Below are 56,429 nucleotides of genomic sequence, written 5' to 3'. Positions count from 1 at the left end.
GTTTCCCGGGGATTACGGTCAACCTGCGCCGTTGCAGCTGGTGTGCGCGCATCGAACATCGCTCACGCCTGCTGTGCAGGTGCTCAGAGCGTTTCTGGCGGAGCGTTTCGAGCAGCTCATCGCTGCTGATGGATAAGGTGACGGGGCTCATGGCCCCGCCTTCGTTGCGTTGACCGGGCGAGTGATCAGAAGCCTTCCAGAACGATCTTGCCTTTTGCCTTGCCGCTTTCGATCAGGGCATGGGCGCGTTTGAGGTTGCTGGCACTGATGCTGCCGAAGTGCTCGCCAACGGTGGTCTTGATGACCCCCTCGTCGACCAGCGCCGATACCTTTTCCAGCAGGTTGTGCTGCTTGATCATGTCCTCGGTCTGGTACAGCGAGCGAGTGAACATGAGCTCCCAGTGCACCGACAGCGATTTGCGCTTGAACGGCACGATATCGAGATGCTGAGGGTCATCGATCAGCGCGAGCTTGCCCTGTGGGCGCAGCACTTCAACGATCTGCGCGAGGTACGAATCGGTGTGGGTCAGGCTGATGACGTAATCCACCGAGTTGAACTGAAGTTGTTCCAGTTGCAGGGCAAAGGATGCCGAATGGTCGATGACATGATGTGCCCCGAGTTCGCTGACCCAGGCCTGGGTTTCAGGGCGTGACGCGGTACCGATCACCTTGAGCTGGGTAAGCTTGCGTGCAAGCTGTACCAGGATCGAACCAACACCGCCGCCGGCACCGATGATCAGCAGGCTCTTGCCAGCGCCGCCATTTTCCTCCACACCCAGGCGGTCGAACAGCAATTCCCAGGCGGTGATGGATGTGAGCGGCAAGGCTGCGGCGCTGGCATTGTCCAGACTACGAGGCTTGTGCCCGACGATTCGCTCGTCGACCAGGTGATATTCGCTGTAACTGCCCGGGCGGTCGATTGCACCGGCGTAGAACACTTCGTCGCCAGGCTGGAACAACGACACCTCGGCGCCGACTTCGCGAACGATCCCCACGGCATCCCATCCCAACACTTGAGGGTGGTCACCGCTGCGGCTGGCTCTGACCTTGGTGTCGACAGGGTTTACCGCGATGGCTTTGATTTCCACCAACAGGTCCCTGGCACCGGGTGTGGGCTTGGGCAGTTCGTGCTCGTACAACGATCGGGAATCCTGGATCGGGAGGCCGGGGGTGTCATAGACGATTGCTTTCATTGGGATGTGACCTTTCAGGTGAGCAGTGGTGGCAGGTTAATCGCGTCGAGCCCCCTGAAAAACCAGGTTGGTGCCGGAACACTTTCCGCGTTTCGCTGATAATCGGGTACCTCTACACAGGGAGCAGGTGCTCTCGTTCAAGCAGCTGGATGTTGGACGGCTTGATCTGCACTTCGTGAAGTTCAGGCGCTGTAAACCAGCGGCACTCCACGATCTCGTGATTTGCGGTAGGCTTTGCGCCAGTTTCGACAGGCAGTTGATAGAGATAGTGTTCCTCGCCAGCGAGCACATAGTGGTTGAGGAATCGAGCACCATTGAAGGGTAGGCAAGTCTCCTCCATCAGCTCGCGCTGCGCGGCGTCCAGATGATGCTCGCCTGGATCTATTTTCCCGCCTGGCAACGACCATTCAGCGCTTTGCTTGCGCACGAAAAGGATGCGTCCTGCTTGCAGGCAAATGACCGTCGAATGCCGTTCTCTGGGGTTGTTCATCAGGAACCTCCCGTACGTTGGAGGTGGCATCAGGGCAAACTCACCCTGATGCCGGCTGCGGATGATCAGCGATCTTTATCCCACTGCTGGTCATCTGCCTGGTTTTGCTGGCCGCCCATGCGGTCCTTGTCTGTCAGGTTCTGGTTCTGCTTGTCGGTCGTACGTTGGCCGCCTTGGCTCCCTGTGTCACGGGAACGTTCCCAGTCCTTGTTCATCTTGTCCTCAGGTTTCTGGCCGGACTGGCTGCCACCTTGCTGCTGTTGGCCGGGCATCCGGCCGCCCGAACCCTGGCCGCCTTGCTGGCCGGTGCCGGCAGTGTTGTTACCCATGCCGGTGTCAGCATTGCCTTGGTTGCCACCCTTGTCTTGATTGTTTGCCATGATCGCTTACCTCAGGTCAGACACAGGAAGGTCTGTGTGTACTGTTATGACCGAAGCCCGTTCCCGCGGTGTGCAAGGAATATTTGGCAAGCTGACTAAACGCATTAATTTCAAGGGTGCGAAATTTTGGTGTGAGGCCAGGCACCTACTTGAAGGGCAAAGCGCGATAGGCGAACCCCTGTTCGGGGCGATCGGTGATCGCCCCTTTTGCGGTTCAGGGGCGGTCCTTGAGGGTTTCGAAAGCCTTGACGCTTTTGATCAGGCTTTTGTTGCTGGCGGAGCCGGCACTGTTGAACAGGAAGGAGAAGTCCGAGGCCAACGAGGGGCTGCCGGCAATCGTCGCGTACTGATGGCACTGGTTGCAGTCGTCACCCTGCACGTAGGTCTCCATGGTGGTGTTGGCCACCGGCACATTGCCCTGGCTGATGAACGGCCCGTACGACAACGGCACTTGCGCGTTGGCGCCCGGTTCCGGGCTGGGCGGATTGGGGGCGAGGGTCCAGAGTACGTTGATCAGCTTGTAGTACTGGAACACCGACTTGCCTTGGCTGTGCTGCGCGAAGTTGGCTTGTACCGCGCTGTTGAGGGCTTGCAGGTCGCCGGGCACGGGGTGTTCGCGGGTGGTCTGTACCGGCTGGTCGCGTGGGAAGAGATCGGTGCAGTCCTTGTCGGGATGCGTTTGCTTGCACTGGATACGGGCTTGGTTTGGTGTGCACTCGGGGCCGTTGCCACAGTCAGGGTTGTTGAAGGCAAACCCGTTCGGCGGGGTTTGTTGCGGCGGGACCTGGGCCGGTTCGGGCACGTTGTCCACCTGCTCGAAGGTGGTCCAGATGAAGTTGGGCGAAGTTACGCCGCCTGTTGCAGGCGAGTCTGTTGGTGTCGGCATTTGCCGGGGCAGCCTTGCCCGCCTTTGCGCAAACACCCGTGACGCTGAAATTCGCCCACCGCTTTTCCAGCAAGCACTACTTGTGGACCGACGCGGGTGCTGTATTCACCGAGCAGGTGAAGCAAGCTTCGAACGGGCAAGTTGCGTTCGAACTCTACCCTGCCGGCCAATTGGGCAAGGATTATTTCAGCCTGTTGCGTTCAGGCCTTGCGGATATCGCCATTTTCATACCGTCCTATGAGTCCGACAAGCTGCCGATGTCGTCGGTGGCTGAATTGCCGGGCATGTACGCCGACGCCTGCGAAGGGGCTCGACGCTACTGGAAACTGGCCCGCACCGGCGGTGTGCTGGGGGATAACGAGTTCGCTCGACAGGGCCTGCATGTACTGTTTGTCGCGGCCATGCCGCCCTACACCCTGATGACCACCCGCAAGCCGATCACCAGCCTGGACCAGGTCCAGGGATTGAAGCTGCGCAGCACTGGCGCCTCGATGATCAAGGCAGCCCAGGCCTTGGGCGGTGTGCCGGTACAGATTCCGTCATCGGAAACCTACGAGGCGCTGTCCCGGGGTACTGTCGACGGTGCGATCTTCCTGCATTACGGCCTGCCGCCCTACAACCTGGAAGATCTCACCCGTTATGCCGTTGACGGCGTCAACCTTGGAGGAGGGGTCATTGCCTTTGCCATTAGCCAGCAGGCCTGGGCGAAGTTGCCGGTAGATATCCAGAGTGTCATGACTCAGGCCGCGCAAGCGACCCAGGAGACGTTCTGCCAAGGCCTGGACGAGGATGACCAGAAGATTCGCGATGACATGGTGAAACACCATGGGCACCAGGTCTCTCGGCTCACACCCGCACAGATCAACCTGTGGAACAGCAAGCTGGCCCAGGTCGTCAGTGCATGGCTCAAGGACATGCAGGCGGTCGGCCAGGACGGTCAGGGTGTGCTCGAGGCCTACCAGGCCACCAATGGGCAGGAGATCTGAGCGATGACAAAGACCAGAGCACACGGCATCCCCATGAATACCACGCTCAAGCGCCTGGAAAAGGCTGGTTCGGCAATTGCGGGGTTTTGCCTGATCGCGATCATGTTTCTGGTGGGCGCGGACGCCACTGCTCGCTATGCCCTCGGTGCGCCAATTCCCTGGGTCACCGAGTCGGTCGGCTATTACCTGATGGTGGCCGTGTCGTACCTGGGCGCAGCCGATACCTTCCGACGTGGCGACCACATCCGCCTGGAGCTGGTTACCGAGCGCATGGGCCCGCACCTGCGTGCCTGGGTCGATGTGGTGCTGTCGCTGCTGAGCGCGATGGTGTTCGCGGTGCTCGCCTACAGCGCCGGCAACAGCCTGCTGGAGGCGTTGCATGACCAGGAATACGTGCATGGTTCGCAGGCCTGGCCGGTGTGGCTTTCGTATCTGCCCATCGTCCTTGGTTCGGCTTTGCTCGCCGTTCGCCTGGTCCATCACTGCGTGATGGTACTGAGTCAAGGAGAGGACCCGGCCATTGAATTGCAGGAGGAGTTTTGACCATGCTTGCCGCAACCTTCTTCGTCGCTTTGCTGGTGCTGATAGCATTGGGGGCGCCCATCGCCTTCTCCATGGCTATCGTTGGCGCCGCTGGTTTGCTGTTGGTGGGTGGGGCTGACGCAATGGCCCTGATGCTCGGCTCGGTGGCCCGTGAGTCGGCCATCGTCTACGAATTCATCACCATCCCGATGTTCCTGCTGATGGCCGAGTTCGTGCTCAAGTCCGGGGTCACGGATGACCTGTTCCGCGCTGGTGCGGCCTGGTTTGGTCGGTTTCCAGGTGGCCTTGGCATTGCCACAGCGTTCTCGGGGGCCGGGTTCGGGGCAATCTGTGGGTCGTCCACGGCCTCTGCAGCAACGCTGTCGTCCACTTCGCTCATGGCGATGCTCAAGCACGGATACGAACCACGCATGGCGGGTGGCTGTGTGGCAGTGTCCGGGACCTTGGCAATGCTGATTCCGCCGAGCATCATCATGATGGTGTATGGGCTGATCGCCAATGTGAACATCGCTCGCCTGCTCATGGCCGGGGTGATACCAGGCCTGCTGGTGACGCTGACCATCGTGGTCACGGTGTATACCCTGGTGAAGCTCGACCCGACCCGTGCACCGCTGTCAGAGCCGGTGCCCTTGAGCCATAAGCTGGCCTTGCTCAAATCGGTGTTGCCAGTGCTGCTTCTGTTCGGGGCAATCACCGGGGTGGTCTATTCAGGTATAGCCACACCCACCGAGACCGCTGCGCTGGCTGCATTCTTCGCTGGTGTGCTGTACCTGTGGCGGGGAAAACCATCATGGGCGTCGTTCACCGATTTGCTGGCACGGGCGACGCGCACCTCTTGCATGATTGCGTTCATCATCGTCGGGGCCAAGGTGTTCTCGCTGTTCTTTGCCCTCACCCATGTGACCCAGGACCTGGTCGGTTGGGTCGGCGGCCTGCCGGTGGCGCCTTGGGTGATCATCCTGGCGTTGGTATTCATGTATCTGATGCTGGGCTTCTTCCTTGACCAGATGGCGATCCTTGTATTGACCGTACCGGTAGTGGCGCCCCTGGTTTCGGCGCTGGGTTATGACCTGGTGTGGTTCGGCATCATCATGATCATCGTTGCCGAGATCGGCTTGGTAACCCCCCCGGTCGGGCTGAACTGCTTCGTGGTGTCGAAGTACTCGAAAATGCCGGTCACCCAGGTATTCAAGGGCTGCTTTCCCTATGTCCTGTCGATGGGAGTGACCATTGCCCTGTTGCTGGTGTTCCCGCAACTGGTGCTCTGGCTGCCCGCCAACATGTAGCCGATAGCGGGCAGTGCCCGTACGACGCGCAATTTCCTTACCGCTAGATCACGTCCGGCTGGCACCTCCCGGTGCCCGGCCACGGGCGTTGCTATCCGAAAAAACAAGAAAAAGAGGGTGATCCTGTGAGTATGCTGAAAGGCTCTTTGTATGTGTTGACCCCGTTGATCGGGTCTGTTTTCTCAAGCGCTGCGACAGCGGACTTCCTGCAGGATTCAAAGCTGAACCTGGGCATGCGCAATTTTTACATCAACAGTGACTTTCGCGAGGGCCACACCGGGCCTTCGAAGGCGGAAGAGTGGGCTCAGGGCTTTCGCCTTCAGTACCAGTCCGGCTACACCGATGGCACCCTCGGGGTGGGCGTGGACGCCTTGGGCCTTCTGGGGCTCAAACTCGATAGCGGGAGAGGGCGGCATCAGGGCAGTACGGTGCTGAACTCCGACGGCGATCGTGCCGCCGACGAATGGAGCCACCTGGGGTTGACCTTGAAGCTCAAGGCCTCGGCGACCGAGCTGAAACTGGGCACCCTGATGCCGAACTTGCCAATCCTGGTGTACAGCGACACGCGGCCGCTGCCACAGACCTACCAGGGCGGTATTCTGACCTCTCGAGAAATAGACGGGCTGACCTTTACTGCGGGCAAGCTGACCCAGGCTGTTGGTCGTGCCTCCAGCGATCGTACCGGGATTGCCGTCACCGGTGGGCAGCGCGAGAGCAATGACTTCCGCTTTGCAGGTGTCGATTACAAACTAAACAAGGACCTGTTGCTGCAGTACTACCAATCGTATTTGGAAGACTATTACCGCCAGCATTTCGTGGGGGCCGTCCACACTTGGCAGGTGGCCGAAGGGCACAGCCTGAAGACTGATCTGCGGTATTTCCGTACCCGCGGCGAAGGTGCCAACGCTTCGGGCAAGCCCGGTTATCAGGTTGCTGGGTACACCCCGGATGGTCGTGGAGAGATCGACAACGATACCTGGAGCCTGACCTTCAACTATGCCGTTTCTGGCCACAGCGTGCTGCTGGGTTACCAGCGGGTTTCCGATGACAGCAACTTCGTTCAGCCTAACCAGGGCACGTTAGGTGGCGGCGTGGGGGCGGGTGGGGCAAGTTCCTATCTGACCACCGAGCGCATCCTCTCGAATTTTGGGCGCGCTGGCCAGGATACTGCGATCGCCCAGTACGGCTATGACTTCGCCGCGCTGGGGGTGCCGGGCTTGAGCCTGACCTTCAGCCACCAGAATTCGCAGGGCATCAAGACCGCACGTGATGGGGACCGGCGGGAGCGGGAAACCGACCTTGTCCTCAATTACGTAGTTCAGAGCGGTCCGGTGCGCGGGCTGGGTATCAGCTTGATGCAGGGCAAGCTGCGCAGCGAGGTGGCACCGGACCAGGACCAGGTTCGGGTTGTGCTCAACTACAACCTGTCGCTGTTCTGATGAGCCTTGCGCTGCCGGTAGACCTCGGCCATGTAACCGCCCGCTGCGGTGAAGCCGCCGTCCACCGGCAGCACCACACCATTGATGAAAGCTGCTCCTGGTGATGCCAGGAAACTCACCGCATGGGCCACTTCATCGGGTTTGCCGATACGCCGGGCAGGGATGCGTTCACCGGCTTCGGCCACTTGCTCGGCAGACCATGCAAACCGCAGTAGTTCGGTGTCGATTGGGCCGGGGGCTACCGCATTGGTGGTGATTCCGTGCTCGCCAAGCTCCAAGGCCATGGCGCGCATCAGCCCCAGCTGACCTGCCTTGAGCGCACCGTAGGCCGACAGCCCAACCGGGCCGGCCAAGCCTGTGACGGAAGACACGAGGACGACACGACCATAGCCCGCGACTCGCATTTTTCGTGCGCAGGCCTGCGCCAACATGTACACGGCGCCGAAGTTCAGCGCCATCTGCGCTTGCAATTCGTCTTCGCTCATTTCCAGGAACGGCTTGGACTTGCCCGCACCTGCGTTGCTGACCAGTACATCAATGCGACCGTGCTCGTTGTACAGGCTGTCCACGGCGGCCTGCGCGGCAGCATGGTCGGTGACGTCCAGATGCAAGCTGGTAGCCAGGTGGCCAAGCGCCTGGAGGCGGGATGAGGTATCGCGCGCCACACCGGCATCGCGATCAGATACGATCACCAGGGCGCCATCTTCGGCCAGGCGTTGTGCGATTGCCTGGCCGATGCCTCGCGCGGCGCCGGTGATCAGTGCGACTTGTCCTGCAAGTGGTTTCATGAGGTGGGTCTCCATGCTGAGGGTTCGTCTGCGCGATATTAGAAGCGGCGCTGGCATGGCAAAGGGGAAGTTTCAACCACGTGTTCCGGAATTCGGAATGCTGAGGGCTACAGGCAAGCCGCGGCGGTATCTTTCCAGCGCTGTGGGTTCCCCAGTGCAGCGGGTAGAAAGACCTCGATATGAGCGCCGGTGGGTTGCTCGCTGATAACGGCCAATGCGATTTGCCCAATATGGTATTCAGAGACGTTCAGCGTATAGCCGGCTTTGCTACGCACTGCCGAATTGGTTGTATTCAGCACTTGCCATTTCGGCTCCAGGCATTGGATATAGCTGAGCGGTGTTTTTTCGGTATCTGAAACGAAGCTGTTTGTATGGGGTTTCCAATAGCCGGATGCGCATCCGCTCAGGAGGATACCCAACGAAGCCAGCACAGCTGTTCTCATAGTCGTCTCTCTTTTTTGTGGGGTTAAGCGTTTCAGGGCCAGGCGCTGCGGGATTACGTTTACGCTTCGTTGCAGCGAGCGAAGTGTTTTGAAGTGCTTCAGGTATGACGGTCTGCAGGGTCCTTTGTGCTGATCATTGCCTTGGCTTGGCGTGTGGCCTCGGTCGTGCGAATTGCCAGTGTGCGGACTTCGTCGGCGACAACAGCAAAACCCCTGCCATACTCGCCTGCGCGGGCGGCTTCAATGGCGGCGTTCAGGGCCAGGAGGTTGGTCTGGGTCGCAATGCCTTCAATCGAGCCGACTATATTGTTGATCTTCATCAGGTCACGTTGGAGCGACTGATGTTCAAGGCTTTGTAGTTTTCTTGACTCGGACGCTTCGAATTCGCTTTGCGCATCAGTCAGCGACCCCACTATTCGTAAGAGAACACCGCTGTGGCTACGCTGGGATAACCCCCTTGCTCGAAACCAGCGGTAGTCGCCATTTTTCAGCTTGAGCCGATAAGAAAGGTCAAGTGGGCAAGTGGTGCTGAGGTCTGCCATGTAATCGGAAAACTGTTTGAAGCTGCTTTGCTGATCATCTGGGTGCAATCGAGATGCCCAGCTTTCAAGTCGCTCGGGAAATTCCTCAACGCTGTCAAAACCCAACAAGCGAATGAACTGAGGTGACCACCACAGCCTATTCTTGGGGTTGAGCAGGTCGCCGTCCACCACGTGCATCTCCCACAGGGCATCGCGTATGGTTTCGAGTGCAAGTTGAAAGCGCAGCTCACTGGCGTTCAATGCCTGAGCCAGCCGCATGTTTTCCGTGTCATCACGGAGCAGGCACAGCACCTGAAGTGACTGGGCAGAGCGGCTCACGCTCAGATGACCTTTCAACCAGGCGTATTGGCCTGCTCGGGTGCGAATTCTGCAATCAAATGCAGCGTGATCACGAATGGCATCGCTATAGAAAAGCGATGCGACGTGAGCACGGTCGTCGGGGTGTACATTATCAAGCAGGTCGTTCAATCGGCTAGGCATGTTGAACGGAAGAAGGTTTTTTAGCGACTCGGAAAGCCATATGGTGCTGTTTGCGTCGAGTTTTGCGTAACTGAAAGACTCCCATAGGTAACCGCCTGAGCAGGAAGACAACAGTGTGAAGCGACAGGTTTCGCGATCCTGTAACTTTTGCAAGGACAACAGCTTTTCTTCAAGCGCCCTGTTTTCCTGCTGTTGGCGTGCAGTTGCTTCCTCCGCATCGCTAAGCTGACGTTTCAAGTCTGTCAGTGCGTGTTTGGCTTGTTCTGCAAGGGTTTGGATTGACCCCGATAAGACAGCGCTGGAAGGGGTGGCGGTATTGATGATTTGAAGAAGTGTATTCCTCACCGCCCGTGCGGTAGATATGAACAGCATGGCACCACCTTGGCTGCTGAGACAGTGGCGAAATTTTAGTAGGGGTGGTGATTTACATCTACGCGTTGATCCTGCCGTTCCGGAAAGTGGGATGAGGGCCCGATTTTCGAAGTGCGCCGACGGTATTGGCTCGGCGTCGTGGCCATGATTCGTTTGAATGCCGTGCTGAATGAGCTTTCCGACTCGTAACCCAATGAGAAGGCGATGGTAGAAACGTTCTCGTTGCCTGTGCGCAAGCGATCGGCCGCCATCAGCATGCGCCAGCGCGTCAGGTAACCCATGGCGGTGTTACCGACCAGCCGTTTGAAGCGTTGTGCAAAGACCGTGCGTGAAACGCCGGCAATGCGTGCCAGTTCTTCCAGGGACCATTGCCGCGCGGGCTCAGCATGGATGGCCGCCATGGCCCGGCTGATTTGCCTATCGGTCAAAGCGTGGAACCATCCTTTCGGCAGTTCACTGGAGGTTTGCAAGTAGAGCCGTAGCACCTGCACCAGCATCACCTGGGCCAGGTGTGTGGATATCAGCGCTCCGCCCGGCTGTGGCGTGCGTAACTCACAGGCCAGTTGGTCCAGGGACCAACGCAGTACCTGCGCCTGTTTCGAGGCCTTGGGGATGTTGATGACGGCTGGAAGCGCATCGAACAGAACAGCGGCATGTTCGCCGGAAAAAGCGAAGCGGCCACTGATGAGAAAGACTTCGCCACCGCCGTTGTGAACGGCAACCCCATCGCGGCTGATGACCTCCATGAGGTGATCACCTCCTTCGGCGGGTAATGTAGGGTCGGAACACAAGATGAAGCGGCGGTCACTCTTGAGTAGGAAGCAGTCTCCCTCATCAAAGCGAATCGGCTGCTCCAGGCCTTCCGTGATGCCCCAGCATGTACCGCGCATCACCGCGGTGAACTTGATGCCCTCACGTGCAGGGAAGTCGAAGGACCACGCCCCAGCGGCATCGAACCCCGCATGGAACTGGTTTTGCGGCCGCAGCAGCGAGAGCACATCAGATAACGGGTCCATGAAAAGCCGTTCTTTCGAAAAAGTTGGGCGTAATCTAAAACATTGGGCGTTCGTGCCCAAGGTAATCGTGGGCACGCCAGGCTTCACTCTGACCATAAGGCAAGGGTTACAGAAGGCTGAAAGGGTACTCGACAATGAAACGCCATTGATTGACATCGCCGAGGTAGCGATTGTACGAGTTGCTGGAGCGATAGATGGAATTGCGCAGTGTGAGGCTGACAGGCTGTAGGGCGCCACATTTGGCAATGTATTTTATCTGATTGAACAGTTCGCGCTCATGGGCAGCGCGGTCCAGTGTGCCGGTCGTCCCGTCATGCGTGTCGATACCGTAGCCGTAGATATAAGCCGTGGTCCAGGAAAGGCCGGGCACCCCATAGCGGCTGGCATCGAGCTGATACTGCGCTCCCACGGAGCGTTCACCTTTGCCAATGAAGTCCGACATATGTGGGTTCGCCAGGTAGATAGTTCCACCCCCTTCACTGTAGCCATACAGGTATGGAGCGCTGCCTGTGCTTTCCTGGTACGTAAGTGTCCAGGCATGAGCACCAGTTGCGTAGGTGGCCGCCAGGGACCAGATAGTGTTTTCTTTACCACTGTCCGGACTGCCACTCATTGACGGGTTGTCCGCATGATGCTGGCCAACCCAGGCTGACGCGTACCGGGTGCGATAGGCGTTGAAATCCAGGGTCAATGCACTATGTGGACTGACGGGGGCTTGGTAGTTGATATTGACATATTGCCGTTTCAAGTAGTCCTTGAAATGCGAGTCGTACAGCGAAAAACGAATGCTATCAGAAGGCTTGTAAGTGCCGCCGTAGACCCAGGCACTCTTCAAGCGGCCACTGTCCGACTTCACGGCATCGACATATTGTTCCTTGGTGAAATGACCAAGATGCAGAACCAGGTGGTCAATTTCCTTGCTGGTGATCAACCCGCCAACAAAACTTTCAGGGATAAGGCGGTCATCATAGTAGGCCAGTACGGGCAGGCTCGGGAATTGAGTGCCATACGTAAATGTCGTGTCAGACGCTCGGATCTTGACTGCCACGCCTCCATTTGACCATGTCGTGTGCTCGGTGCCATCGGCTTTGCGGGCAATAAAACCCAGGTTGCCAGATTCCGGTCTGGATTCGCCCTCCAGTTTCAACGCGCTGGCGGCGAACAGGTTGATGCCAACGCCGACTGTGCCTTGGGTGAAACCCGATTCGAAGAGAGACTGAACACCAGCACCGGTCAATACAACGTCGTGTCCAGGGCGATGATGATAATTACGATTCATGCTGCTTGTCCGCACGATACCGTTCCACTGGCTGCCTTCGGTAAAACCTGGCGAGTCGTGCTGTTCGCTGGCGATCAATAGTTGGATAGGCGTGAAAAGTGAAAGTACAGTGGCGCCGCAATGGAGCCACGCTATTTTTGTTATTTGCATCCGTTGCGTAATTCCTTATGACAATGTTGGCACCCGTTTCTAGAACGGTTTGTCCCCAAGAATGGCTGCGCGATGCATTACCCGACGTTGCGGCAGGTAATCGTCGACGGCATAGTGTTGGGTTGCCCGGTTGTCCCAGAACGCCACGTCACCGGTCTGCCAGCGCCAGCGCAAAGTGAATTCGGGGCGGGTGGCATGGGCGAACAGGAAGCGCAGTAAGGCATCGCTTTCTGCTACAGGTAATTGGTCGATTCGAGTCGTGAAGCCTTCATTGACAAATAGCGCCTTGCGGCCGCTGACAGGATGGGTCCGCACTACGGGGTGGGACACGGGAGGGTTCTGAACCTGGGCGGCTTTGAGACGCGCCATGTATTGCGCGGTGATGACCCCCTCGATCGCCTGAGGAAAATGTTTACTGATGTCATGGGTAGCGCTGAGCCCGTCCAGCAGTTGCCGAAGCTGAGGCGACAAGGCGCCGTAGGCCGCGATGCCGCTGGCCCACAGGGTGTCACCGCCGCAGGGCGGCAGCTGCCGGGCGGCCAGCACAGCACCCATTGCTGGCGTCGCCAGGAAGGTGACGTCGGTATGCCAGGTCGCGGTGTCTCGTGTGTCCAGTGACTGGGTATCCAGCACTGTAATTTCGGGTAGCCCCGGAACATGTGGGTAGACAGGGTGTACATGCAGGTCGCCGAAGTGCGCGGCAAATCGAGCGTGATCGCCGGGGGCCAGGCTCTGATCGCGAAAAAACAGCACCTGATGTTCAAGCAGTGCCTGTTCAAGCGCGTGATGCTGGCTGCTAGAAAGGGGCGTGCGCAAGTCGATGTCGAGCACCTGGGCACCTAGAGCAGGTGTCAGGGGACGGATATGCAGGGGCATGGCATGTTCTCGATGGGTTTATGCAGGTTCAAATGGGCGGGGTGTTACCACGCGGCAAAACGGCGTTGCAGCCAGCGCAACCCAAGCTCAAGTACCAAGGCCACGATGGCGATCAGCAAGATGCCCACCAGCACCGTGTCTGTGGCCAGAAACTGCGCCGCAGACTGGACCATGAAGCCCAGGCCGCGATCAGCGGCAATCAGCTCGGCTGCTACCAGGGTTGACCAACCACCCCCCAGGGCAATGCGCAAACCCGTGAGGATTTCTGGAAGTGCATTGGGCAGTACCACCAGATGCACCACCTGCCAGCGGTTGGCGCCAAGGCAACGCACGGCCCTTACGCGAGAAGGGTCAACTCGTCGTACGCCAGCGGCGGTAGCGATGAGCAAAGGAGCGAACAGTGCGAGATAGATCAGCAGGACCTTGCTCAGCTCACCGATACCGAACCAGATGACGATGAGCGGTAGATAAGCAAGTGGAGGGATGGGGCGATAAAACTCTACCAATGGGTCAAGTGCCGCGCCGATCAATGGGTTCAGGCCCATGAGCAGCCCCAGAGGGACTGCAGTCACCACCGCCGCGACAAACGCCAGTAACACACGCCCCAGGCTGATACCGATGTGCTGGAGCAGGCTGGCGTCCAGGCGTGCAGTCCAGCTTATTGAGGATCTGAAGCACGTTCAGCCACGAACGCAGGATCAGCCGACCATTCCAAATGTCCTTCTGCGCCAGGGCGTTGAGGCCAACACTCAACTCGGGCCCAATGAATAGGTGGTAAGCGACTTCGCGCTCAGCGTCAGTAAGATACTCATTCCACTGCCGATGGAGCTGATCGGCACCCAGGGGCGCACGCCATTTGAACTCCACGACAATGATTCGTCGCTCCCCGGTCGACCATCCCATCTCAATAAGCAAATCAGGCTCGACCGCTCGTTTCGGCCAAAAGTCCATTCGCAGAAAGCTGACTGCACCAGTGGGGAGGGGCAGGTTTTCGCCAATGTCACTTTCGAGTAGTGCACGCCAGAATGCGCCACTCGCTTCTGGAGGCAGGAAATCCAAAGGGCCGGCAATCAGCGCCGTGATTTCATCTTCTTCGCAAACGCGTTTCTCGCCTTCTTCTCGGTGTCCAAGATAACGCTTGTAGAGCTGGCTTTTGTTTCGCCTGAATGAGTGCAGCATGTCGTTGCCGTCTTGTGCGGGAGGGAAGGGTAATCGGCATTCATCGAGACCGGGCCGATGGCGCCAATTATTTCTCTGATGCCGGCGCACCTTGCCCGGTACCGATTTTGTGTGCAACAAATACTGCCACTGCGTAGATGATCCAGTAGACCGCTGCAACGGCTAGGCTGGATAAAAACAGTAATGCCGTGCAGACGATCAGCATGATGATGTAGAGATTGAGCAGGGAGGAGCTACTCACTTTCCGAATGTGATTCAGTCCAACGGCAATCCCCACCATGTAAAGGGTGGTGACGAGGCTCCAGATACGGAATGTCACGGACAGGGCTCTATCCGCTCTGCCGTGGTCTTGCTCGAAGAAGATCGGCCCAAGCAGCCAAAAGACACCGATTGAAAGCGCTATTGTTCCTAGAAGGCCCCAGCCGAAATATGTCGCTAAAAAGCCGTACTGCCCTTGGCAAAGGCGGCTTTGAAGGAATGGCTTGGTGAGCAGTGCAAGTACGATAGGTATGAGGAAAGACATGTGTACGATCCGTCGTAGTAGGTGCGATCTCCTAGGCTCACGAAGTGCAGGCCAAGGTAGCAGCGACGCGGAATGTAGCACATTGACACCACATCACTCACCTGCGAGCAGTCAAGCAGAATCGTCAAAGAAGTCTGCTGGCGCCGACCAATAAAGGATAGTGTTCTGCGCGTCGGAACTCGACAAACATGAATAAACGCGGGCTCTTGATCACATGACGACCATGGCTGCGACGCCGCGCACGCGTCCAAGATCAGCGGCCTAAAAAGATGATTCGGAGGCTACAGGCACCGACGACGGTGATAAAGGTGAGGCTGCCAAAGCATTGGGAGTGTCTGAGTGGGCGAGGTCACTGAAGGTTCGCGCGTACGCTCTTCAGGAGCTACTGATAGCCACCTGACGCCTCCGCTCGCCATCGATGAAATGGATTAAAACGTGGCGTTCATCGCCCAAGACAGGTTTTCCAGGATCGCTGATTGGGTGTTCTCTGGAAGGCTGGGCCAGTACTTGAAGGCGAAGAAATACGCGAGGCCGGCAATCACGTAAATCGTAAGTGCGAAGGCAGGTACGACATAGCGAATGCTGTAGATGAGATCAGCAGTCTTTTTCAGAATGTCGGTCATGGGAAGGGGACGCAAAGGAGATCGATTGAAGGTCGAGCATGCGGCTTGGCGCTTGGGAATCTCTTCGCCAAGCCATGTTGGGCCGCTGTGTTACACGACCAATATTTTAGCAAGCTAAGCAACTACAGTGCCAGAGACATTCTGTCGCACATCGGCATCCTGAATGACCTCGCGCAGCATCTTTAGCTTTGATGTGCCTGAAGAGACACCGTAGGAACGACTCGCTACAATTCGGATATCTCATGATGGCCTAAAGCAATTACTGCAGGCGGGTCGGGCACTAGCAAATCTACGGGGGAAACATGGATCTGGTTGTTCCGCGAAACCGGTCACTCGAAGACCTGTTGTCGAATGCATCAAGCGCTGATTTGGACGTATTGGCTGACCTCATTACCGATAACGGTAAGGGCAGGGTAGCTCTTGACAGCAAGGTCAAGGCCGCCATTCTCAGTCACAAGGCGCAGGGTAAGCTGCAATCGATTCCTGATGTGCTTGAGGCCGAAATCCGTTCGTTTGGCAGCAACAGCATCGCCACGTTCTTCCGGTCGAGTGGAGTGGCATACATGGAGCTCGCGACGGATGTGGCGAAAAAGCTGGATGGAAAACCCGGCTCATCTCATGACATCTATGCCGTTGAAGAAATGATTATCGGCCTGGCAGTCAAGAAATACATCGGGGACGTGGCGGCGGTGGACTACCGGGATATCGCAAAGCTTTCGGCGTACATCGCTCAGATCGTGAAAGGCCTGATTTCCGCCGCGGGCGCTATTGGCGGCATTGCGGCTACCGGTGGAGCTGCGGGCGTGGCTGGGGCCGTGGGTGGTCGTCTGCTTTCGCTGGCAGCCCCTCCATTGGCACTTGGCGCTGCTGGGGCTGCGATCTACCAAGCCACGTCACCTGCATTTCGCATCACCACTCCTGCAGTGCTTCAGGTGGCCAAAATTCGCCGGGCACGATATGAAGCAGATTTCGCAACCTATTCGGAGAAACTACGCGCATGTCTGTGATAAATGAAGAGCTGCTGCGCTCCCTTCCAAACCTTCCGGATATCCTAGCCAAGCTCAAAAGCGGGGAGTATGAGTTATTTGGCGGTGTGGTTCGCCATGCCAAAGGGACTGAGAGAGGCGGGCAGATCGTTGGGCACCTTCTCTTCCCAGGAGATAGCCAACAAACCCAAGCGCAACTCCAACAGCTCCAGGACACCCTCTCGAATGGGTTGGGTTCGCTCCAGAGCGGGATGGATCACCTGCAGCAGAGCATGAGCGTGCTGCAAGGCTTGCAGACAGCCAATCTGGTTATGACCGGCCTGAACCTCGCGGTGACCACAGCAGGGTTTGTGATCGTATGTCAAAAGCTGAACAAGATCAGCGCACAGATCCAGGCTCAATCCCAGACTATTGCTGAGACATGGAAATTAGTCAGCGAGGCTCACGAGCGTGGCCAGCTAACGGATGAAGCGCAGTTTCGATCCTTGCTGCTATCCGCCCGGCAGTTCTGTGAAGAGGGAGACGTTCAGCAACTCAAAGCGCTCATCCCAGCTTTCCACAAGGAGTATCAATTCACGAAGCTCATTCTTGAGCGGCACGCCGCTATACCCGCAAGCACCGTTCAGCGCCTGAGTGACATCAAGTTGCTGCAAGATCGCCTGGTCAACCTTGGCCTCGCGTTGTCACACGTTCAGGCAAAATCAGGTGCGGTGAAATACGCTCATGAGTCGCTAGCCCAGCTTGAGGCGGATATCCGGACGTTGAATATTAACCGCATTGAAGGTTTGACCAGCGACCACGCCGCCGCGTCCGCGATCTCCCAAAAGCAATTCGCCGATGTGACAGACTTCTTGCAGCACGGGAAGCAGATGATGCCCGCGCTGGCCTACCAGGCCGAGGTCATTATCCTGGAAACCAAGCACCCGGGCCTACTGCAGAAGGCATCCACCTCGAGAGAGATCATGTTCCTAGCGGCCTGAGTCGTATCAGCCTCAGAGCATGGTTAGCAGCGCCAAGGCTGGCAGTGGAGTCGGTCACCTTGGGTGAGTACAGCAACGCTAGTAACAGTGGGACGCACCCGATTCCGAGGGCTGTGATGAAGGGAAGTGGGATCAACGCCTGAGGGTAGGTCTTCATGGCTGCATAGCTACCTACCGCCAACACTATGCCGATCAGAAGAGGGCCACAAATCATCTTCAACGAAAAGGCTAATCGGTCATAGCGCGCGGTGGCCAAGCTTTGAGCTGCGGTGGTCTCATCCAGCTTGAGGAGGAGGTCATCGCATCGTTGCACCGGCCAACACAGAGCGCGGCGCCGAATGAGTTCGAGTGGAACAACACGCCGTGGGATGTGCTGGTCGCTATCTCCGCCAGGATGCATCGTCATCCGCTGCCAACTTGGTATCTCCAAAAGTCTGCTGCCAACCAGGCTAATTCCTGAACCGACCAGAAAATCCTGGCAAGTTGACGGGAGGATCCAGCGGCTTGCGGGAGGGCGGGGACGCCAAAGGAGTACAAATGTTCCCTCTGCGCATAGCCAGGTTATACGACTGTGCAGAGGCGCTCCCGCCCTGGAGGATGCCGGATAACAACAAGCATGTTTGCTGAGCCAAACCCATGCCAGCTTCATGCTTCAGCGCTAGAGAACCTTCTCATGACGCAAGCGGAGCGCGCCGGAACGAGGATGGAAAGCCAGAAGGGCCAAGACCCTGATTTCACCGCGAGGCCCACCCAAAACTATATCGTACCGGCGTATTTGCGAAGCCACTCTGATGCCGGGAGATGCTTACGGATGCCAATATCCGGCCACGTATTGGCATCCTGTAGGGGCTCAGCGATACTGACCGCACTCGGCACCCATCCAGCTGTCTTGGCCGACTTCCTCAGGTTGAGGAAGGTGATTAATGCCCCAGCCTGAAACTGATCGCAACCGCGCCAGCGGGCGTGCGCCGCGAGCGGACTTTGCTGTAGTCGCCTCAAAATGCTAGTCGTGAACCTGCCGAAAAGATCGACCATGGTGTTGCCCGCGTACCCGCCAGTACCATCCATCAAAGGCAGCAGCAGACTCTGAGGGGTAATATCTGAATTCTGACTGCGTCTGAACTGGGCGTAACGACGGAAATAGGCCGCGAACTGAGGATGCAAAGGAAAGCGCAGGCGAGGGTAGTGAGGGCTTTCAAACCATGCCGGTGAGGTCTGTTTTTTGCCTGTCGTTCGGGAACCCGCGCCGTCGGCTTTGAAGCTCGAAAACGTGAGTCTCAGTACCGATGATGACCCCAGCGCGCGCAGCGGGACGTCAGAGTAGATGGCCACAGCTGCGACGAGGAGCCACGGCTGCAACTGCTTATCGTGCTCGGCCAGGGATGCTGCCGTCGACATCAGATCTGCCAGCTGGGCCAGCGTAAAATTCGTCCGTGTTTTCCTCCGGCGAGCCTCGAAGTCTGTCGGCTTTAGACCATCGAACGGATTCTGCGTCGTTGTAGTCAGAACGGTACCTAGATAGTCGAAAAAATCCCTCCCACCGTGCATGAATACCTGTCGGTGCTGATCGGTTCCGAGTGCGAAATCTGATCTTGACTCTGGTATGGAGGCTGACGACGGGATGGAATCGGTTGGGACGGAATCGCCTGCGAGCTGCTTTCTGACTATCGGGCGCCAATTGTCATTAATTGGCTTAACCGCGAACACTGCTTTGCCCAGTAGGTAACGTGTCCCACCAGTCTTGGAGATCCACGACATGGGTAAGCGCATGACGAAGTGCATGAACTCCCTGGCATCCGTTTCTTGCCATTCCGGGATCGACTTGTGCCGAATTGACCAGCTCCAATGCATCATCGTCTCGAGCACTGGGCATACCATCTTGTAGTGCCTTGGAGTGAATTGCGGCCGTTGGCACTGCTTGGTCAGGAAGTCGATTCCGAAGCGCCACGTTTGAAACGCCTTCAGTTCGGGGTCTAGGGTATCGAGCCGCGTTCGGACGTCGTTATTGATTGGGCGCTCCAGGCCTTGATGGTCACCCAGCAGCACAAAAGGCGGGAACAAAGGGTATGGCACGAAGGAGTCCATCGGTTTCGCTGATTTATCCGCTGCCTTCGCTGGTGAATCGTGCGGTGCGCTGGACGCCGGCTTTGGTTGTGGTTTGCCCGATGGGTTCTTAATCGATGTCCGCGTTGATTTCATCATGACTTAAAGCTCCTCGGGCGCGCGACCAGTGCTAGGGAGGTCTTCGAGTTTTGAAAACCATAGCGGTGGCCATGAGACGCATTGAGGTATCTAGGACGCAGCGTGATAAGACCGCCGGCATTGAGCTGCTTGCTGGCGTCCGAGCTTGGCCCAGGTGAGCCGACGCTGGGGCCTAGGCGAACGAGCGCCAAATCATGAAATGAAATTATAGACGCTAAAGGATGCTGGCGGAGGCCGTTCAGTTCTAGACTGCCTGAGCCGTGAGAATTGATTGTGAATCGGCTTGGGCGCTGCATTACGCAATTGTGCCGATCGTCGAGCAGAGCACAGGCATGACTGGAGATGTTTAAACTTAATCAAATGATTGGACTAGATGATGGGATTTGAGACAGGGTTTCTGGTTGCAAAATTATGGTTTTCAAACCGAGCATTCAGGGATTTCGGGGCTGCGAAGCTGAGAAGAGACTGAAGGGTTGGAACGTAACGGCTTGATTGGAGGGTTGTATGGTCAATCGAGGCAAAGTCTGGTTTTCGGGGGCTGGTGACATGTACGTACGCAGCTCACCCAATACGTCATTTAACATAATACTCATTATGCGCTAGTCTATATTTGGTCACCGGACCACGAGTGAGGCACTTTGGGACCAGGGAAAGCTGCCTGGTCTAGATAATCTGTCCTGATCCATCGCTCGCTTACCATCACAAGCGCCGACCTGGTGCCAGATGCGTTGCCTTGCCTTTTGGACTGTTGGCTACCGCGACTTGGACATCAGGCCAGCCATTTGCACCTGTACCCTGAGTGCTTGAAAGAAACCTGGTACGGTCACCCTCGACCTTGTTTGCCAGGACAAATCCGGCGCATGCATGACCACACTGACGACTAGCGCCTGTCGGCCAGCGCCATTGAGGTTGCCACGCTGCCCATCGCCGGCAACCCAACTCCCGGTCGATCGGTTAACGCGGTCAATTGTAGGAGCGGCCTTGTGTCGCGATGGGCTGCAAGGCAGCCCCAGCAATTATGCGTCTGCTTTGAAACCTTGGGGCTGCTGCGCAGCCCATCGCGACACAAGGCCGCTCCTACAAGGGCCCGCAGGATTGAGAAGACAGTTGTTTACATCTCTTGCAGACCTCAAGCCACGAACCATCCCTGTGGGTGCTGGCCTGCAAGCGATGTGATCAGTACAAGCGACAAAAGATACATGAGGACCGCGCGATACCTGAGGGCCAGACATACCCCCTATTTGCCATGCTGTATATGCCAATAAGGTATAACTACACTAAATACTCATTTAGCGTAGTTATATATAACCCGCCTCTGCACCCAATCCTCAAACAAGCCCGCCAAAACGCCTGTAAAAGCCTTCATTCACATCCGGCAACGGCCCATCAGCCGTCTCCAGCGCTGCGTTCAGCCATTCTTCCGCCTTGGCAAACACCAGCCGATAGAGGTTACGGCACAACTGTCGCGCGGCCCTTCCCTCCCAATCCCCAGGCAGCAGCTCGTCCGGCAGCTGCGGGTCGCGCAGCAGCAGCCGGCGGTATTCGTGAATCAGCAGCGTACGTGCCAGGAAACAGTCCTGCGCATCGAGCTGTTGCTGCTCTTTCAAACCTTGCCATAGCGGCCTGAACAGCTGGATGAACTCGCTGTACTGCTGCCCCAGTTCGTCGATGCGCCAGCTTTCCCGCACCTGGGCGCGCATGGCCTTGGATGCCAGCACCTCCTGGGTGTGGGTTTCGAAGACGATGCTGTCGTCGCTCGCCTCCAGGTCACGCAAGGTGGCGGCCAGGTCGGCGCGGTCTGCCCGTGGGCAGCCCAGCAGGTTCGGCGCCATGGCCCCGAAGCCCTGCCACTCCAACTCTTCACGCAAAGCCTTGCGCTTGCCGGCCTCCAGTTGCGAGAGCAACACCAGCGTCCAGGCGCCGTCCCAGGCTGGTTGGCTGGGGCTGTAGACCCGTTTGAAGGCCTTCTCGAACCGCCGGCGGCCAGCCCCTGTCAGGCTGTAGTAACTGCGGCGGCCAACCTTTTCGGCGGTGAGCCAGCCTTCCTTGGTAAGGCGGAAGATCGATGTGCGGATCAGGCGCTCGTTGATGCCGATCGGCTCCAGCAGGTTGATCAGGCTACCCAGCCAGACGGTTCCGCCGTGGGGCTCGATGGCGTCGCCGTACAAAGTGATGATCAGGGAACTGGCGCGGATCGGCGTCTGCTCCTGGAAGCGGGTGATCAGGTTGTTCAGTGGGGCGAGATTGCTCATGGGCGAACTGTGCGCGGTTAAAGCACCGACTATACCTGCGCGGCAGGCCGCCTGACCATTGCGTGACGCTGCCAGGCTCATGCCGATGCCTGGCCTTTGGGCCTGACGCCGGTGTCTTCCATGCGTGGGCGCTCGGGCTCGACCTCGGTCAGTGGTGAGCATTCGACCATGCTGTTCATGCAGCGTTGCGCCAGGTGCTGGTACTCCGCCGTGCCACGTTGCTTCCAGGCCAGTTCCTGTTCGGTCAGTGGGCGCTTGACCTGAGCTGGCGAGCCCATCACCAGGCTTTGTGCCGCACATTCGAAACCCGCCTTGACGAATGCCGTGGCCCCAACGATGCAGCGCGGTGCCACATGGGCACCATCCATCACCACCGCGTTCATGCCGATCAAGGCGTCTTCGCCCACGCGGCAGCCGTGCAGCACGGCGCCATGCCCGACATGCCCGTTGCGTTCGACCACCGTATCGCCACCCGGAAAACCATGCATCACGCAGGTGTCCTGCAGGTTGGCACCCTCCTCCAGCACGATACGGCCGAAATCCCCCCTTAGTGACGCCAGTGGGCCGACGTAGCAACGAGGGCCGACGATGACATCACCAATCAGCACGGCGCTGGGGTGCACGTAGGCTGTCGGATGAACCACGGGCGTCAGGCCGTCCAGTCGATAGCAAGGCATGGCAAAGCTCCTGAAATGATTTCAAATGCGCCTTGATCTTGTATCACAATCTTGTGGTGCGTCAATCGGCATGGTCGTGTATCGCTTTTGCTGGGGTCATCGCGCTCCCATAAATTCAGCATTATGCGTTGAATACAAGGTGATGAAGCGATTCAACATCATGAAACCCTTTGCTGAGGCAGTTGTCACTCACGCAAAAAGAGATACATGAAACAATTTTGAATGTTGCATTGTTGTATCGCGTAATGCATATACTGGTTCCACCTGGACGTGATCCCCGCATCACGCCCCTGCAAACAATTCCAAGAAATGCCGGCCCCACGATGTGCCGTGCGTGCAGCCAGAGGAACCCGACATGCCGCGATATCTCGTAGTGCAGGCGCCCGAACAGGGCGTCCAGCTCATTACCCTGCAACGGCCCGAGGCGCTCAACGCCCTGTGCACCGAGCTACTGGCAGAGCTGGCCGCTGCGCTGGAAGCGGCCGGGCAAGACGAACAGACCCGCGCGGTGGTCATCACCGGCAGCCGCAAGGCATTCGCCGCAGGCGCCGATATCCGCGAGATGGCCGAGCGCGACCTGGTCGGCATCCTCAACGACCCCCGGGTGGCCCACTGGCAAAGCATCACCGCCTTCGCCAAGCCACTGATCGCCGCCGTCAACGGCTACGCCCTGGGTGGCGGCTGCGAACTGGTGATGTGTGCCGACATCGTCATCGCCGGCAGCGACGCCCGTTTCGGCCAGCCGGAAATCAACCTCGGCATCATCCCCGGCGCCGGTGGCACCCAGCGCCTGCTGCGGGCAGTAGGCAAGCCGCTGGCCATGCATATGGTGCTGACCGGCGAAGCCATCACTGCCCGTCATGCCTTGCAGGCCGGGCTGGTCAGCGAAATCACCCAGCCGGAACTCACCGTAGAACGCGCCCTGCACATCGCCCGCAGCATCGCCGCCAAGGCCCCACTGGCAGTGCGCCTGGCCAAGGAAGCGTTGCTCAAGGCCGGCGATACCGACCTGGCCAGCGGCCTGCGCTTCGAACGCCATGCCTTCACCTTGCTGGCCGGCACCGCCGACCGCGACGAAGGTATCCGTGCCTTCCAGGAAAAACGCCAGGCCCGCTTCCAGGGCCGCTGATCATCTTTCCCTCGACTGACGGAGCGAGTCTGTCATGACTTTCCAGCACATCCTGTTTTCCATCGAGGACGGCGTCGCCCTCCTCTCGTTGAATCGCCCCGAGCAGCTGAACAGCTTCAATACCGCCATGCACCTGGAAGTGCGCGAGGCGCTCAAGCAAGTACGCCAGAGCAGCGAAGCCCGGGTGTTGTTGCTGACTGCCGAAGGCCGGGGTTTCTGCGCCGGCCAGGACCTGTCCGACCGCAACGTCGCCCCGGGCGCCGAGATGCCGGACCTGGGCGAATCGATCGACAAGTTCTACAACCCGCTGGTGCGCACCCTGCGCGACCTGCCGCTGCCGGTGATCTGCGCGGTGAACGGCGTGGCTGCCGGCGCCGGTGCCAACATCCCGCTGGCCTGCGACCTGGTGCTGGCCGCCCGCTCGGCCAGCTTCATCCAGGCCTTCTGCAAGATCGGCCTGGTACCCGACTCCGGCGGCACCTGGCTGCTGCCGCGCCTGGTCGGCATGGCACGGGCCAAGGCTCTGGCGATGCTGGGCGAGCGCCTGGGCGCCGAACAAGCCCAGCAATGGGGGCTGATCCACCGCGTGGTGGACGATGCCGCGCTGCGTGACGAAGCCCTCACCCTCGCCCGCCAGCTCGCCACCCAGCCCACTTACGGCCTGGCCCTGATCAAGCGCAGCCTGAACGCCAGCTTCGACAACGGTTTCGATGAACAGCTGGAGCTGGAGCGCGACCTGCAGCGCCTGGCCGGGCGCAGCGAGGACTATCGCGAAGGCGTGAGTGCCTTCATGAACAAGCGCACGCCGGCATTCAAGGGGCGTTGATCATGAGCGCACTCGCAAGCAATGCCCAGGTGGCGGTGATCGGTGCAGGCGCCATGGGCGCAGGCATTGCCCAGGTTGCGGCCCAGGCCGGCCACCCGGTAAAGCTCTACGACAACCGCCCGGGCGCTGCCGCCCAGGCGGTGGCCGGCATAGACCGGCAACTTGCCCGCCTGGTGGAAAAAGGCAAGTTGCAGGCTGCCGAGCGGGAAGCCATCAGCGCCCGGCTGTGCCCGGTAGACGCCCTCGAAGCCCTGGCCGATGCCCGCCTGGTGATCGAGGCCATCGTCGAGAACCTTCAGGTCAAGCAGGCGCTGTTCAGCCAGCTGGAAGCCTTGTGCGCCACCGACTGCATACTCGCCAGCAACACTTCGTCGCTGTCCATCACCAGCCTCGCCGCCGGGCTGCAACGCCCGCACCAGGTGGTTGGCATGCACTTCTTCAACCCGGCGCCGCTGATGGCCCTGGTCGAAGTGGTCTCGGGCCTGGCCACCGCCCCGGCCGTTGCCGCGTGCATTCATGCCGCCGCCCAGGCCTGGGGCAAGCAGCCGGTGCACACGCGCTCCACGCCGGGCTTCATCGTCAACCGCGTGGCGCGGCCGTTCTACGCCGAAAGCCTGCGCCTGCTGCAGGAAGGCGCAGCCGATTGCGCCAGCCTCGATGCGCTGCTGCGTGATGCCGGTGGTTTCCGCATGGGCGCGTTCGAACTCACCGACCTGATCGGCCACGACGTGAATTACGCCGTCACCTGTTCGGTCTTCGATGCGTTCTATGGCGACTTCCGCTTCCAGCCTTCGCTGGTGCAAAAAGAACTGGTGGACGCGGGCCGCCTCGGGCGCAAGACCGGCCAAGGCTTCTATAGCTATGCCGAAGGCGCCGAACGCCCGCAGCCAGCCGAACTGCATAGCCCCGCCATAGTCGATGCCTGTGTCGTCGAAGGCGACCTGGGGGTGATGCAGCCGCTGGTCGAACGCCTGCGCCAAAGCGGCGTAGCCGTGACCCAGCGCGCCGGCAGCGGCCTGATCCAGGTGGGCGATGCCACCCTGGCGTTGTCCGATGGCCGCCTGGCCAGCCAGCGCGCCCGGGAAGACGGCCTGCGCAATCTGGTGCTGCTCGACCTGGCCCTGGACTACACCACCGCCACCCGCCTCGCCATCAGCTGGTCGGCCGACACCAGCGACAACGCTCGTCACCAAGCGGTGGCCTTGCTGCGGCGTGCCGGCCTCAAGGTAACGGCGGTCGCCGACCTGCCCGGCCTGGTGGTGCTGCGTACCGTGGCGATGCTCGCCAACGAGGCCGCCGATGCCGTGCTGCAAGGTGTCGGCAGCGCCGCCGACATCGACCTGGCCATGCGCGCCGGCGTCAACTACCCCTGCGGCCCGCTGGCCTGGGCCGCGAACCTCGGCATCCCCCACACCCTGCGCGTGCTCGACAACCTGCAGCGCAGCTACGGCGAGAGCCGCTACCGCCCTTCCCTGCTGTTACGCCGCTGCGAAGCCAAAGGAGGCACCCTGCATGACTGAAGTCGAACTGGCACAAGCCTGTGCCGAGGCCATGTACGCCCGCGACCAGGCCACCCAGGGCCTGGGCATCCGCCTGCTGGAAGCCGGCCCGGGCCAGGCATGCCTGCGCATGCCGGTACGCGCCGACATGATCCAGGGGCATGGCACCTGCCATGGCGGCTTCCTGTTCGCCCTGGCCGACTCGGCGTTTGCCTTCGCCTGCAACAGTCACGACCAGGCCACCGTCGCCCTGGGCTGCAGCATCGACTACCTGGCCCCGGCGCTGCGCGATGACGTGCTTACCGCCCGCGCCAGCGAGGTCAGCCGCAAGGGCCGCACCGGCCTGTACCACGTCCGCATCGAGAACCAGCGCGGTGAGCTGGTGGCGATGTTCCATGGCAAATCCTACAAAGTGCGCGGCACCGTGCTGGCGCAGGAGACGCAAGATGACTGAACACACCCTGGCCGATGCCTTGATCATCGACGCCGTGCGCACCCCCATCGGCCGTTATGCCGGCGCCTTGAGCGGCGTGCGCGCCGATGACCTGGCCGCCATCCCGCTCAAGGCCCTGATCCAGCGCCACCCCGAACTGGACTGGAAAGCCATCGACGACGTCATCCTCGGCTGCGCCAACCAGGCTGGCGAGGACAACCGCAACGTCGCGCACATGGCCAGCTTGCTGGCCGGGCTGCCGATCGAAGTGCCGGGCACCACCATCAACCGCCTGTGTGGCTCCGGCCTGGACGCCATCGGCAATGCGGCCCGCGCCCTGCGCTGCGGCGAAGCCGGGCTGATGCTGGCCGGCGGCGTGGAATCGATGTCACGCGCGCCGTTCGTCATGGGCAAATCGGAGCAGGCGTTCGGCCGCGCGGCCGAACTGTTCGACACCACCATCGGCTGGCGTTTCGTCAACCCGCTGATGAAGGCGGCCTTCGGCACCGATTCGATGCCGGAAACGGCCGAGAACGTTGCGCAGCAGTTTGGTATTTCCCGCGCCGACCAGGACGCCTTTGCCCTGCGCAGCCAGCACAAGGCCGCCGCCGCCCAGGCACGCGGGCGCCTGGCACGGGAAATCGTGCCGGTCGAGATCCCGCAGCGCAAAGGCCCGGCCAAAGTGGTCGAGCACGACGAACATCCCCGCGGCGACACCACATTGGAGCAACTGGCCAGGCTGGGTACCCCGTTCCGTGACGGCGGCAGCGTCACCGCCGGCAATGCTTCCGGGGTCAACGATGGTGCCTGCGCCCTGCTGCTCGCCAGCAGCGCCGCCGCCCGCCGTCATGGCCTGAAGGCTCGCGGCCGCATCGTCGGCATGGCGGTGGCCGGGGTCGAACCACGGCTGATGGGCATCGGCCCTGTGCCGGCTACCCGCAAGGTGCTGGAGCTTACCGGGTTGTCGCTGGCCGACATGGACGTCATCGAGCTCAACGAGGCTTTTGCCGCCCAGGGCCTTGCGGTACTGCGCGAGCTCGGCCTGGCCGACGACGACGCGCGGGTCAACCGCAACGGCGGTGCCATCGCCCTTGGCCACCCGTTGGGCATGAGCGGTGCACGCCTGGTCACCACCGCGTTGCACGAGCTGGAAGAAACCGCCGGACGCTACGCCCTGTGCACCATGTGCATCGGCGTTGGCCAAGGCATCGCGATGGTCATCGAACGCCTCTGAGCAGCTCAGACCATCGGCTTGTTACCGAACCGAACGCAGCCGTATATGCTGCTTCCATGACACTCACCACGCGGCCTGCAACCGGTACCGCGCGGCGTACAAGAACAATTCGAGTGAAGCCATGAACATGTACCATGATGCCGATCGTGCCCTGCTGGACCCGATGGAAACCGCCAGTGTCGACGCCCTGCGCCAGCACCAGCTGGAGCGCTTGCGCTGGAGCCTGAAGCACGCCTACGACAACGTGCCGCTGTACCGCCAGCGCTTTGCCGAGTGCGGTGTCCACCCCGACGACCTCAAGTGCCTGGAAGACCTGGCGAAGTTCCCCTTCACTGGCAAGAACGACCTGCGCGACAACTACCCCTACGGCATGTTCGCCGTGCCCCAGCAAGAGGTGGTGCGCCTGCACGCTTCCAGTGGCACCACCGGCAAGCCGACGGTGGTGGGCTACACCCAGAATGACATCGATACCTGGGCCAATGTGGTCGCCCGCTCGATCCGTGCCGCGGGTGGGCGCAAGGGCGACAAGGTGCATGTCTCCTACGGCTACGGCCTGTTCACCGGCGGGCTTGGCGCGCATTACGGTGCCGAGCGCCTGGGCTGCACGGTGATCCCCATGTCCGGTGGCCAGACCGAGAAGCAGGTGCAGCTGATTCGCGACTTCCAGCCCGACATCATCATGGTCACCCCCTCCTACATGCTCAACCTGGCCGACGAGATCGAGCGCCAGGGCATCGACCCGCAAGACCTCAAGCTGCGCCTGGGCATATTCGGCGCCGAACCTTGGACCGACGAGCTGCGCCGCTCTATCGAGCAACGGCTGGGCATCGATGCCCTCGACATTTATGGCCTGTCGGAAATCATGGGGCCTGGAGTGGCGATGGAGTGCCTTGAAACCAAGGATGGCCCGACCATCTGGGAGGACCATTTCTATCCCGAGATCATCGACCCGGTCACCGGCGCGGTGCTGCCGGACGGCCAACTGGGCGAACTGGTGTTCACCTCGCTGAGCAAGGAAGCGTTGCCCATGGTGCGCTACCGCACCCGCGACCTCACTCGCCTGCTGCCCGGCACCGCCAGGCCGATGCGGCGGATCGGCAAGATCACCGGCCGCAGCGATGACATGCTGATCATTCGCGGGGTCAACGTGTTCCCGACCCAGATCGAGGAACAGGTGCTTAAAATAAAACAGCTTTCTGAGCTTTATGAGATTCATCTGTATCGCAATGGCAACCTGGACAGCGTCGAGGTGCATGTGGAACTGCGTGCGGAGTGCCAGCACCTCGATGAAGGCCAGCGCAAGCTGTTGACCGGGGAGCTGACCAAGCAGATCAAGACCTATATCGGCATCAGCACCCAGGTGCGCCTGCAGCCCTGCGGCACGCTCAAGCGTTCCGAGGGCAAGGCCTGCCACGTGTTCGACAAACGGTTGGCCAGCTGATTCATTCGGCTGCCTTTTCGGCCCCGGCATCGTCCGGGGCTTTTTTTTGCGTTTTTTCGGCTGGCCTCTTCGCGGGCTCGCCCGCTCCCACAGGAAATGAAGTGAAGCCCAAGCCTGCGCGGTCCCTGTGGGAGCGGGCGAGCCCGCGAAGAGGCCGGAATGTGATACACAAATCTTATTCGATACACATAAAACTGTTTGACGTTATGTTTTGTATCGCTTACAAATGACTCATGCCTTAGCAGGAGTCGGAACACATGTACGCACAGCTAGTGGAAACCGGAGTCAAGCGCGTCAAGTCGCTGGAAGAGATGTCGCCCGAGGAGCGCAACTTCCAGGAAAAGATCGACGCCGAAATCAAGATCGAAGCCAAGAACTGGATGCCCGAGGCCTATCGCCAGACCCTGATCCGGCAGATCTCCCAGCACGCCCACTCGGAAATCGTTGGCATGCTGCCCGAAGGCAACTGGGTCACCCGTGCCCCTAGCCTCAAGCGCAAGCTGCAGCTGATGGCCAAGATCCAGGACGAAGCCGGCCACGGCCTGTACCTGTACAGCGCCATGGAAACCCTGGGCGCCGACCGTGACGAAGAAATCGCCAAGCTGCACAGCGGCAAGGCCAAGTACTCGAGCATCTTCAACTACCCCACCCTCAGCTGGGCCGACATGGGCGCAGTGGGCTGGCTGGTGGACGGCGCCGCCATCGTCAACCAGGTGGTGCTGCAACGCACCTCCTACGGCCCGTATTCGCGCGCGATGATCCGCATCTGCAAGGAAGAGAGCTTCCACCAGCGCCAGGGCTACGAAATCCTCCTGACCATGATGCGCCACGGCACCCAGGCCCAGCGCGACATGGTCCAGGACGCGATCGACCGCCTGTGGTGGCCGGCACTGATGATGTTCGGCCCCAGCGACGAGCATTCCCCCAACAGCGCCCAGTCCATGGCCTGGAAGATCAAGCGCCAGACCAACGATGAACTGCGCCAGCGCTTCATCGACCAGACCGTGCCGCAGCTCGAACTGCTCGGCTGCACCGCCCCCGACCCCGAGCTGAAGTGGAACGCCGAGCGCGGCCACTACGACTTCGGCGAAATCCAGTGGGACGAGTTCTACGAAGTGATCAAGGGCAATGGCCCGTGCAACCAGGAACGCGTCGCCACCCGGCGCAAGGCCATCGAGGACGGTGCCTGGGTACGCGAGGCCGCCGTGGCCTACGCGCGCAAGCAACAGAACAAGAACGCCGCCTGAGCGGCGATTGATGCGGAGATCGAAAATGTCTGTCTGGACCCTCTACGAAGTGTTCGTGCGCAGCAAGCACGGCCTTAACCACAAGCATGTCGGCAGCGTGCACGCCGCCGATGCCGCCATGGCCATCGAAAACGCCCGCGAGCTGTACACCCGCCGCAGCGAAGGCGTGAGCCTGTGGGTGGTGCCCTCGGCACTGATCACCGCCTCTTCCCCGGACGAGAAAGACCCGTTGTTCGCCCCGGCGGACGACAAGGTCTACCGCCATGCCAGCTTCTACGAACTGCCCGACGAAGTCGGACACATGTGAGGTTGGCCATGCACAACGAAACCCTTGTCCCCTACCTGCTGCTGCTCGGCGACAGTGCTCTGGTGCAGGGCCAGCGCCTCTGCGAATGGTGTGGCCGCGCCCCGGCCATCGAAGAAGAACTGGCCCTGATGAACGTCGGCCTCGACCTGGTAGGCCAGGCGCGCAACTGGCTGGAGTACGCCGCCGAGCTGCTCGATGATGGCCGTGACGCCGACGCCCTGGCCTTCCGCCGTGACGAGCGCGCCTATCGCAACCTGTTGCTGGTCGAGCAGCCCAACGGCGATTTCGCCGTGACCATGACCAAACAGTTCTACTATGACGCCTGGCATTTCGCCGTGCTTCAGGGCCTGGTCGGCTCGAACGACGAGCGTATCGCCGGTATCGCCGCCAAGGCCCTGAAGGAAGTCACCTACCACCTGCGCCGTTCCAGCGAGTGGGTGCAACGCCTGGGCGGTGGCACCGAAGAAAGCCGCCAACGCATGCTCGCGGCCATCCCGGCACTTTGGCGCTTCACCGTCGAGCTGGCTGCCGGTAGCGACAATGAAGTGCACCTGGCACAGGCGGGTATCGCCGCCGACCCCGCTGCCGTCGGCGCGGCCTGGCTAAAGCAGGTTGGCGAGATCTTCGCTTCGGTCGAACTGCCGTTGCCCAAGGCCGCCAGCCACTTCTACCTGGACGGTCGCAAAGGCCTGCACACCGAGCACCTGGGCCTGCTGCTGGCCGAGATGCAGTTCCTGCCAAGGGCGTACCCCGATGCAACCTGGTGAGCTGATTGCAGGCGACCGTGGCGCCCGCGCGCCACGCGGCGACGACCTGGCCCGGGCCTGGGCGGTACTGGCCCAGGTCATGGACCCGGAAGTGCCCGTGGTCAGCGTGGTCGACCTGGGGATCGTGCGCGACCTCGGCTGGCGCGCCGGGCACCTGCACCTGGTCGTCACGCCGACCTACTCCGGCTGCCCGGCCACCGAGGTGATCGAAGGGGATATCCGCCAGGCGCTGGAACAGGCCGGTTTCCCCGCCCCGGCTCTGGAGCGCCGGCTGACCCCGGCCTGGAGCACCGACTGGATCAGCGAACTGGGCCGCGAGCGCCTGCGCGCCTACGGCATCGCCCCGCCACAGGGCAGCGCCAGCAAACGCAGCCTGCTCGGCGAAGCGCCGCAGGTGTGCTGCCCGCAGTGCGGCAGCGCCCATACCGAATTGCTCAGCCAGTTCGGTTCCACGGCTTGCAAGGCGCTTTACCGCTGCCGCGAGTGCCTGGAGCCGTTCGACTATTTCAAATGCATTTGAGCCGTGGAGAACGCCATGAGCCAGTTTCACAGCCTGACCATCAAGCAAGTGCGCAACGAGACCCGCGATGCGGTGTCGATCGCCTTCGACGTGCCCGAGCACCTGCAGGCGCAGTTCCGTTTCACCCAGGGCCAGTACCTGGTCATGCGTACCCAGCTGGACGACGAAGAAGTCCGCCGTTCCTACTCCATCTGCAGTGCCGTGCAGGACGGCGAACTGCGTGTGGCGGTAAAGCGCGTGCCTGGCGGGCGCTTCTCGGCATTTGCCAATGACGTGCTCAAGGCCGGCCAGCAACTGGAAGTGATGCCGCCGTCGGGCAGCTTCTTCGTGCCACTGGAGCCGGCCCGCCAGGGCAACTACCTGGGCGTGGCTGCCGGCAGCGGCATCACCCCGATCCTGTCGATCATCGCCACTACCCTGGCCAGCGAGCCACACAGCCGCTTCACCCTGCTGTACGGCAACCGCTCCAGCTCTGGCGCACTGTTCCGCGACAAGCTGGAAGACCTGAAGAACCGTTATCTCGATCGCCTGAACCTGATTTTCGTGTTCAGCCGCGAGCAGCAGGATGTCGACCTGTACAACGGCCGCATCGATGCCGACAAGTGCGGCCAGCTGTTCTCGCGCTGGATGGACGTTGCCAACCTGGATGCCGCATTCATCTGCGGCCCGCAGGCGATGACCGAGACGGTGCGCGACAGCCTGCGGGCCAATGGCCTGGCCAAGGAACGCATCCATTTCGAGCTGTTCGCCGCCGCTGGCAGCGAAACCCGCCGGGAGGCCCGCGAGGCGGCGCGCCAGGTGGACTCGGCGCTCAGCCACATCACCGTGATCAGCGACGGCCGCGCCCTCACCTTCGACCTGCCACGCAACACCCAGAACGTGCTGGACGCCGGCAATGCCATCGGCGCCGAGCTGCCGTACTCGTGCAAGGCCGGCGTGTGCTCGACCTGCAAGTGCCGGGTAATCGAGGGCGAAGTGGAGATGGATAGCAACCATGCCCTGGAGGATTACGAAGTAGCGGCCGGGTATGTGCTGTCGTGCCAGACCTACCCGGTGAGCGACAAGGTGGTGCTCGATTTCGACCAGCTCTGAGACTGCGTCGCCTGCTTCGCGGGCGCGCCCGCTCCCACAGGGGTAGCGCAAGTCTCAAGCACACCGAAGCACCTGTGGGAGCGGGCATGCCCGCGAAGAGGCCCTAAGCAACACCGCAACACCCGCGTGACCTCAACAAAACAATTACAACACCCAGAGATCGCAACCCATGACACCCGAACGCATCGAAAGCATCGCCAACCACCCCGACTTCCAGCACCTGGTGCAGCGCAAACGCCGCCTCAACGGCAGCCTGACCCTGGCCATGCTGGTGATCTACTACGGCTTCGTCCTGCTGGTGGCGTTCTCCCCCAGCACCCTCGGCCAGTCCCTCAGTGGTGGCGTCACCACCGTTGGCATGCTGGTGGGCGTGCTGATGGTGCTGCTGTCCTTCGCCTTGACCGGCATCTACGTGCACCGCGCCAACAACGTGCTCGACCCGCTCAACGACAAGGTCAAGCAGGAGTGCGTACAATGAACTGGACCGCCATCTCGATGTTCATGGTGTTCGTCTGCTTCACCCTGCTGGTCACCCGCTGGGCTGCCATGCGCACCCGCTCGGCCAGCGATTTCTACACCGCCGGCGGGGGCCTGACCGGCATGCAGAACGGCCTGGCGATCGCCGGCGACATGATCAGCGCCGCGTCGTTCCTGGGCATTTCGGCAATGATGTTCATGAACGGCTACGACGGCCTGCTGTATGCCCTGGGCGTACTGGCCGGCTGGCCGATCATCCTGTTCCTGATCGCCGAACGCCTGCGCAACCTGGGCAAGTACACCTTCGCCGACGTGGTCAGCTACCGCCTGGCACAAACCCCGGTGCGCCTGACCTCGGCCTTCGGCACCCTGGTGGTGGCGCTGATGTACCTGGTGGCGCAGATGGTCGGTGCCGGCAAGCTGATCGAACTGCTGTTCGGCATCAGCTACCTGTACGCGGTGATGCTGGTCGGTGTGCTGATGGTCGCCTACGTCACCTTCGGCGGCATGCTCGCCACCACCTGGGTGCAGATCATCAAGGCAGTGATGCTGCTGTCGGGCACCAGCTTCATGGCCTTCATGGTGCTCAAGCATTTCGGCTTCAGCACCGAGGCGATGTTCGCCAGCGCCGTGGCCGTGCATGCCAAGGGCCAGGCGATCATGGCGCCGGGCGGTCTGCTGTCCAACCCGGTGGACGCCATTTCCCTGGGCCTGGGCATGATGTTCGGTACCGCCGGCTTGCCGCATATCCTGATGCGCTTCTTCACCGTCAGCGATGCCAAGGAAGCGCGCAAGAGCGTGTTCTATGCCACGGGGTTCATCGGTTACTTCTACCTGCTGCTGATCGTCATCGGCTTTGGTGCGATCGTCATGGTCGGCACCGAGCCGTCCTACCGTGACGCCACCGGCGCGATCATCGGCGGCGGCAACATGGTCGCCGTGCACCTTGCCCAGGCCGTGGGTGGCAATCTGTTCCTCGGCTTCATCTCCGCCGTGGCCTTCGCCACCATCCTGGCGGTGGTCGCCGGCCTGGCGCTGTCCGGTGCATCGGCCGTTTCCCACGACCTGTATGCCTGCGTGGTGCGCCAGGGCAAGGCCAGCGAGCAGGAGGAAATGCGCGTATCGCGTATCGCCACCCTGCTGATCGGCCTGCTGGCGGTCATCCTCGGCCTGATGTTCGAGTCGCAGAACATCGCCTTCCTCTCCGGCCTGGTGCTGGCGGTGGCCGCCTCGGTCAACTTCCCGGTGCTGCTGCTTTCGATGTTCTGGAAAGGCCTGACCACCCGCGGCGCGGTGTGCGGCAGCATGGCCGGCCTGGTTTCGGCGGTGCTGCTGGTGGTGCTGGGCCCGGCGGTATGGGTCAACGTGCTGCATCACGAAAAGGCGCTGTTCCCCTACAGCAACCCGGCGCTGTTCTCCATGAGCCTGGCCTTCCTCGGCGCCTGGGTGTTCTCGGTCACTGACAGTTCCGAACGCGCCAGCCAGGAACGTGGCCGCTACCTGGCCCAGTTCATCCGTTCCATGACCGGAATCGGCGCTGCCGGCGCCAGCAAGCATTGACTCTCAGGGAAGAACAACCATGTCGGGTAAAACAACAACAATGAACCGCACGCACTTCATTTCGGCCGCCTGGCTGGCGACCCTCGCCCTGCCGATGCCGGCGATGGCAGACTTCATCGGCGACAGCCACGCCCGGCTGGAGCTGCGCAACCACTACCTGAACCGCGACTTCCGCCAGAGCAACGCACCGCAGGCCAAGGCCGAGGAATGGGGCCAGGGCTTTACCGCCAAGCTGGAGTCGGGCTTCACCGAAGGCCCGGTCGGCTTTGGTGTCGACGCCATGGGCCAACTGGGCATCAAGCTCGACTCCAGCCGCGACCGGCGCAATACCGGCCTGCTGCCTTTCGGCCCGAACAGCCATGAACCGGTCGATGACTACAGCGAACTGGGCCTGACCGGCAAGGTGCGGGTGGCCAAGAGCACCCTGCGCCTGGGGACCTTGCAACCGATCCTGCCGGTGGTGGTGTACAACGACACCCGCCTGCTGGCCTCCACCTTCCAGGGTGGCCTGCTCACCAGCCAGGACCTGCCCGGCCTGACCTTCAACGCCGGCCGCCTGACCAAGGCCAACCTGCGTGATTCCTCGGGCCGCGACGACATCGGCTACGGCGCCGCCAGCAGCGACCACCTGGACTTCGGCGGCGGCAGCTACGCCATCACCCCGCAAACCAGCGTCAGCTACTACTACGCCAAGCTCGAGGACATCTACCGCCAGCAGTTCGTCGGCCTGATCGATACCCGCCCGCTGGGCGAAGGCCTGAGCCTGCGCACCGACCTGCGCTACTTCGACAGCCGCAACGACGGCGCCGAGCGTGCCGGCAACATCGACAACCGCAACTTCAACGCCATGTTCACCCTCGGCGTACGGGCCCACAAGTTCATCGCCGCCTGGCAACAGATGTCCGGCGACAGTGCCTTCCCGTTCGTGAACGGCGGCGACCCGTTCACCGTCAACCTGGTCACCTACAACACCTTCACCCGCGCCGGGCTGGACTCGTGGCAGGTGCGCTACGACTACGACTTCGTCGCCATGGGTATCCCCGGCCTGAGTTTCATGACCCGCTACACCGATGGCCGCCACGCCGAGACCGCCACCGTCAGCAATGGCCGTGAGCGTGAGCGCGACACCGACATCACCTATGTCATCCAGAGCGGCCCGTTCAAGGACGTCAGCCTGCGCTGGCGCAACGTCACCTTCCGTTCCGGCAATGGCCTGACCAACGCCGTGGACGAAAACCGCCTGATCATCGGCTACACCGTGGCGCTGTGGTAACAGCGCCCCCCTCTACATTGGAGAACAGCATGTCTGCCGCCCCTACCCTGCAAAGCTTCATCGCCGGCCGCTGGCTTGGCCAGCACGGCGCCCAGGCCCTGCGTAGCGCCCTGGACGGCCACGTTTTGGCCTACAGCCACGAAGAACGCCCGGACTTCGCCGAAGCCGTGGACTTTGCCCGCGCCCGTGGCCTGGCCGCGCTGATGGCGATGGACTTCCAGCAACGCGCTGCCCGCCTGAAGGCGCTGGCCCTGTACCTGGCCGAGCGCAAGGAGCAGCTCTACGCCCTGTCCCACCACAGCGGCGCCACCCGTGCCGACAGCTGGATCGACATCGAAGGCGGCAACGCCACGCTGTTCTCCTATGCGGGCATCGGCAGCCGTGAACTGCCGTCGGGCAACCTGGTGCACGAAGGCCCGGCCATCCCGCTGGGCAAGCAAGGCCATTTCGCCGGCAGCCATATCCTGGTGCCGCGCGCCGGCGTGGCAGTGCACATCAACGCCTTCAACTTCCCCATCTGGGGCATGCTGGAGAAGTTCGCCCCGACCTTCTTGGCCGGCATGCCGTGCATCGTCAAGCCGGCGACCTCGACCAGCTACCTGACCGAGGCCGTGGTGCGCCTGATGAATGCATCCGGGCTGTTGCCCGAAGGCAGCCTGCAACTGGTGATCGGCAGCACCGGCGACCTGCTCGACCGCCTGCAAGGCCAGGACGTGGTGACCTTCACCGGTTCCGCCGACACCGCCGCCAGGTTGCGCGTCACGCCGAACCTGGTACGCAACTCGGTGCCGTTCACCGCCGAAGCCGATTCGCTGAACTGCGCCATCCTCGGCCCGGACGTGACCCCGGACAGCGAAGAGTTCGACCTGTACATCAAGGAGGTGGTCCGCGAAATGACCACCAAGGCCGGGCAGAAATGCACCGCCATCCGCCGCGCCATCGTACCGGCCAGGCACATCGACGCCGTTGCCACGCGCCTGCGCGAGCGGCTGGCCAAGGTGGTGGTCGGTGACCCGTCGCTGGAAGGTGTGCGCATGGGCGCCCTGGCCTCCCACGACCAGCAGCACGATGTGGCCGAGCGGGTGCGCAGCCTGCTGCAGAGCTGCGACCAGCTGTTCGGCGCCAGCGATGGCTTTGCACCGCGTGGCGAGGGCGTGGCCGAGGGCGCGTTCTTTGCCCCTACCCTGCTTCAGGCCCGTGACCCGCATGCCGAAGGCGGTGCCCACGATATCGAAGCGTTCGGCCCGGTCAGCACGCTGATGGCCTATGACGACCTCGATGAAGCCCTGGCGCTGGCCGCGCGGGGCAAAGGCAGCCTGGTGGCGACCCTGGTCACCGCCGACCGCAGCGTGGCAGCCAAGGCCATCCCGGTGGCTGCCGCCTGGCATGGCCGCCTGCTGGTACTCGACAGCGAGGCAGCCAAGGAATCCACGGGCCATGGATCGCCATTGCCGCAGCTCAAGCATGGCGGCCCGGGCCGCGCTGGTGGTGGTGAAGAGCTGGGTGGCCTGCGTGCCGTCAAGCACTACCTGCAACGTGCCGCTGTACAGGGTTCGCCGAGCATGCTCACGGCGGTAACCGGCGAATACGTGCGCGGTGGCGAAGTGATCGAAACCGAAGTGCACCCGTTCCGCCGTTATTTCGAGCAGTTGCGCATCGGCGAGTCGCTGCTCACCCACCGGCGCACCGTGACCGAAGCCGACCTGGTCAACTTCGGCTGCCTGTCGGGTGACCATTTCTACATGCACTTCGACGAGATCGCCGCCAAGCAATCGCAGTTCGGCAAGCGCATCGCCCACGGCTATTTCGTGTTGTCGGCAGCAGCCGGGCTGTTCGTCTCCCCGGGTGCAGGCCCGGTACTGGCCAACTACGGCCTGGATACCCTGCGCTTCATCAACCCGGTGGGCATCGGCGACACCATCCAGGCGCGCCTGACCTGCAAGCGCAAGATCGACCAGGGCAAGACCAGCCCGCTGGGCCAGCCCCAGGGCGTGGTGGCGTGGGATGTGGAGGTGACCAACCAGCTGGGCGAGCTGGTCGCCAGTTACGACATTCTCACCCTGGTGCTGAAACAGCCCTGACAGTGCCGTTGGTCAGGGGCGGTGGATATCCAACCGACCTCCCCTGGCTGTTGCCGCTCTCATTCAATGAGGGGTGGTCAATGGCTTCGCCTCTCACTCCTGTATTGGGCCCGCCTGATCGCGGGCCCTTTTTTTCATCGAGAGCGAGGGTTGCGAGATGAAAGATTTTACTGCGATGGGTGGCGGTAGCTCACAGGATGACTGGCCTGAGCTCGAGCCGGACCGGCGCAATGACCGAGCAGATGACCCGGATGCCGACCCCAATGTGACAGATGACGAAGAAAACCGCCCGGGCGTACCGGCCAGCGACCCCGAGTCCGGTGCCTAGACGGCCTGCGCGTACCTAACGCTGTGCATGGCACCGGCTGCGCCGGTGTTCGCGGGCGCGCCCGCTCCCCCAGGTATGGCGCACTCCTTGAGCTGGTGGTGTCCCTGTGGGAGCGGGCATGCCCGCGAAGCAGGCGACGCGGTGCTTTGAGCAAGACAGTTGTTCATACAAGGATTGCGCAAGATCTTGCAATCGGGAATCACATTGTCGCCGCAGACTGGTTCGGCTTGCCGCCGGATACCCGCCAGCTCACCGCGGTAATCCCGTAGCGCTCGGCCATCGGCCTGCTGACTTTCCTGATCTTCTCCCGGCCGAACTTGGGGATGATGCCGATGCCCGCATCGCAACTTGCCCAATGCCAGGCCTCGGCATTGTCCAGCGTCTCCAGACGGATGATGAAACTGCGCGGCTGGCCATGCAGTTGGTAATCGATGATGTACAGCTGTGGGCTTGGCATCGCAGGGGCCTCCTCTTCTCCATGGATGACACCCTGATTGATCGGGGTACGGCCAGAAGATTCAAAAAATTGTCGAACAACAGGTACCAGAGGCTATTGCAGCCTCGTTACGCAGTACCTGGCCGGCACCCGGTACCTGCGGATACCGGGTGTCCAGCAACCCTTCAACTTACTGCTGGCGGCCCCCGCCGTGGCTGTTCTGGCCGCCCTTGCGACCGGCCTCCGATGCCCGTTGGCGGTCGTTGGCGAAGTTGCCGCCAGAAGCCTGCCCGCCTTTGTGCCCCGCGCGGGAGGCCCGTTCCCGGTCGTTGGCGAAATTGCCTGGGTTGGTTTCCTTGGTGCCGCCGCGCTGGCTGGTGCGCTCTTGATCCTGCGCCATGTGGTTTCTCCTTGCGATGAATGGGTCGCATGGATGTTTGCCATGCCTTGCTTCCGAGCCGCCGATCACACAGTCTGCTCAATGGTTTTGCCGGCAACTGACCAGTGGCACCAAACATGGGGCGGCAAAAGGTTTGCGTGGCGGAAGCAAGCGGGTCGCACTTTCCTTCGCAAGCAGAGGTCTCAATAACATGGCGACGGCCTATAATCCCGCCACACACACGCCCGATGATGCTGCTAAGGGCGGAACGTTCCGGTCTGCACAAGGCTCCGTCCATGAAGTCGTCCCCCAAGCAACCTGCCTCGCCCCAGAACCCGGCGCTCAGCCCCAGCCACCTGGATTTCCCGGTGGTGGGCATCGGTGCATCGGCGGGCGGCCTGGAAGCGATCTGTACGCTGTTCCGGCAAATGCCCAGCGACTGCGGCATGGCCTTCGTCGTGGTCCTGCACCTGTCCCCCGACCACCAGAGCGTTGCCGACCGCATCATCCAGGAGACCACGCAAATGCCGGTGCGCCAGGTGACCGAGCCGGTGCCCATCGAGCGCAACCACATCTACGTGATTTCACCGGCCAATCGCCTGTCCACCAACGATGGCTACCTGCGCGTGACCCCGGCCAACCGGCGCCGTGGCGACCACGTGGCCATCGACCTGTTCTTCCGTGACCTGGCTGACGTGCACAAAGACCACGCCTTCTGCGTGGTGTTGTCCGGCACCGGTGCCGACGGCGCCGTGGGCCTTTCGCGGATCAAGGAGCAAGGCGGTGTGACCCTGGCGCAAACCCCGGACGACGCTCAATACGACAGCATGCCCCGCGCTGCCATCGAGACCGGCATGGTCGACCTGGTGCTGCCGGCGGCAGAAATGCCGCAGAAGCTGCTGGAGCTGTGGCGCAATGCCCGCCAGGTTCGGCTCCCGGAAATAGAGGACGACACCCTGCCACCAGCCTTGGGCACCCGCGCAGGCGATGCCCAGGCCTGCGAGCCGATGCTCGAGGAGATACTGCTGCAATTGCGCAGCAATACCGGCCACGACTTCCAGCACTACAAGCGCGCCACGGTGCTACGGCGCATCGAGCGCCGCCTGCATGTGACCGGCCAGGCAGACCTGGCGGCCTACCTGCATTACCTGGAACAGCACCCTGCAGAATCCAGGGCGCTGCTGGCTGACATGCTGATTGGCGTGACCAATTTCTTCCGCGATCGCGAAGCCTTCGAAGCCCTGGAGCGCCATGTGCTGCCGCAGCTGGCCTGCGAACGCGACCCGGCCGAGGGCGCGGACGAGATCCGCGTGTGGTCGGCCGGCTGCTCCACCGGCGAAGAGGCTTACAGCCTGGCCATTTTGGTTTGCGAGCAGCTGGCACTTGAGCAGCGCTCGTGCAAGGTTCAGGTGTTCGCCACCGATCTGGACGAACGCGCCATCGGCATCGCCCGCAGCGGCTCCTACCCCGAAGCGATCGTCACCGACGTGCCGCCCAGCCGGCTGCGCCAGTTCTTCATCAAGGAAGACCAGCATTACCGGGTGCGCAAGGAGGTTCGCGAAAAGGTGCTGTTCGCCCGGCATAACCTGCTGTCGGACCCACCGTTCTCGCAGATCGACCTGATTGTCTGCCGCAACCTGCTGATCTACCTGGACCGCGAGGTGCAGCGTGACATCCTGCAGATGTTCCACTTCGCCCTGCGCCCGGGTGGCTACCTGTTCCTCGGTTCGTCCGAGTCGGCCGACGTGGCCAATGAACTGTTCGCCCCGGTGGACAAGCGCAACCGCATTTTCCGCGCACTCGATGCCAGCAATACCGGCCACCGTTCCGGCCGCCAGCTGCCCGGTACTTCGGCCGCCAGCATGCCGCAGGATGTGCTGGCCAAGGCCAAGCCGGGGCGCAAGCCATCCTTCGCCGACCTGCACTACCGCGCCCTGGCGCGCCGCATGCCGCCCAGCCTGATCGTCGATATCGACGGCAATATCCTGCACATGAGCGAAGGCGTGGGGCGTTTCCTGCAACTGGCCGGTGGCGAACCGAGCCGCAGCCTGCTGAACCTGGTGCTGCCGCCCCTGCGCCTGGCCCTGCGCAGCACCTTGTTCCAGGCGCGTCAGGGGACCGAGGCGGTGACCTCGCGCCCTGTCGACCTGGCGGAAACCATGGGCAAACTGCAGGTGGAGATCACCGTGCAGCCGTACAAGGACGAACTCGGTGCCAGCGATTGCCTGCTGGTGGTGTTCGAGGAGCGCGCGCCCGACCCGTCCCTGCCGTTGCCCGGCGTCATCCGGCAGACTGACAGCATGGTCCTGCACAACCTCGAACGTGAACTGCAGCGCACTCGCCTGCAGCTGCAGGAAACCATCGAGCAGTCCGAGGTCTCCAGCGAGGAGCTGACGGCTTCCAACGAAGAGATGCAGGCCATCAACGAAGAGTTGCGTTCGGCCAGCGAAGAACTGGAAACCAGCAAGGAAGAGCTGCAGTCGATCAACGAGGAACTGCTCACGGTCAACTACGAGCTGAAGAACAAGGTCGAGGAAACCGACAAGGTCAACGACTACCTCAGCAACCTGATCGCTTGCACCGAGATCGCCACGGTGTTCGTCGACCGCAACCTGCATATTCGCTGGTTCACGCCGCGCGCCGCCGACCTGTTCAATATCCTGCCAGTCGATACCGGCCGCTCCCTGCTCGACATCACCCACCGCCTGGATTACCCGGCACTGGCCGACGATGCCCGCGCGGTGGCCCAGGGCGAGGCCATCATCGAGCGTGAAATCGGTGGCCAGGGTGATCACTGGTACCTGGCGCGCCTGCTGCCCTACCGCTCCAGCGAGCAGAAAATCGACGGCACGGTGCTTACCTTCATCGACATCAGCAGCAGCCATGCCGCCGAAGAGCGCGTGCGCCTGGGCGAAGAGCGCCTTAGCAAGCAATTGGCCGAGACGCAGAGCACCAGCCACATGAAGGACGAGTTCTTCGCCGTCATGTCCCATGAACTCAAGCACCCGCTCAACCTGATCCAGCTCAATGCCGAGATCCTGCGCCGCCTGCCGTCGCTGAGGAACATCAGTGCAGCGAGCAAGGCCGTTGGTACCATCTGTGATGCGGTAACCAGTCAGGCGCGGATCATCGACGACCTGCTGGATGTGGCGCGCATTCGCACTGGCAAGCTCAAACTCAAGACCGAACCGGTGGACCTGCTGGCCCTCCTGCAGGGCATCCATGACGTGGTATCAAGCGAGCAACACCCCTGCCCGGTTCGCCTGGAGCTGCCCGCCGACAACCTGCCGATGATGATCGAGGGTGATGTTACCCGTCTGGAGCAGATCATCTGGAACCTGCTGAACAACGCGCTGAAGTTCAGCCCGGCGGGCAACGAGATACGCCTGGTGCTGAGCCACGACGAGGATAGCGCACGCCTGCAAGTGATCGACCATGGCGTGGGCCTGAGCCACGACAGCCTCGAGCATATCTTCGACCTGTTCAGGCAGGCTGCGCCGCAGCAGGCCAGCCACAGCCGAGAAGGCCTGGGCATCGGCCTGTCGCTGGTACGGCAACTGGTCGAGGCCCATGGCGGTAAAGTGCGCGCGGCATCACCGGGGCTTGGGCTGGGCTGCACCTTTACGGTCACCCTGCCCCTTTGCGATACGCAGTGCCCGCAGCGTATACAGGGCTCGGAGCCGCTGAGCGTGGGCCGCCTGGATGGAATTCGCGTGTTGCTGGTGGATGACTCTGTAGAGGTGTTGGCGGTAATGCAGGAGCTGCTGGAAATGGAGAGTGCCAGCGTCAATGCCTTCAGCAAGCCACGTGAGGCCCTGGATGCCGCTGCGGGTGCGGAATACGACATCATCCTCTCGGATATCGGCATGCCGATAATGGACGGCCATGCGTTGATCAAGGCCCTGCGCGGCTACCCGCACCTGCGCCATACCCCGGCCATCGCCCTGACCGGCTATGGTGCCAGCGCCGACCAGCACAAGTCGCGCCAGTCAGGCTTCGACCGGCACCTGAACAAGCCGGTGGGCTATGACGAACTGGTGGAGGCCATCGAGGCGCTGAGCGGCTCGGTGCCTTACTGACCGTTGGTCGCTTTAAACGCAACGTTCATTGCTGCCGGGGGCCGAATCTACATGGAATGAGGGATTCGCCCAGGAGCCTGAATGAAGCCAGTCAAGCATCGCGCCACCATTATCTGCCGGCATGGCAAACAAACCCATAAATGGTTGTGGGTGAGAAAGCCCAACGCCGCCTGGACCCTGCCCGGCGGCAAGATAGAGCCCGGCGAGACGCCGGTGCAGGCAGCGGAGCGTGAATTGCTTGAGGAAACCGGGTTGCAGGCAGAATCGCTGACCCTGTTGATGCGTCATGAAGCGGCAGAGCGCATGCATTATGTGTTCGAGGCGGAGTTCGCCGACGCCCCGCACCCCAAGGCGCTGCATGAAATTGCCGATTGCCGGTTCGCTCACCCGGACCAGGTGCCCATGCTCAAGGACGAGATCAAGCTGCTGATCCGCTCGTTGCTGGCCTGTGACCGGGCTACGGCGGCGTCAGTGAGGTAGACCTTCTTCACCTGTGCCGGCCCATTCGCGGGCTTGCCCGCTCCCACAGGTTCGGTGGAATGCCTGTGGGAGCGGGCAAGCCCCCACAGGTGCTCCACCGCTTCTGAGGCATGTGCTGAACCTGTGGGAGCGGGCATGCCCGCGAAGAGGCCGGTACAGGAATCCGCTAGGCATGCACGCTCCACTGACACGCCTCGGCCTCGATCGGCATTTCGTCAATGGCATGGATCATCCCGTTCGCCAATGCCTCCCGGGGCCCGAGTATCCGCGGGTAGGCCATCAGATACCGCGGTACATCCAGCACCTCGTCCGCCCCTTCGGTCCGCTCGGCGACGATCTGTGCATACAGGCGCAGGTCATAGTCCAGGCTCATCGCATATTCGGCCATGCGTGAGTGGTCGACCGAGCCATGCAAGGTCCAGTGGAACGGATGGAACAGGAACTTGCTGTAACTGCATGCCGTGCGCCGATCCCCGGCCAGGAACAGGATGTTGCCCATGGATTCCACCGTGCCGAGGTTGTGGGTATGCACCTCGACCGGTAACGCCCGCAGGAAGTTGTACAAGGTAAACCCGTAGCTGCACTCGCCGCCCATGGTGGCGATGTTCAGTTGCAGGACTTCGGCCCCCTGCTGCAACGCCCGCGAACAGGTGTTGATCAGGTTGCCGCAGGTGGATGAATTGATAGGCCCGGTGAAGTGGACGATATGTCTGGCCATGCTTGCCTCCAGGGTTGGCAGGTCATTCCTTGGGTTTCTGCGCATCGTCACCCTGCCCGGCCATCTGCCGGTACTGCTTGCGCAGGGCATGCAGCTCGGCCGGGTCCATGTCTTCCAGGTCCAGCAGCGCCTTGTGCGCCTGTTGGGTGGTGCGCAACAGCTCATCGATCTTGATGTGCAGCTCGTCGTTGTCGCGGTTCTGGGTGTTCTGGATCAGGAACACCATGAGGAAGGTGATGATGGTGGTCGAGGTGTTGATCACCAGTTGCCAGGTGTCGTTGAAGCCGAACAGCGGCCCGGTCACTGCCCAGATCAGGATCAGCAGGCAGGCGATGCCAAAAGTCAGCGGGCGGCCGGCCCAATTGGCCAGCCATTGGGCGAAACGGTCGAATTTCATCCTGGCGCCCTTCCTCGTAGCAGGTATGCGGTGGAAACGCCGCGGGCCGCAAAGTTCCGCGCGGCATCAGCCTTTTCCGTTGGTCAACCGTGCTGAACCCTGGCCGCTGTTGACCGGTCGCACTTTCAGAGTGACCGAACAAGGACCCGGCAATGAGGAAGGCAGCGTGAGCGATATCCGCATCGGCATCTCAGGTTGGCGCTACGGCCCGTGGCGCAAGGATTTCTACCCGAAGGGCCTGCCCCAGGACAACGAACTGGCGTTCGCTTCGCGAGCGGTCAACAGCATTGAAATCAACGGCTCGTTCTACAGCCTGCAAACACCCGAACGCTACCAGGGCTGGCATGACGAAACGCCGCCTGGCTTCGTATTCGCGGTAAAAGCCCCGCGCTACATCACCCATGTACGGCGGCTGAAGGATATCGAAGAGGCCATGGCCAATTTCTTCGCCTCCGGGCCGCTGCTGCTCGGCAAGAAGCTGGGCCCGTTCCTGTGGCAGTTTCCGCCGAACATGAAGTTCGACGAGGCCCGCTTCGCCCGTTTTCTCGAACTGCTGCCGCACAGCCGCAAGGAGGCCCGCGAATGCGCACAGGGGTGTGCGCAACACCTGAAGGACAACGGCGGCACCGATATCAAGGGCAACGCACGGCTTCGCCACGCGGTGGAAATCCGCAACGAAAGCTTTTTGTGCGAAGCCTTCATCAAGCTGCTGCGCAAGCACCGGGTAGCGCTGGTAGTGGCCGACAGTGCCGGTAAATGGCCCTATGTCGAGGACCTTACCGCCGACTTCGTGTACATGCGCCTGCATGGCGATGTCGAGCTGTACAGCAGTGGCTATACCGCCCAGGCGCTGCGGCGCTGGAAGCAGCGCATCCAGCACTGGAGCCAGGGCCGCCAGGCCGACGATGCCCAGCTGGTGGTGCCAGGGCCGCCACCGCGGCGCGCCGCCCGTGACGTCTACTGCTATTTCGACAACGACCAGAAAGTCCATGCGCCTTATGACGCCCGGCGCCTGTTGCAGAAGCTGTCGCTGGACCATGAGCTGATGACCGAGCCTGGCGTGGTGCCGGAGGTGACCCTGTGAACAGGACCCTGCCTGCCCCGCACTGCATCATCGACAAGATCACTGCCGTGCGTCGGCTGAATGTACTGACGTTGAACGTGCACAAGGGCTTCACCTTCTTCAACCGGCGCTTCATCCTGCCCGAGTTGCGCGAAGCCGTGCGCGCCACCGGCGCCGACCTGGTGTTCCTGCAGGAAGTGCACGGCAGCCACCAGCAACATGCCCTGCGCCACCCGGCCTGGCCGGATACGCCACAGTACGAGTTCCTGGCCGACAGCATGTGGCCGCAGTTCGCCTACGGCCGCAATGCCGTATACCCCCATGGCGACCACGGCAACGCGCTGCTGTCGAAATTCCCCATCAGCCGCTTCGACAACCTGGACGTCTCGGTGCAGGGCAACGAGCAGCGCGGCCTGTTGCATTGCCAGCTGGAAGTGCCTGGCCATGACCAGGTGCATGCGGTGTGCGTGCACCTGGGCTTGCGCGAGGCCCACCGGCAACGCCAGGTGAAGCTGCTGCTGGACCTGCTGGGCAGCCTGCCGCCCAAGGCCCCGGTGATCGTTGCCGGCGATTTCAACGATTGGCGGCTGAAGGCTGATGCGGTGCTGTGCGAACACCTGGTGGAAGCGTTCGGCGAGCATTTCGGCACCCCGGCACGCAGTTTCCCGGCGCGCCTGCCGCTGTTGCGCCTGGACCGCATCTACCTGCGCAACGCCATGCCCGGCACGGCCCAGGTGCTGTCCATGTACCCGTGGTCGCACCTTTCCGACCACGCCCCTCTGGCTTCGGAGATCAAACTGTGAACCGACCCTGGGTAGACGGCAACAGCGTGCAGTTGCTGATCAATGGCGAGCAATACTACCCCCGCGTGTTCGAGGCCATGGCCCAGGCACGGGAGGAAATCCTGTTGGAGACCTTCATCATCTTCGATGACAAGGTTGGCCAGCAATTGCAGCAGGTGCTGATCGATGCCGCCCGCCGCGGCGTGCGTGTCGAAGTGGCCGTGGATGGGTACGGCACGGCCGACCTGCCCGACTCCTTCATTGCGGCCATGACCGATGCCGGGGTCAGTTTCCACGCCTTCGACCCGCAGCCGCGGCTGGTGGGCATGCGCACCAACCTGTTCCGGCGCCTGCACCGCAAGATAGTGGTGGTCGATGGCGAGCGGGCCTTCATTGGCGGCATCAACTACAGCGCCGACCATTTGGGCGACTTTGGTCCCATGGCCAAGCAGGACTATGCCGTGGAGGTCGTCGGCCCAGTGGTGGCACAGGTTCATGCCGCCAGCAAGCGCCTGATGTCACCGGTGCTGCAGCCGCCCAGCGCGGTAAGGCCATTGACCGAGCCTGCCGGTACCTGCACCGCCGTGCTGGTCGAGCGCGACAACAAGGTGCGCAGCACCGATATCGAGGCCCACTACCTGCAGGCGTTTCGCAGTGCCCGGCGGCGCATCGTGGTGGCCAATGCGTATTTCTTCCCGGGCTACCGGCTGATGCGTGAATTGCGCAATGCGTCCCGGCGCGGCGTGGAGGTTCGGCTGATCCTGCAGGGCCAGCCAGACATGCGCTGGGTACGGGCGCTGTCGCGGCTGCTCTACAACTACCTGCTGCGCGACGGTGTGGCCATTCACGAGTATTGCCAACGGCCGCTGCACGGCAAGGTGGCGCTGGTGGATGATGAGTGGGCCACGGTCGGCTCCAGCAACCTGGACCCGCTCAGCCTGTCGTTCAACCTTGAAGCCAACCTGTTCATCCGTGACCGCGCCTTCAACCAGCAGCTCAACCAGCACCTGCAGGCGCTGGCCCGCGAACAATGCAAGCCGGTCACCCTGGAACGCATGGTTCGCGGCTACTGGTGGCGGGCACCACTGATTTTCGTGTGTTTCCACGTGATCCGCCATTTCCCGCGGATTGCCGGTTGGTTCCCGGCGCACCGTCAGCACCTGCGCTCGGTGCAGCCGGAGGCCGAGGCACAGGTTGACTATCACGAGGGCAAGACCTGATGGCGCGAAAACACTGGCAAATCTGGGGCAAGCGGCTGTTCACCCTGGCATTCCTGATCCTGATCCCTGCGCTGCTGTACCTGCTGGCGCGCAACCTGGACTGGAACGAAGTGCGCCAGTCGTTGCTGGCCTACAAGCCCGGCACCCTGGCCATCGGCCTGGTGCTGGCCGGGTGCAGCTACCTGACGTTCGCCAGCTACGACCTGCTGGCCCGGGCCTACACCGGCCACCACCTGCCGGCCCGCCAAGTGTTGCCGGTTGCCTTCGTGTGCTATGCCTTCAACCTCAATTTCACCACCTGGGTGGGTGGCGTTGCCTTGCGCTACCGGCTCTACAGCCGCCTGGGTCTGGACACGGCGACCATCACGCGCATCCTCACCCTGGGCCTGCTGACCAACTGGATGGGCTACATGCTGCTGGCTGGCACAGTGTTCGCCTTGCGCCTGGTCGAGCTGCCCGCCAACTGGGCGGTCGGCGCCAGCGGCCTGCAACTGATCGGCCTGGTATTGCTGGCGATTGCCGCAGGCTACTTGCTGGCCTGTGGTTTCGCCAAAAAGCGCACCTGGCGCTGGCGCGACCATGAGGTAACGCTGCCGTCGCTGCGCCTGGCGCTGTGCCAGGTGGTACTGGGTGCCAGCAACTGGGCGCTGATGGCACTGCTGATCTTCTGGTTGCTGCCTGGCGAAGCCTTCTACCCGTCGATACTTGGCATCCTGCTGATCAGTTGCGTGGCTGGTGTGGTCGCGCATATCCCGGCCGGGCTGGGTGTGCTGGAAACGGTGTTCCTGGCCCTGCTGCATGGGCAGATTGCCCAGGGCACACTGGTGGCGGCCCTGCTGGGTTACCGCACGCTGTACTACCTGGTGCCGCTGTTGCTGGCGGTGCTGACCTACCTGATCCTGGAGAAACGCGCCAAGGCCATGCGCCGGCGCGACAAGCCTGCCTAGACCTATCGAGGGCCAGTGGCCCGGGAGGTGGCAAATGCGTGGCGCTGTCTTGAAGCCGATGTTGATACTGATGGTGGCGAGCCTGGTCAGCGGCCAGGCCCTGGCCGAAGCCTGCAACGTGCTTACCCGCTCCTCCAGCGAGGCGGTAACGCCGGTGGAGCGGCACAGCTGCTACAGCTACAGCAACCTGCCCGCCGAAGCGATCAACTGGTCATGCAGCAACGAGAGCAAGGACATGCTCAACAGCGAAAAGCACAAGGTCGCGCGTTGTGCGGATGGCAGCGTCGGCAGTTGCATCGCGCCGTTGACCCAGGAGGCATTGGCCAACCCCAAGGCAGCTGGCGGTGACAAGCCGGCGTTGCCCAAGGATGCACGGGTGATCACCTACTACTACGACACCCCCAGCCTGGGCCAGGCCCGCACCGATTGCGAGCGTAGCAACGGCATCTGGCAGACTCACTGAGCCAACTGTATTGCCTGCTCGGGCCCTATCGCCGGCAAGCCAGCTCTCATAGAACTGCACATAACTCTTTGAATTAGCAGGGACCCTGTGGGAGCTGGCTTGCCGGCGATAGGGCCAGAACAGGCATCCACGGCAGTTGCATCAAATAATGATGTCCTGGCCGCGAGGCCCCTCAGGCTTCAGGGCGAAATCGGGTCACTCGCCGGGAAGGTCTCGTCCAGCGCATTGTCCACCGCGCTTTCCCCGGTCTTTTCGCCACAGTGGCAATCAGGCATCCGGCACGGCTCGCCATTGCGATGCCCGCTGGCACAGGCCTCGCAGCAATACACCTTGCCTTCGAGCTGCAAGGCATTGGCATCCACGGTGCAGGAACAATGCGCACAGGCACAACGTACCTCGTTCATGGCTTGCTCTCCTCGTCATCGATCACATCATCGGCCCAAGGCTCTCCATCCAGCGGCGCGGAGCGGGCCAGTTCGGCTTCGTCCAGGCCTATGCCGCCGCCAATCTCGTTGGCCTCTACCCGCCTCAGGGTCTTGTCTGCAGGGCCGCCGCTGCCGCCCGGTTCATGCGGGTCGCGGGCACCGGTTTCATCCAGCAAGGTGTCCGGGCTCAGGTCGTCGTAAGTGACGTTGTCCTCGTGCAGGCTGTCGCTCAACGCCTCGCCGCCGGTCATGCCGCTTTCGGCCACGCGCCGCGGTGGGAACTCGCGGGCCACGTCCGCGGCCGGTCGCTCGTCACCCACACGCCCCTCGCGTTCATCCAGGCGCTCGTCGAAGTCCAGTTCATGCACGCTGCCCATGCGGTCTTCGGTGTCGTCGATTTCAGTGGGGGTATACGGCTTCGGTTCATCTGCTCGGGCCATGTGCGTTCTCCGTCAGGTGGCTTCATTCGGTCGACTGCACCAGCTGCTGGAAGATTCAGAGTTTTTTTGAACTACCGCCCGGGCCGCTGCCTCCCAGATTAGAGACTGCGAACCGCCCGGAGCCCGCCATGGCCAAGCCCCTGCAGGAATATGCGCGCAAGCGCGACTTCAATGCCACGCCCGAGCCCAGCGGCAAGCGCAGCCGTGGCAAGCGGGCCCACGCGCTGCAGTTCTGCATCCAGAAGCACGATGCCAGCCACCTGCACTACGACTTCCGCCTGGAGCTCGATGGCACGCTGAAAAGCTGGGCCATCCCCAAAGGGCCGTCGCTGGACCCCAAGGTGCGCCGCCTGGCCGTGCACGTGGAGGACCACCCGCTGGACTACGCCGACTTCGAAGGCCATATCCCCGAAGGCCATTACGGCGCGGGCGACGTGATCGTGTGGGACCGGGGCATCTGGGAGCCCGAAGGCGATGCGCGTGAGGCCTATGCCAAGGGCAAGCTGCGTTTTCGCCTGCAAGGCGAAAAGCTCGGCGGTGTATGGAACTTGTTCCGCACCCACCTGGCCGGCAAGAAGGAGCAGTGGATGCTGGTCAAGTCGCACGACAGCCAGGCGCGCAGCGAAGCCGACTACAGCATCGTCGACGCCCAGCCCGACAGCGTGCTCAGCGACCGCACGCTGGTGCCGCGCAAGCCGGCAGCAAAAAAGGCCGCCGCGCCACGTCGCAAAACCGCCAGCAAAGGCCGGAAGGTGCCGTTGCCGGCACAGCTGCAGCCACAACTGGCGACCTTGGTCGACTCCCCGCCCAGTGGCGACTGGCGTTACGAGGTGAAGTTCGACGGTTACCGCATCCTTGCCCGCATCGACGGTGATGACGTGCGCCTGTTCACCCGCAATGGCCATGACTGGAGCGGCAAGATGCCCAGGCAGGTTGCCGCCTTGCGTGCGCTGGGCCTCGATTCGGCCTGGCTCGATGGCGAGGTGGTGGTGGCTGGCGAAGACGGCACGGCGGACTTCCAGGCGCTGCAGAACGCTTTCGACACCGAGCATGACGAGCACATCACCTATTACCTGTTCGACCTGCCCTTCCTGGGCGGCCAGGACCTGCGTCAGTTACCGCTGCAGGACCGGCGCAACACTTTGCAGCAGTTGCTGGAACACAACGAATCGGACGTACTCAAGTACTCCGCCGACTTTGACCAGCCCGTCGAATCCCTGCTCGACAGCGCCTGCCGGCTGCAACTCGAAGGCCTGATCGGAAAGCGCGTCGACAGCCCCTACAGCGGCCGCCGCAGCCCCGACTGGATCAAGCTCAAGTGCAAGCAGCGCCAGGAGTTCGTGATCGTCGGCTACACCGACCCCAAAGGCAGCCGCAGCGGTTTCGGCGCCCTGCTGCTGGCCTTGCACGACAACGACAGCGGCGAGTTGCGCTATGCCGGCAAGGTCGGCACCGGCTTCAGTGCAACCACGCTGGCCAGCATCCATGCCCGGCTGAAACCGTTGGAAATCGCCGGGCCGGCCCTGCCCAACCCGCCTACCGGGGCCGAAGCCCGGGGCGTGCACTGGCTGAAACCGCAACTGCTGGCCGAAGTCGCCTATGCCCAGATGACCCGTGACGGCATCGTGCGCCACTCGGTGTTTCACGGCCTGCGCGATGACAAACCGGCTACCGCCATCGACCTGGAGCGCAGCATGCCCGCCAAGACCCTGCCCAAGCGCAAGCAGGCCAAGGCCCCCGAGGCCTTGGGCGAGCTGCGCCTGACCCACCCCGAGCGGGTGGTCGACGCCACCAGCGGCGTTACCAAGCGTGAGGTCGCCGAGTACTACGCCGCCGTCAGCCAGTGGATACTGCCCCAGCTCGAGCACCGCCCGGTGGCGCTGGTGCGCGCGCCGGATGGCCTGGCCGGGGAGCTGTTCTTCCAGAAGAACGCCGGCCAACTGCATCTGCCCAACGTGCTCAGCTACGACAAGGCCGAGGCCGGCCAGGCGGCAATGGTCGTCAACCGCGCCGACACCTTGCTGGGTGCCGTGCAGATGAACATGATCGAGCTGCACACCTGGAACGCCACCGACAAGGACTTCGACAAGCCCGACCGCTTCGTCCTCGACCTCGACCCGGACCCGGCGCTGCCGTGGAAGGCCATGCTCGAAGCGACCCAACTGGCCCTGACGCTGCTGGATGAACTGGGCTTGAAGGTGTTTCTAAAGACCAGTGGCGGCAAAGGCATGCACCTGGTCGTGCCCCTGACCCGGCGGGCCAGCTGGGATGAAGTCAAGGCGTTCAGCCACGGCATCGTCGATTACCTGGCCAGGCTGTTCCCCGACAGGCTCAGTGCCGTATCCGGGCCCAAGAATCGCATCGGGCGCATCTTCATCGACTACCTGCGCAACGGCAAGGGCGCGACCACCGCCTGCGCCTATACCCTGCGCGCCCGCGAAGGCCTGCCGGTATCCGTGCCGATCTGGCGCGAGGAGCTGCCGCAACTCAAGGGCGCCAACCAGTGGAACATCGGCAACGTGCTTGAACGCCTGGGCGAGGTGGACGACCCCTGGGCGGAGTATGGCAAGACAAGGCAATCGATCACCGTGGGCATGCGCAAGCAGCTGGGGCTGGCCTGATGACGGCTTGCCTCCAGCACTACGCCCGCAGTGCCTCACCAAGGAGCCGAGCCCATGAGCATCGTCCAGGATTTTGACCTGACCAACCTCGATCGCCTGCTGCGAGCCTTCAGCGAGCGGCAGCAACCGCTCAACCTGGATACCCAGTTGCCGCAGCTGATCCAGGCGCTGCAAGCCGACCACCTCGACCTGCTGCCCCTGCCCGGCCAGGGCAATACGCTACGGCGCTGGCAAACCCTGGCCCGGGTGGCAGGCTGTGACCTCGCCTTGGCCAAGCTGTACGAGGGCCACACCGACGCGTTGGCGATCCTTGCCGAATGCGCTGCGGCGCACCACGCTGCCGAGGGTATATGGGGCGTGTGGGCCGCCGAACCGCCGGATGCCCGCGCCTGCATCGTCGCCCGAGATGGCGACCAGGTCCGCCTGGAGGGTCGCAAGGCCTGGTGTTCGGGCGCACTGCAGATCGACCGGGCGCTGGTCACGGCCTGGGACCAGCACGACCAGCCCCAGTTGGTGGCCATCGAACTGTCCCATCCCAGCCAGGGCCTTGCCATAGACCGCTGGCAGGCCATCGGCATGGCCACCACCGCCAGTGTCGAAGTCGAATTCCACCATACCCCTGGCATCGCCATCGGCCGCCCCGGGCAATACCTGTCACGCCCCGGGTTCTGGCATGGCGGCGCTGGCATTGCGGCCTGCTGGTACGGCGCCGCCGAAGCCCTGGCCGATTACCTGCGCGAACACTGCCGCAACCCCCGCCTCGACCCACATGCCGATGCTCACCTGGGCGCGGTCGACGCCGCCCTGTACGGCGCCAGGGCGGCACTGCGCGAATGCGCGGCGTGGATCGACCGCCAGCCAGGCGCAGATGCCAGCTTCGAAGTGCGCCGCACCCGCGCCCAGGTGGAACAGGCCGTGGAGCAGGTGATCCACCACGTCGGCCGGGCGCTGGGCGCCACGCCTTTCTGTCGCGACAACCACTTTGCCCGGCTGAGCGCCGACTTGCCGGTGTTCCTGCGCCAGAGCCATGCCGAGCGCGACCTGGCGGCGCTCGGCGAGCAGTTGGCACAACGGCCGGCGGGAGTCTGGCAGCTATGAGGCAGAACCTGATCCAGGCGAACAGCGGTACGCCGTGGGCGGCCTGGCAGCAGGCCGCGCACCTGGCCAGGGCCACCTGGATCACCCCGCAGCAGCTGTGCCCGCCAGGCCGCCGCCTGGTACTGCTGGCTCCGCACCCCGATGATGAAATTCTCATGGCCGGCGGGCTGCTGGCGGGCTTTCATGGCCGGGAAGACGACCTGGTGCTGATCTCCGCCACCGATGGTGAAGCCAGCCACCCCGGCTCTACCCACTGGAGCGAACACCGCCTGCGCCGGCAAAGGCCGCTGGAAAGCCGCCATGCGCTGCAACAGCTTGACCTCGACCTCGGCCGCCTGGACTGGCGGCGGCTCCACCTCAAAGACGGCGCGTTGCCACGTGACGAGGCGTTTCTGCTCAACCACCTGAGCCAGTTGCTCAGGCCTGACGACCTGCTGATGGCCACCTGGAGCGGCGATGGCCACTGTGACCACGAGGCAGTGGGCCGGGCTGCGGCGCAGGCGGCGCGGATGCGCAAGGTGCAATGCCTGGAGGTACCCGTGTGGGCCTGGCACTGGGCGCAACCGGATGACCCGCGCCTGCCTTGGCCGCGGGCCCACCGCATCCAGCTGGACGAGGCCAGCCTGGCCCGCAAGCGCAAGGCCCTGGCCGCCCATGTCAGCCAACTGGAGCCGGATGGCCAGCGCCCGCCCGTACTGCCGCCGAACTTGCTGGATTGTCTGCTGCAACCTTTCGAACTGGTGTTCCTGTAAATGGAGTTGTCATGAGCCTCGACCCACAGTATTTCGCCGACCTGTACGCCACCAGTGAAGACCCTTGGGCCTTTCGCACCCGCTGGTACGAAAAGCGCAAGCGCGAGCTGGTCATGGCCAGCCTGCCGCGCCAGTGCTACCAGCGCGTGTTCGAGCCGGCTTGCGCCAATGGCGAGCTCAGCGCCTTGTTGGCCGAGCGTTGTGCCAACCTGTTGTGCCAGGACCTGGACCCTACTGCGGTAGCGTTGGCCGGTGAACGCTTGGCTGGACTGAGCAATGTCTCGGTGGAACTGGCGCGGCTGCCCTCGGACTGGCCGCATGGGCATTTCGACCTGATCGTGCTGAGCGAGGTGGGTTACTACCTCGACCCGACCGACTGGTTGCAGGTGATCGAACAGTCGGTGGCCAGCCTGACCTACGACGGTGGGCTGCTGGTCTGCCACTGGAAGCATCCCATCGCCGGCTGCCCGCAGGACGGGCGTGAAGTGCACCGCATGCTGGCCCGGCACCTGCCGCTGTATCTGCAGTTCCAGCATGACGAGGCGGACTTCGTGCTGGAGTACTGGGCCTCTCAGCCCAGCGTGGTCGACCTCGACGAGACCTGCCCATGATTGCCGTGGTGATCCCGGCCCACAACGAGGCCCGACGCCTTGGGCGCTGCCTGCGGGCAGTACTGGCTGCCGCCCTGCAGGCGCAGCAGGCGGGGCACCAGGTGGAGGTGCTGGTGGTGCTGGACCGCTGCAGCGATGGCAGCGCCGCCGTGGCAAGGCGTTTCGGTGTACAGGTGCTGACGGTGGATGCCGGCAACGTCGGTATGGCCCGCCGCGTGGGCGCGGCATACATGGTCGAGCGCGGCGCGCAGTGGCTGGCCTGCACCGATGCCGACAGCCGTGTGCCAGCGCACTGGCTGCTGTCGCAACTGGCCTGCGGGGCCGAGGTGGTGTGCGGCACGGTGCACGTCGAGTACTGGCAACCCTGGCAGACAGCGGCCTTGCGCAAGCTGTACCACAGCCGTTACCAGGCACGTGAGGGGCATCGGCATGTGCATGGGGCCAATCTGGGGGTGTGTGCCGACGCCTATGATCGGGTGGGCGGCTTCCAGCCCCTGGCGGCGCATGAGGATGTGCAACTGGTCAGCGACCTGCAGGCCAGTGGTGCGCAGATTGTATGGACCGCCAGACATAGCGTGGCCACCAGCAGCCGGCGCGACAGCCGCGCCCGCGAAGGGTTTGGCGATTATCTGGCGGGGTTGCAGACGCAGGTTTGATGAGGCTTGTGTTCGCGTACGCATTTTGGGGCCGCTTTGCGGCCCTTCGCGGGCTTGCCCGCTCCCACAGGAACCGT

The 56,429-nt window shown here is 62.2% G+C and carries 53 protein-coding genes and 5 pseudogenes (1 of these 58 running past the window's edge); 35 read left to right on the top strand and 23 right to left on the bottom strand.

The features are described 5' to 3' along the window. Positions 1-136: the 3' end of a LysR family transcriptional regulator gene (locus B2790_RS10535; protein ID WP_286918817.1), read on the top strand. Its footprint begins 782 nt before the window's first position; the window shows 136 of its 918 coding nt (coding positions 783-918); the start codon falls outside the window, past its left edge; its stop codon occupies positions 134-136. A 49-nt stretch (positions 137-185) separates the two neighbouring features. Here B2790_RS10535 and B2790_RS10530 read toward each other — a convergent pair whose 3' ends face one another. From B2790_RS10530 to B2790_RS10515, 4 genes and pseudogenes are all read right to left on the bottom strand, one after another. Further along, positions 186-1,193, bottom strand: a complete 1,008-nt coding sequence (locus tag B2790_RS10530; protein ID WP_286918800.1) for a zinc-binding alcohol dehydrogenase family protein — start codon at positions 1,191-1,193, stop codon at positions 186-188. A 112-nt stretch (positions 1,194-1,305) separates the two neighbouring features. Continuing rightward, complete coding sequence (locus B2790_RS10525) at positions 1,306-1,683, bottom strand: NUDIX domain-containing protein (protein WP_137164010.1); 378 nt, start codon at positions 1,681-1,683, stop codon at positions 1,306-1,308. A gap of 65 nt (positions 1,684-1,748) precedes the next feature. Continuing rightward, positions 1,749-2,063, bottom strand: a complete 315-nt coding sequence (locus tag B2790_RS10520) for a hypothetical protein (protein WP_075045255.1) — start codon at positions 2,061-2,063, stop codon at positions 1,749-1,751. A gap of 214 nt (positions 2,064-2,277) precedes the next feature. After that, a pseudogene (locus B2790_RS10515) lies at positions 2,278-2,907 on the bottom strand (hypothetical protein); the annotation flags it as partial. Positions 2,908-2,987: 80 nt separating this feature from the next. Here B2790_RS10515 and dctP point away from each other — a divergent pair. The 4 genes from dctP (at position 2,988) to B2790_RS10495 (ending at position 7,203) form a co-directional block, all read left to right on the top strand. Next, positions 2,988-3,935, top strand: coding sequence for a TRAP transporter substrate-binding protein DctP (gene dctP, locus B2790_RS10510; RefSeq protein WP_286918798.1), 948 nt, complete (start codon positions 2,988-2,990; stop codon positions 3,933-3,935). Between the two features lie 3 nt (positions 3,936-3,938). Then, positions 3,939-4,478: a TRAP transporter small permease gene (locus tag B2790_RS10505; protein WP_137163945.1), complete on the top strand. Its 540-nt coding sequence runs from the start codon at positions 3,939-3,941 to the stop codon at positions 4,476-4,478. Positions 4,479-4,480: 2 nt separating this feature from the next. Next, positions 4,481-5,764 carry a TRAP transporter large permease gene (locus B2790_RS10500; protein WP_137163944.1) on the top strand — a complete coding sequence of 428 codons (1,284 nt, stop codon included), beginning with the start codon at positions 4,481-4,483 and terminating at the stop codon, positions 5,762-5,764. A 131-nt stretch (positions 5,765-5,895) separates the two neighbouring features. Then, complete coding sequence (locus tag B2790_RS10495) at positions 5,896-7,203, top strand: OprD family porin (RefSeq protein ID WP_286918816.1); 1,308 nt, start codon at positions 5,896-5,898, stop codon at positions 7,201-7,203. Here the strand turns inward: B2790_RS10495 and B2790_RS10490 are convergent. The 10 genes and pseudogenes from B2790_RS10490 to B2790_RS10450 all read right to left on the bottom strand — a co-directional run bounded on the left by B2790_RS10490 (position 7,182) and on the right by B2790_RS10450 (position 15,474). Beyond that, positions 7,182-7,991 carry an SDR family NAD(P)-dependent oxidoreductase gene (locus B2790_RS10490; protein ID WP_286918797.1) on the bottom strand — a complete coding sequence of 270 codons (810 nt, stop codon included), beginning with the start codon at positions 7,989-7,991 and terminating at the stop codon, positions 7,182-7,184. The two genes, B2790_RS10495 and B2790_RS10490, sit on opposite strands and share 22 nt — an antisense overlap. A 107-nt stretch (positions 7,992-8,098) precedes the next feature. After that, entirely contained in the window at positions 8,099-8,434 is a 336-nt protein-coding gene (locus B2790_RS10485) for a hypothetical protein (RefSeq protein ID WP_286918796.1), read from the bottom strand. A gap of 158 nt (positions 8,435-8,592) precedes the next feature. Beyond that, a pseudogene (locus tag B2790_RS24990) lies at positions 8,593-8,718 on the bottom strand (methyl-accepting chemotaxis protein); the annotation flags it as partial. Positions 8,719-8,850: 132 nt separating this feature from the next. Beyond that, positions 8,851-9,153 (bottom strand): annotated as a pseudogene (locus B2790_RS24985) (PAS domain-containing protein); the annotation flags it as partial. Positions 9,154-9,863: 710 nt separating this feature from the next. Next, a complete protein-coding gene (locus B2790_RS10475; RefSeq protein WP_286918794.1) occupies positions 9,864-10,844 on the bottom strand; it encodes an AraC family transcriptional regulator in 981 nt (326 codons plus the stop codon). Positions 10,845-10,950: 106 nt separating this feature from the next. Continuing rightward, positions 10,951-12,273, bottom strand: coding sequence for an OprD family outer membrane porin (locus tag B2790_RS10470; RefSeq protein ID WP_286918793.1), 1,323 nt, complete (start codon positions 12,271-12,273; stop codon positions 10,951-10,953). A 39-nt stretch (positions 12,274-12,312) separates the two neighbouring features. Further along, positions 12,313-13,149, bottom strand: a complete 837-nt coding sequence (gene tauD / locus B2790_RS10465) for a taurine dioxygenase (protein WP_286918792.1) — start codon at positions 13,147-13,149, stop codon at positions 12,313-12,315. 44 nt (positions 13,150-13,193) lie between these two features. Then, positions 13,194-13,793: pseudogene (locus B2790_RS10460) on the bottom strand (ABC transporter permease subunit); the annotation flags it as partial. Positions 13,794-14,395: 602 nt separating this feature from the next. Next, positions 14,396-14,851, bottom strand: coding sequence for a hypothetical protein (locus B2790_RS10455; RefSeq protein ID WP_286918791.1), 456 nt, complete (start codon positions 14,849-14,851; stop codon positions 14,396-14,398). Between the two features lie 428 nt (positions 14,852-15,279). Further along, a complete protein-coding gene (locus tag B2790_RS10450) occupies positions 15,280-15,474 on the bottom strand; it encodes a hypothetical protein (RefSeq protein ID WP_099815787.1) in 195 nt (64 codons plus the stop codon). 302 nt (positions 15,475-15,776) lie between these two features. Between B2790_RS10450 and B2790_RS10445 the strand changes: the two genes are divergently transcribed. Both B2790_RS10445 and B2790_RS10440 read left to right on the top strand, forming a co-directional pair. After that, complete coding sequence (locus tag B2790_RS10445; protein WP_286918790.1) at positions 15,777-16,481, top strand: hypothetical protein; 705 nt, start codon at positions 15,777-15,779, stop codon at positions 16,479-16,481. Continuing rightward, positions 16,472-17,440: a hypothetical protein gene (locus B2790_RS10440; protein WP_286918789.1), complete on the top strand. Its 969-nt coding sequence runs from the start codon at positions 16,472-16,474 to the stop codon at positions 17,438-17,440. The genes B2790_RS10445 and B2790_RS10440 overlap by 10 nt, the downstream gene beginning before the upstream one ends. Positions 17,441-18,196: 756 nt before the next feature. Here the strand turns inward: B2790_RS10440 and B2790_RS10435 are convergent. The 3 genes from B2790_RS10435 to paaY form a co-directional block, all read right to left on the bottom strand. Continuing rightward, the gene (locus B2790_RS10435) at positions 18,197-19,642 is read right to left on the bottom strand and encodes a hypothetical protein (protein ID WP_286918788.1); all 1,446 of its coding nucleotides are present in this window, start codon (positions 19,640-19,642) and stop codon (positions 18,197-18,199) included. 1,328 nt (positions 19,643-20,970) lie between these two features. Beyond that, positions 20,971-21,894, bottom strand: coding sequence for a phenylacetic acid degradation operon negative regulatory protein PaaX (gene paaX, locus B2790_RS10430; RefSeq protein ID WP_286918787.1), 924 nt, complete (start codon positions 21,892-21,894; stop codon positions 20,971-20,973). 77 nt (positions 21,895-21,971) lie between these two features. Next, positions 21,972-22,571: a phenylacetic acid degradation protein PaaY gene (paaY, locus tag B2790_RS10425; RefSeq protein WP_286918786.1), complete on the bottom strand. Its 600-nt coding sequence runs from the start codon at positions 22,569-22,571 to the stop codon at positions 21,972-21,974. A gap of 355 nt (positions 22,572-22,926) precedes the next feature. On the opposite strand from paaY, the gene paaF reads away from it, so the two are divergent. From paaF to B2790_RS10345, 16 genes and pseudogenes are all read left to right on the top strand, one after another. Beyond that, on the top strand, positions 22,927-23,700 hold the full coding sequence (gene paaF / locus B2790_RS10420; RefSeq protein WP_286918785.1) for a 2,3-dehydroadipyl-CoA hydratase PaaF: 774 nt from the start codon (positions 22,927-22,929) through the stop codon (positions 23,698-23,700). Positions 23,701-23,734: 34 nt separating this feature from the next. Further along, positions 23,735-24,526 carry a 2-(1,2-epoxy-1,2-dihydrophenyl)acetyl-CoA isomerase PaaG gene (gene paaG, locus B2790_RS10415; RefSeq protein ID WP_015270321.1) on the top strand — a complete coding sequence of 264 codons (792 nt, stop codon included), beginning with the start codon at positions 23,735-23,737 and terminating at the stop codon, positions 24,524-24,526. Positions 24,527-24,528: 2 nt separating this feature from the next. Then, the gene (paaH, locus tag B2790_RS10410) at positions 24,529-26,046 is read left to right on the top strand and encodes a 3-hydroxyacyl-CoA dehydrogenase PaaH (RefSeq protein WP_286918784.1); all 1,518 of its coding nucleotides are present in this window, start codon (positions 24,529-24,531) and stop codon (positions 26,044-26,046) included. Continuing rightward, positions 26,039-26,479 carry a hydroxyphenylacetyl-CoA thioesterase PaaI gene (gene paaI / locus B2790_RS10405; RefSeq protein WP_013972610.1) on the top strand — a complete coding sequence of 147 codons (441 nt, stop codon included), beginning with the start codon at positions 26,039-26,041 and terminating at the stop codon, positions 26,477-26,479. The genes paaH and paaI overlap by 8 nt, the downstream gene beginning before the upstream one ends. Next, on the top strand, positions 26,472-27,692 hold the full coding sequence (pcaF, locus tag B2790_RS10400) for a 3-oxoadipyl-CoA thiolase (RefSeq protein ID WP_286918783.1): 1,221 nt from the start codon (positions 26,472-26,474) through the stop codon (positions 27,690-27,692). Before paaI ends, pcaF begins: the two co-directional genes overlap by 8 nt. A gap of 121 nt (positions 27,693-27,813) precedes the next feature. Then, positions 27,814-29,133, top strand: coding sequence for a phenylacetate--CoA ligase PaaK (paaK, locus tag B2790_RS10395; RefSeq protein ID WP_286918782.1), 1,320 nt, complete (start codon positions 27,814-27,816; stop codon positions 29,131-29,133). Positions 29,134-29,390: 257 nt separating this feature from the next. Then, complete coding sequence (gene paaA, locus B2790_RS10390; RefSeq protein ID WP_025339109.1) at positions 29,391-30,380, top strand: 1,2-phenylacetyl-CoA epoxidase subunit PaaA; 990 nt, start codon at positions 29,391-29,393, stop codon at positions 30,378-30,380. Positions 30,381-30,405: 25 nt separating this feature from the next. Then, on the top strand, positions 30,406-30,687 hold the full coding sequence (paaB, locus tag B2790_RS10385; RefSeq protein ID WP_013972614.1) for a 1,2-phenylacetyl-CoA epoxidase subunit PaaB: 282 nt from the start codon (positions 30,406-30,408) through the stop codon (positions 30,685-30,687). 8 nt (positions 30,688-30,695) lie between these two features. After that, positions 30,696-31,454, top strand: coding sequence for a 1,2-phenylacetyl-CoA epoxidase subunit PaaC (gene paaC / locus B2790_RS10380; RefSeq protein WP_274079783.1), 759 nt, complete (start codon positions 30,696-30,698; stop codon positions 31,452-31,454). Beyond that, positions 31,441-31,974, top strand: a complete 534-nt coding sequence (gene paaD, locus B2790_RS10375) for a 1,2-phenylacetyl-CoA epoxidase subunit PaaD (protein WP_137163928.1) — start codon at positions 31,441-31,443, stop codon at positions 31,972-31,974. The genes paaC and paaD overlap by 14 nt, the downstream gene beginning before the upstream one ends. 15 nt (positions 31,975-31,989) lie before the next feature. Continuing rightward, positions 31,990-33,066 (top strand): 1,2-phenylacetyl-CoA epoxidase subunit PaaE, encoded by a 1,077-nt coding sequence (gene paaE, locus B2790_RS10370; RefSeq protein WP_286918781.1) that lies wholly within the window; start codon positions 31,990-31,992, stop codon positions 33,064-33,066. Between the two features lie 169 nt (positions 33,067-33,235). After that, entirely contained in the window at positions 33,236-33,544 is a 309-nt protein-coding gene (locus B2790_RS10365) for a DUF485 domain-containing protein (RefSeq protein ID WP_286918780.1), read from the top strand. After that, a pseudogene (locus B2790_RS10360) lies at positions 33,535-35,103 on the top strand (cation acetate symporter); the annotation flags it as partial. The gene B2790_RS10365 and the pseudogene B2790_RS10360, both read left to right, overlap by 10 nt. A 40-nt stretch (positions 35,104-35,143) precedes the next feature. Then, a complete protein-coding gene (locus tag B2790_RS10355) occupies positions 35,144-36,376 on the top strand; it encodes an OprD family porin (protein WP_286918779.1) in 1,233 nt (410 codons plus the stop codon). 29 nt (positions 36,377-36,405) lie between these two features. Continuing rightward, entirely contained in the window at positions 36,406-38,457 is a 2,052-nt protein-coding gene (gene paaZ / locus B2790_RS10350; protein ID WP_286918778.1) for a phenylacetic acid degradation bifunctional protein PaaZ, read from the top strand. Positions 38,458-38,614: 157 nt separating this feature from the next. After that, on the top strand, positions 38,615-38,785 hold the full coding sequence (locus tag B2790_RS10345) for a hypothetical protein (RefSeq protein WP_286918777.1): 171 nt from the start codon (positions 38,615-38,617) through the stop codon (positions 38,783-38,785). A gap of 199 nt (positions 38,786-38,984) precedes the next feature. Here the strand turns inward: B2790_RS10345 and B2790_RS10340 are convergent, their stop codons facing one another. Both B2790_RS10340 and B2790_RS10335 read right to left on the bottom strand, forming a co-directional pair. Further along, the gene (locus B2790_RS10340; protein ID WP_025339101.1) at positions 38,985-39,242 is read right to left on the bottom strand and encodes a DUF6555 family protein; all 258 of its coding nucleotides are present in this window, start codon (positions 39,240-39,242) and stop codon (positions 38,985-38,987) included. A 169-nt stretch (positions 39,243-39,411) separates the two neighbouring features. Next, complete coding sequence (locus B2790_RS10335; protein ID WP_003259459.1) at positions 39,412-39,621, bottom strand: general stress protein; 210 nt, start codon at positions 39,619-39,621, stop codon at positions 39,412-39,414. Positions 39,622-39,896: 275 nt separating this feature from the next. Between B2790_RS10335 and B2790_RS10330 the strand changes: the two genes are divergently transcribed. After that, complete coding sequence (locus B2790_RS10330; RefSeq protein ID WP_137163921.1) at positions 39,897-43,679, top strand: CheR family methyltransferase; 3,783 nt, start codon at positions 39,897-39,899, stop codon at positions 43,677-43,679. A gap of 81 nt (positions 43,680-43,760) precedes the next feature. Continuing rightward, positions 43,761-44,159 (top strand): NUDIX hydrolase, encoded by a 399-nt coding sequence (locus B2790_RS10325; RefSeq protein WP_196181506.1) that lies wholly within the window; start codon positions 43,761-43,763, stop codon positions 44,157-44,159. A gap of 166 nt (positions 44,160-44,325) precedes the next feature. Here the strand turns inward: B2790_RS10325 and B2790_RS10320 are convergent, their stop codons facing one another. After that, positions 44,326-44,877, bottom strand: a complete 552-nt coding sequence (locus B2790_RS10320; RefSeq protein WP_025339098.1) for an ATP-dependent Clp protease proteolytic subunit — start codon at positions 44,875-44,877, stop codon at positions 44,326-44,328. 22 nt (positions 44,878-44,899) lie between these two features. Then, complete coding sequence (locus B2790_RS10315; RefSeq protein ID WP_025339097.1) at positions 44,900-45,274, bottom strand: low affinity iron permease family protein; 375 nt, start codon at positions 45,272-45,274, stop codon at positions 44,900-44,902. Between the two features lie 166 nt (positions 45,275-45,440). Between B2790_RS10315 and B2790_RS10310 the strand changes: the two genes are divergently transcribed. From B2790_RS10310 to B2790_RS10290, 5 genes are read left to right on the top strand one after another with little or no spacing between them, the layout of a single operon-like run. Next, the gene (locus B2790_RS10310; protein ID WP_286918776.1) at positions 45,441-46,358 is read left to right on the top strand and encodes a DUF72 domain-containing protein; all 918 of its coding nucleotides are present in this window, start codon (positions 45,441-45,443) and stop codon (positions 46,356-46,358) included. Further along, positions 46,355-47,140 carry an endonuclease/exonuclease/phosphatase family protein gene (locus B2790_RS10305; RefSeq protein WP_286918775.1) on the top strand — a complete coding sequence of 262 codons (786 nt, stop codon included), beginning with the start codon at positions 46,355-46,357 and terminating at the stop codon, positions 47,138-47,140. The genes B2790_RS10310 and B2790_RS10305 overlap by 4 nt, the downstream gene beginning before the upstream one ends. Next, entirely contained in the window at positions 47,137-48,339 is a 1,203-nt protein-coding gene (gene clsB / locus B2790_RS10300) for a cardiolipin synthase ClsB (protein WP_286918774.1), read from the top strand. Before B2790_RS10305 ends, clsB begins: the two co-directional genes overlap by 4 nt. Beyond that, the gene (locus B2790_RS10295; protein ID WP_286918773.1) at positions 48,339-49,286 is read left to right on the top strand and encodes a lysylphosphatidylglycerol synthase domain-containing protein; all 948 of its coding nucleotides are present in this window, start codon (positions 48,339-48,341) and stop codon (positions 49,284-49,286) included. Before clsB ends, B2790_RS10295 begins: the two co-directional genes overlap by 1 nt. Before the next feature lie 34 nt (positions 49,287-49,320). Then, on the top strand, positions 49,321-49,749 hold the full coding sequence (locus B2790_RS10290; RefSeq protein ID WP_025339092.1) for a hypothetical protein: 429 nt from the start codon (positions 49,321-49,323) through the stop codon (positions 49,747-49,749). Positions 49,750-49,928: 179 nt separating this feature from the next. On the opposite strand, the gene B2790_RS10285 is transcribed toward B2790_RS10290, so the two are convergent. Together B2790_RS10285 and B2790_RS10280 are read right to left on the bottom strand one after the other, a co-directional pair. Then, the gene (locus B2790_RS10285) at positions 49,929-50,153 is read right to left on the bottom strand and encodes a metallothionein (RefSeq protein WP_025339091.1); all 225 of its coding nucleotides are present in this window, start codon (positions 50,151-50,153) and stop codon (positions 49,929-49,931) included. Next, on the bottom strand, positions 50,150-50,614 hold the full coding sequence (locus B2790_RS10280) for a phosphotransferase system, HPr-related protein (protein ID WP_085589667.1): 465 nt from the start codon (positions 50,612-50,614) through the stop codon (positions 50,150-50,152). Before B2790_RS10280 ends, B2790_RS10285 begins: the two co-directional genes overlap by 4 nt. Positions 50,615-50,742: 128 nt before the next feature. On the opposite strand from B2790_RS10280, the gene ligD reads away from it, so the two are divergent. From ligD to B2790_RS10255, 5 genes are read left to right on the top strand one after another with little or no spacing between them, the layout of a single operon-like run. Beyond that, a complete protein-coding gene (gene ligD / locus B2790_RS10275; protein ID WP_286918772.1) occupies positions 50,743-53,235 on the top strand; it encodes a DNA ligase D in 2,493 nt (830 codons plus the stop codon). Positions 53,236-53,289: 54 nt separating this feature from the next. Beyond that, a complete protein-coding gene (locus B2790_RS10270) occupies positions 53,290-54,333 on the top strand; it encodes an acyl-CoA dehydrogenase family protein (RefSeq protein WP_286918771.1) in 1,044 nt (347 codons plus the stop codon). Continuing rightward, a complete protein-coding gene (locus tag B2790_RS10265; RefSeq protein WP_025339087.1) occupies positions 54,330-55,085 on the top strand; it encodes a PIG-L deacetylase family protein in 756 nt (251 codons plus the stop codon). Before B2790_RS10270 ends, B2790_RS10265 begins: the two co-directional genes overlap by 4 nt. 11 nt (positions 55,086-55,096) lie before the next feature. After that, positions 55,097-55,696, top strand: a complete 600-nt coding sequence (locus B2790_RS10260; RefSeq protein ID WP_286918770.1) for a class I SAM-dependent methyltransferase — start codon at positions 55,097-55,099, stop codon at positions 55,694-55,696. Beyond that, positions 55,693-56,352 (top strand): glycosyltransferase, encoded by a 660-nt coding sequence (locus tag B2790_RS10255; RefSeq protein WP_075045215.1) that lies wholly within the window; start codon positions 55,693-55,695, stop codon positions 56,350-56,352. The genes B2790_RS10260 and B2790_RS10255 overlap by 4 nt, the downstream gene beginning before the upstream one ends. The last annotated feature ends 77 nt before the right edge of the window (positions 56,353-56,429 follow it).

The sequence above is a fragment of the Pseudomonas sp. UBA6753 genome, from assembly GCF_002453565.1.
Classification (GTDB): Bacteria; Pseudomonadota; Gammaproteobacteria; order Pseudomonadales; family Pseudomonadaceae; genus Aquipseudomonas; species Aquipseudomonas putida_Z.
Note: the sequence above shows the minus strand (reverse complement) of the source record. Positions and strands in the feature narration are given on the sequence as shown.

Excerpts from the sequence above, each read along its gene's own strand:
- B2790_RS10495 (WP_286918816.1), top strand. The coding sequence starts at position 5,896 with ATGCTGAAAGGCTCTTTGTATGTGTTGACCCCGTTGATCGGGTCTGTT.
- B2790_RS10525 (WP_137164010.1), bottom strand. The coding sequence starts at position 1,683 with ATGAACAACCCCAGAGAACGGCATTCGACGGTCATTTGCCTGCAAGCA.
- B2790_RS10325 (WP_196181506.1), top strand. The coding sequence starts at position 43,761 with ATGAAGCCAGTCAAGCATCGCGCCACCATTATCTGCCGGCATGGCAAA.
- B2790_RS10340 (WP_025339101.1), bottom strand. The coding sequence starts at position 39,242 with ATGCCAAGCCCACAGCTGTACATCATCGATTACCAACTGCATGGCCAG.
- tauD (WP_286918792.1), bottom strand. The coding sequence starts at position 13,149 with ATGCCCCTGCATATCCGTCCCCTGACACCTGCTCTAGGTGCCCAGGTG.
- paaG (WP_015270321.1), top strand. The coding sequence starts at position 23,735 with ATGACTTTCCAGCACATCCTGTTTTCCATCGAGGACGGCGTCGCCCTC.
- B2790_RS10315 (WP_025339097.1), bottom strand. The coding sequence starts at position 45,274 with ATGAAATTCGACCGTTTCGCCCAATGGCTGGCCAATTGGGCCGGCCGC.
- B2790_RS10440 (WP_286918789.1), top strand. The coding sequence starts at position 16,472 with ATGTCTGTGATAAATGAAGAGCTGCTGCGCTCCCTTCCAAACCTTCCG.
- paaH (WP_286918784.1), top strand. The coding sequence starts at position 24,529 with ATGAGCGCACTCGCAAGCAATGCCCAGGTGGCGGTGATCGGTGCAGGC.
- B2790_RS10330 (WP_137163921.1), top strand. The coding sequence starts at position 39,897 with ATGAAGTCGTCCCCCAAGCAACCTGCCTCGCCCCAGAACCCGGCGCTC.
- B2790_RS10435 (WP_286918788.1), bottom strand. The coding sequence starts at position 19,642 with ATGATGAAATCAACGCGGACATCGATTAAGAACCCATCGGGCAAACCA.
- B2790_RS10265 (WP_025339087.1), top strand. The coding sequence starts at position 54,330 with ATGAGGCAGAACCTGATCCAGGCGAACAGCGGTACGCCGTGGGCGGCC.
- B2790_RS10260 (WP_286918770.1), top strand. The coding sequence starts at position 55,097 with ATGAGCCTCGACCCACAGTATTTCGCCGACCTGTACGCCACCAGTGAA.
- paaF (WP_286918785.1), top strand. The coding sequence starts at position 22,927 with ATGCCGCGATATCTCGTAGTGCAGGCGCCCGAACAGGGCGTCCAGCTC.
- B2790_RS10485 (WP_286918796.1), bottom strand. The coding sequence starts at position 8,434 with ATGAGAACAGCTGTGCTGGCTTCGTTGGGTATCCTCCTGAGCGGATGC.
- B2790_RS10475 (WP_286918794.1), bottom strand. The coding sequence starts at position 10,844 with ATGGACCCGTTATCTGATGTGCTCTCGCTGCTGCGGCCGCAAAACCAG.
- paaB (WP_013972614.1), top strand. The coding sequence starts at position 30,406 with ATGTCTGTCTGGACCCTCTACGAAGTGTTCGTGCGCAGCAAGCACGGC.
- B2790_RS10270 (WP_286918771.1), top strand. The coding sequence starts at position 53,290 with ATGAGCATCGTCCAGGATTTTGACCTGACCAACCTCGATCGCCTGCTG.
- B2790_RS10345 (WP_286918777.1), top strand. The coding sequence starts at position 38,615 with ATGAAAGATTTTACTGCGATGGGTGGCGGTAGCTCACAGGATGACTGG.
- B2790_RS10285 (WP_025339091.1), bottom strand. The coding sequence starts at position 50,153 with ATGAACGAGGTACGTTGTGCCTGTGCGCATTGTTCCTGCACCGTGGAT.
- B2790_RS10295 (WP_286918773.1), top strand. The coding sequence starts at position 48,339 with ATGGCGCGAAAACACTGGCAAATCTGGGGCAAGCGGCTGTTCACCCTG.
- ligD (WP_286918772.1), top strand. The coding sequence starts at position 50,743 with ATGGCCAAGCCCCTGCAGGAATATGCGCGCAAGCGCGACTTCAATGCC.
- B2790_RS10500 (WP_137163944.1), top strand. The coding sequence starts at position 4,481 with ATGCTTGCCGCAACCTTCTTCGTCGCTTTGCTGGTGCTGATAGCATTG.
- B2790_RS10490 (WP_286918797.1), bottom strand. The coding sequence starts at position 7,991 with ATGAAACCACTTGCAGGACAAGTCGCACTGATCACCGGCGCCGCGCGA.
- paaY (WP_286918786.1), bottom strand. The coding sequence starts at position 22,571 with ATGCCTTGCTATCGACTGGACGGCCTGACGCCCGTGGTTCATCCGACA.
- paaD (WP_137163928.1), top strand. The coding sequence starts at position 31,441 with ATGCAACCTGGTGAGCTGATTGCAGGCGACCGTGGCGCCCGCGCGCCA.
- B2790_RS10320 (WP_025339098.1), bottom strand. The coding sequence starts at position 44,877 with ATGGCCAGACATATCGTCCACTTCACCGGGCCTATCAATTCATCCACC.
- B2790_RS10470 (WP_286918793.1), bottom strand. The coding sequence starts at position 12,273 with ATGCAAATAACAAAAATAGCGTGGCTCCATTGCGGCGCCACTGTACTT.
- paaC (WP_274079783.1), top strand. The coding sequence starts at position 30,696 with ATGCACAACGAAACCCTTGTCCCCTACCTGCTGCTGCTCGGCGACAGT.
- B2790_RS10530 (WP_286918800.1), bottom strand. The coding sequence starts at position 1,193 with ATGAAAGCAATCGTCTATGACACCCCCGGCCTCCCGATCCAGGATTCC.
- paaI (WP_013972610.1), top strand. The coding sequence starts at position 26,039 with ATGACTGAAGTCGAACTGGCACAAGCCTGTGCCGAGGCCATGTACGCC.
- paaE (WP_286918781.1), top strand. The coding sequence starts at position 31,990 with ATGAGCCAGTTTCACAGCCTGACCATCAAGCAAGTGCGCAACGAGACC.
- paaK (WP_286918782.1), top strand. The coding sequence starts at position 27,814 with ATGAACATGTACCATGATGCCGATCGTGCCCTGCTGGACCCGATGGAA.
- B2790_RS10505 (WP_137163945.1), top strand. The coding sequence starts at position 3,939 with ATGACAAAGACCAGAGCACACGGCATCCCCATGAATACCACGCTCAAG.
- B2790_RS10290 (WP_025339092.1), top strand. The coding sequence starts at position 49,321 with ATGCGTGGCGCTGTCTTGAAGCCGATGTTGATACTGATGGTGGCGAGC.
- paaA (WP_025339109.1), top strand. The coding sequence starts at position 29,391 with ATGTACGCACAGCTAGTGGAAACCGGAGTCAAGCGCGTCAAGTCGCTG.
- B2790_RS10455 (WP_286918791.1), bottom strand. The coding sequence starts at position 14,851 with ATGTCTTTCCTCATACCTATCGTACTTGCACTGCTCACCAAGCCATTC.
- B2790_RS10255 (WP_075045215.1), top strand. The coding sequence starts at position 55,693 with ATGATTGCCGTGGTGATCCCGGCCCACAACGAGGCCCGACGCCTTGGG.
- B2790_RS10365 (WP_286918780.1), top strand. The coding sequence starts at position 33,236 with ATGACACCCGAACGCATCGAAAGCATCGCCAACCACCCCGACTTCCAG.
- B2790_RS10445 (WP_286918790.1), top strand. The coding sequence starts at position 15,777 with ATGGATCTGGTTGTTCCGCGAAACCGGTCACTCGAAGACCTGTTGTCG.
- B2790_RS10335 (WP_003259459.1), bottom strand. The coding sequence starts at position 39,621 with ATGGCGCAGGATCAAGAGCGCACCAGCCAGCGCGGCGGCACCAAGGAA.
- B2790_RS10520 (WP_075045255.1), bottom strand. The coding sequence starts at position 2,063 with ATGGCAAACAATCAAGACAAGGGTGGCAACCAAGGCAATGCTGACACC.
- B2790_RS10450 (WP_099815787.1), bottom strand. The coding sequence starts at position 15,474 with ATGACCGACATTCTGAAAAAGACTGCTGATCTCATCTACAGCATTCGC.
- B2790_RS10280 (WP_085589667.1), bottom strand. The coding sequence starts at position 50,614 with ATGGCCCGAGCAGATGAACCGAAGCCGTATACCCCCACTGAAATCGAC.
- pcaF (WP_286918783.1), top strand. The coding sequence starts at position 26,472 with ATGACTGAACACACCCTGGCCGATGCCTTGATCATCGACGCCGTGCGC.
- paaX (WP_286918787.1), bottom strand. The coding sequence starts at position 21,894 with ATGAGCAATCTCGCCCCACTGAACAACCTGATCACCCGCTTCCAGGAG.
- paaZ (WP_286918778.1), top strand. The coding sequence starts at position 36,406 with ATGTCTGCCGCCCCTACCCTGCAAAGCTTCATCGCCGGCCGCTGGCTT.
- B2790_RS10355 (WP_286918779.1), top strand. The coding sequence starts at position 35,144 with ATGAACCGCACGCACTTCATTTCGGCCGCCTGGCTGGCGACCCTCGCC.